This is a genomic window from Erythrobacter sp. JB2-19, assembly GCF_057365005.1.
The window spans coordinates 1,131,705-1,187,707 of record NZ_CP200290.1; the positions used below are offsets into that span (position 1 = coordinate 1,131,705).

Here is a 56,003-nt window from a genome sequence, read left to right on the forward strand (position 1 = left end):
CGGCGGTGTAGCCGGTCTCTTCTTCGAGTTCTCTCAGCGCAGCTTCTTCCGCAGCTTCCCCTGCTTGCCTTCGTCATCGCCGACGAGGCCTGCCGGGATCTCAAGGCAGAACTGACCGAGCGGGACGCGATATTGGCTGACCAGAATAACGTGAGGTTCACCGCTAGAGTCTGTGTCGATGGCGATGATCGCTGCGGCGCGGATGCCGCGTGAACGCCCAACATATTCCCAGCGGCCGCGGCGTTTGGCGGTGATGAATTTGCCTTCCCACATGACCTCTTCGGGCTTGTCCGCGTCCATATCGCGAACAAGGTCTGCAGTGTCAGGGATATCGAATCCGGGGGTGTCAGCGCTCATGGCGGCTATGCTTAGACTTCGATCAAGCGGTCGGGAAGCTCGTTCTCGTCATCTTCGGCGCGTTCAAAATGCTCGGACAGCACTTGTCCAACGTCGCGCACACCGGCTGCCATGCCTTCGGCGATATGGCCCCGCCTGATTTCAACCAGCATATCGGCCATCGCCTCGCCCCAGATCTCGGCCGGGACTTTCTCTGCTATCGGCTGGTCTGCGACGATTTCTGCGCGGTGCTCGCGCATCGACAGATAGATGAGGATGCCGGTGTGGCCATGGGTCCGGGCTTCCGCGCCTACCTTAAAGTGTTTGACCGCCTGGCCATGGACACGCGCAGTTTTGACCGGGCCAGGGATCAGTGCAAAGCGCAGCGGGTCCCACAATTGCGCAGCCCAAGCGATCACAAATGTGATGAGGCCGAGCGCGATTGTCATGCTGGCCAATTCACCAGTGCTCCATTCATGGCCCCATCCGCCGAACAGACTGTCCCAGAAATCAAGGAAAGGCTGGGGCAGGGCAGCAAACAGGCTCATCATCGTGAATGATAGCGCGGCTGCCCAAAACAAAGAGATGTCGGAATAACCGTCGGACCGGTCCGCGAGGACGGTCAGGATTTCGCCCGAGGTCGAGAGTTCAGCTTCGCCAACCGCGTCTGAGACAATTTTGTGCTGCGCTTCAGTAAGGTAGCTCATCGATCACCATCCCCCAGAGGCGCCGCCGCCCCCAAACGAACCGCCGCCGCCGGAGAAGCCACCACCAAAGCTACCACCACCGAAGCCACCTCCGCCGCCCCAGTCATCGCCGCCGCTCATTGCGCCGCGAACGATCGCGCTGCCAACTTCCCACAGGATGATGTCACCGACAGTGTCGCCCAAATCACGATCACCGCCGCGCCGTCCCCAAGGGCCTTTGCCCTTTTTCGCGCGGTATTTGCGGCGCCGTCCGCGTCCGCGTAAAATGGGCAGGACGAAGAAGAAGAACATGAAGCCCAGCCAGATCAGCGCGCCCACTGGAAAACCGCCATCGTTCTGGCTTTGCTGGCGCGACTGGCTGGCCTGTTGGGCAACAAGTGCGGCCTCGTCTGGTGGCAATTGGAGTTGCTGAACGATCGAATTTGTCCCTGCGACGATGCCGCCGGGATAGTCATCTTGTTTGAAGCGCGGGATGATCTGGTTCTGAATGATCAAAGAGGACAGCGCGTCAGTTAAATAGCCCTCAAGGCCATAACCGACTTCGATCCGCACCTTCCGATCATTTGGTGCAACAATTAACAATGCGCCGTCATTGCGCTCCGTATCGCCTAGGCCCCACTCGCGGCCTAATCGATAACCAAAGTCACTAATGTCATAACCTTGCAGGTCCGGGATGGTCGTGACCACCAGCTGCCGCTGAGATTGCGTTTCTAGCGCTTCCAATTGAGCGTTGAGCTGAGCCTCAACATCGGCGGGGATAATGTCCGCCGCATCAACGACCCGCCCGCTAAGCGCCGGAAAATCCTGCGCGGCTACAGGGCTCGCAAGCAGCGCAAGGAGCGCCGCAAATGCGGTGTAAATAGGGCGAAACACTTTTGCGATCAGCCTGACGTCAGGTCCAGCTCAGGCGCTTCTTCTGCACCTTCAGTGGTCGCTGAGTATGGCACCAGCGGCTCTGCACCGTGGATGATGTTTGCGCCAATCGTGTCGGGGAAGGTGCGGATCGTGGTGTTGTACTGTCGCACAGCTTCGTTGTAATCGCGCAGCGCAACGGCGATCCGGTTTTCCGTGCCCTCGAGCTGGCTTTGTAAAGTGATGAAACCTTGAGTTGAAGTGATCTGCGGATAGGCTTCAAAACTGGCGAGCAGTCGGCCAATCCCTTGGCTCATTTGGCTTTGAGCAGTCGCAAATTCTTCCATCTTCGCACCATCGGCAAGGTCATCAGTTGTAACATTCACACTGGTGGCCTTCGCGCGAGCCTCGGTTACTTCGGTCAGGATCGCACGCTCATTTTCAGCGGCGCCCTGAGCCACTTCGGCGAGGTTGGGGATGAGGTTCGCGCGGCGCTGAAACTGCGCTTCGACATCAGCCCATTTTGCCTTCGCATTTTCTTCAGCGGCGGGTACGGAGTTGATACCGCAAGCAGCCAGACCCAAAGAAGCAGCCGCGACCAGCGCAAAGCGGCGAATATTCCTGAAATTCATGAATGTCCCTTTCCCTCGCGCAGCCAGATCGGCGCGCGCACCATCAATAAGAAGTGTGTCCTGTACTATGTATATAGCACACCTAAACCGGCTTTCAAGCAGTGGACGGGCGACGCTGTGCGCTTGGCAAAGGCTGAAATTGCTGCAAAATAGGGGCTGAATTCGGGTCTAGGGAGAAAATAACATGTTTTCGGATTTCAAAGATTTCATCGCTAAAGGCAACGTGATGGAGCTGGCCGTTGCGGTCATTATCGCGGGCGCGTTTGCCGTCATCGTTGCATCGATGACCTCTGACCTTATCATGCCAATCGTGGGCATGATCTTTGGTGATGTTGATTTCAGTAACAAATACATCGTTTTGTCTGGTGAAGTTGAGGCGGGCATGAGCCTTGAGGCAGCGCGCGAAGCGGGTGCCAATGTTCTCGCATGGGGCTCTTTCGTTACGGCCATCATCAATTTTGTAATTCTGGCTTTCATCATCTTCCTGTTGGTGCGCTACGCTGAAAAAGCGAAGGCGAAGTTTGAGAAGCAAGAAGAAGCGGAAGATGCAGGTCCAAGTGAGATCGACCTGCTTACGGAAATCCGTGACGCGCTGAAAAAGTAGGGTTTCGTTGTTTGGGTGCGCTCGGGACTTCGATCCCGAGCTTGCTTAGCCACCCGCTCCCTCCACCCTTCCACCCGGATGGTATCCTGGTAGGCTCCGGGTGGAAGGGTGGAGGGAGCGGGTGGCTAGGACTGCCACAAAACAGCATACACTTCACATTAAGCGGGCAGGGTCTATATAGGTCCTGCCCGTTTTTGCGGGATATGGCGATAAATTGCTGCGTATAATAGATGCAACGGACCCGGGGGCAGTACCCGGCGGCTCCACCATAACTCTCGGTTTTTACGAGATTTTTGACGGGGCCGAACTAGGATCGACGTGTGTTGAAAGGCGTAGTTTTTGCCCGGGTTGAGAAACCCCGTAAAAGGCTCATTTTTATAAGTGCAAACGATAACGAAGCACTCGCAATCGCAGCGTAATGTGACGGCTTAACGGCCTGAATTTACAAAGCTAAAGCGCGGTTGGACCCACCGGGCAACAGAAGCGGATTCCGGGGGCCTGGGGGGCCTAGCAACAGAACCCCCCACCGATTCCTTATATCGGTCTAAACGGCACCTTTTGCCTCTCCAGTGATGGCCTCAATGGCCTCAGGGCGCCGGTCTTCGAACAGCGCAGTGTTCGTTCAATCTGAAAAATCTGATCCGTGAGATACCGGCGTCAGCCCTCCGAAATAGGTAGGCGGACCTAACGATAGAAACCTCACTTTTCCTGCATAGTCATGGACACGCGGCGTTTATCGGAACCGCATTCTTTCAATTGATCTTCCGCTCCTTTTGGCTCACAAAAAGGCTGCTCAGATAGCGACTTTGACAATGAGGATGTAATGCCATGATGCGATTGCTGGCCTGCTTTCTGGTTCTGTGCCTGCCCACCCTTCCACTTGCCGCAGAAGAGACAAGGATCGCGGTGCGCGCGCTGACTCAAGATGCGAAGTTCATTGGCACCAGCATGTCAGGCATGGCAGTGACAATTGAAGATGCGGACACTGGTGAAGTTCTGGATCAGGGGATCACGAGCGGCACCACTGGCAATACTGAGCGCATTTTGCTGCGTCCAAAGATGCGGTATGATACTCGCTCGGATGCCGACAGCGCTGTTTATCGTGCGACATTGGATATTGCCGAGCCGCGCCGTATCCGCGTGACAGTTCGCGGGCCACGTGGCCAACCGCAAGTCCAGGCGGAGGCATCGTCCACGCGCTGGGTGTTGCCAGGGAAACACATTGAGGCAGGGGATGGCTGGTTGCTGATTGTGCCGGGCTTTGCGGTCGATATTCTGTCGCCAGGCGCACACAGCTATGTCGATGATAACCCGCCCATGATGCGGGTGGAGGCAAATGTAATCATGATTTGCGGGTGCCCGACCACTCCCGGTGGAACGTGGGATTCTGACCAGATAGAGGTGTCTGCTCTGATCAAGCATAATGGTCGAGAGGTCGACACATATACGTTAGAATATGCCGGTCAGACGAGCCGGTATGCCGTTGACATCCCGTCCGCCGAAAAAGGGGTGTATGAGATTTTGGTCACGGCCTTTGATGCGCGTACCGGAAATAGCGGTGTCGACAGGTCCAGCTTTATCATTCGGTAGACGTAAGCAGGCCTGGGACAATAGCTCTAAGGCATGGGATCAGAAGACGCCTGTCGTTCCCGCTCAGCCTTTTCGTATTTTAGGCAGTCGAGGATCTTGGCCCCGGCCAGAAACACGGCGCCAGTTGTCGCCAGGAACAGCAACTGTCCGCCCCATCCGGGATATTGCTCAAGATAGGCTGCGCCGCGCGATGTCGCGCCCAGAGCCAGCGCGTAAATGATCACGAAGGCTTCGAACCTTGTCTTGATGACAAACAGCCTTCCGATCTTACGCAGCATGGTTTCTCCGCCGTTAAACACTTCGCATTTTTGACTGCAAGTGCCGTGCCAGCAACGCTTTTTCGTGTGGCTGATTGGTTAACGATGCAGGAAGTGTAAGCATGCCCGACGCAGCCGCCAAGCGCGTTAACTTTGTTTAACCAAGTTCTGTGAGTTCCAGCGCGTTGAGCAGTGCCGTTCTTGCGGTGATCACCGAATTGGCGAGTGTATCGCTGCCAATATCGGCTGGATCGATTTGCTCGGGCCAATTGGCTTCGATCACACCCGCCATCATGTCCGCTTTGCTCTCGTTTAAGAGGAAGCGCGGATCGACAGTTGCCGGATCGCACACGACGCGCAATCGCAGACAGGCCGGGCCGCCGCCATTGGCCATGCTTTGGCGCACATCAACAGGAACGACTTCGCGGATCGGGCCATTGCTGGCCAGCATATCCTCACACCACGCCCAGACGCTGGCGCTCTCGCGGCATTCCTCTGGCACGATCAGAGCCATGCCGCCGCCAGGCTGAGTAGCAAGCTGAGCGTTGAACAAATAGGTGCGAATTGCCTCTGTCAGACTGACTGCGCTGCTCGGCACTTCGACCACTTCGAGCGCAGGGAAGGCGGTGCGCATCGCTTGATAGGCGCCTTGCTGATCGGCGAAGGCCTCTGCGTGGGTGAACAGCACGTGCTCATTCGCCACAGCGACGACATCATTGTGGAACGCGCCTGCCTCAATCGCGACCGGGTTCTGTTCAATGAAGACGCAGGCGTCTCGGTTTAGACCATGTAGGCGGGCGACTCCGCGGCTGGCTTGTTCATGCTGGCGCGCAGGGAATTTGCCGCCCGGCCGACCATAGACGAACACTTCCACGCCTTTGCTGCCGTGCCCTTCGCACAGACGCATATGGTTGGCTGCGCCTTCATCGCCAAAGCTTGGCGGGACGGCGTCATGCACAGCGAAATGCGCGCTGTTGCCAAAGGCGATGTCGAGCATGCGTTTGGTGTCGGGCCATTCCTGTGCCCGGTGCAGCATAGTGACGAGATTAGCGGGCGTCAGATGGCATTTGCCATCTCTCGTGTCTGGCGCTGGGCTGACGGTGGCGGCGTTGGCGGTCCACATGCTGGAGGCCGACCATGCCGCAGCTAGAAGCTGGCGCGGAGTGTTTTTATCCACCGCCAGCTGCTGGGTGAGAGCGTTGTTCGGCCGGGGTAGAGGGAGCAGAAAACCTTGATGCCCAAATCGCGCGAAGTTGCCGCGCATCTTCTCCAAACCTTGCAGCGCCGCGGCGCGGGGATAGGAGACATCACCGCCGTGGCTGGCGCTGGCAATGTTACCTAGGGAAAGACCGGCGTAATTGTGGCTTGGTCCAACGATGCCGTCGAAATTGACCTCTACCAGATTGCTGTTTGGACCGCTCATCGCGCGACGCTCCACACAGTGTCGCCAGTGCTCACGTCAAGCGTGTCGGCGGCCACGGAATCGATCGCAATTGCGCCGTCTTCAGTGACCGAACGAGCGCCATAGCAAGCTCGGAAATCGCCAAGCGTGCCGGTGGCAATCAACGCTTTTTCTCCTTCCGGTTGGTCAATCCCGCTGAGGGTTGCCGGGGAGGAGCCTGAAACGCTTTTTACCTGGTCCGTTTTTGCGAGCATGCCGGGGCCGCCGTCAAATATGTCGACATAGCCCTCATAGGCAAAACCTTCCTTCTCCAGCATGCGCATGGCCGCACGGCCAGTTGGGTGGGGCAGGCCAATCACCTTCTTCGCCTCTTCGTCTAGCATCGCGACATAGACGGGATGTTTGGGCATCAAATCCGCGATAAACTGATTGCCATTGATGGCGTTGAAATAGTCGGCCTCTTGAAATCCCATCCCAAAAAAACGTCCGGCCACGCCGTCCCAAAACGGCGATCCGCCGCGTTCATCAATGATACCACGCAGTTCAGCCAGCACTCGGTCTGCGAAACGTTTGCGGTGCATCGCGATGAACAGATAGCGGCTGCGTGCAAGCAGTAAGCCAAGCCCGCCCGCGCGCTCATTCGGGTGTAGGAACAACCCGCCAACTTCGCTCGATCCTTCCAGATCGGTTACGAGGCTTAGCATTTCAGCGCGAACCGTGCGGTCCAATTCCTGACTGTATTGGGTCAGCGTGTTGAGGCGGTAGGAATAGAACGGCCATTGCTGTCCAACCTGCGTCATCAATTGGCATGTGCCGCGCACCGCGCCGGTGGTGACGTTTTCGAGCACGAGGACGAAGGTTTCAGCGGTCAACTCGTCGCCGGTGTTGGCAAATGCTGCGGCCGAGGTTTCCAGTTTTGCTGACAGTGCGTCACGGTCAGCAGGAAGATTGGTAAACCCGCCGCCTGTTAGCTTTGCCATTTCGTACAAATGCTCAAGATCGGACGTGCGCGACGCGCGCATGCGAAAGGTCAATGCATGTCTCCAGCAGCAATACGAGAAAGAACAAGAGCGGACAGAGCAGCGCGCTCTGTCAGGCTCGAAACGATGAGAAATTCATCCGGTGAATGGATACTGCCCCCGCGCACGCCCATGGTATCCACCACGGGCACGCCGCATGCTGCAATGTTGTTGCCATCGCACACGCCGCCGGTCGATTTCCAGGCGATTTTCTGACCCAATTGTGCGCCGCATTTCTGCACCAGATCGAACAGTTTCTGTGCGCTTTCATCAACCGGTTTGGGCGGCCGCGTTACGCCGCCATGCCTGTGTGTGGATACGTCGTGATCGCTCTCAATGCTGCGCAGCAAAGTTTTGAGATCATTGTCGAAGCTATCCATCGCTCCTGTGCTCTTCGGGCGAATATTGAATCGTAAAACGGCGTGATCCGGCACGACATTATTGGCCGCTCCGCCTTCCAGCTTTGCAGGGTTCACGGTGATGTCCTCACGCTCCATTGCCTTTAGACGTAGGATCAAGTCTGCTGCCGCAACAATCGCATTGCGGCCCTCGTGCGGATTGCGCCCAGCATGGGCTGATTTGCCGGTGATGATTATGGAATAATTGCCTGTGCCGCCGCGTGCGTGAGCCAGTGTTCCATCAGGCAAAGCTGCCGGTTCGAAGGTAAGAGCTGCAAGTTTGCCCCGCGCCATCTCGGCAATTAAAGCGGAGCTTGCGAGAGATCCGGTTTCCTCATCGGAATTGATCATCACATCATAACCGAGCGCGGAGGCACCCGGCATAGTTTCAAACGCCATGAGCGCATGGAGAATGACAGAAATTCCGCCCTTCATATCGGCGACGCCAGGGCCATTGAGCACATCGTCTTCCAGCCATGTCAGGCTTTGAAACGAATGCTCTTTTGGAAAAACCGTATCCATGTGCCCGGTCAGTAAGATGCGGGCATTGGCCTGAGGGCGAACGCGCAGGACCATATGCTGGCCGTTGGGCTTTTCAAACTCGCTGCCATCGGCAGCAATGGCGGTGACGGGCGCTGGATCTATCAGTTCAACTTCGCCTGGCAGAGTTGAGAAGGCGCCGACAAGCTTACTAGCCTGCTGCGCAAGCCCTTCAATATTGCCGGTGCCGGTGTTGATCGCGCACCAGTCTTGCACTTGGGCGAGCATTGCAGCGGCATCAAATTTTTCAAGAATTTCCGTTGTCATTGATGTCTGCTCTAGCGGCGCGAACGCGATCATCCAAGCGGTGGTTTTGAAGTCTGCCGTTCACCCGTTGCAATCCGCATCGGCTTTGGCCATAGGCTGCGGTGTCCTCCTCCCCCAGGAACCTATATCGTCTGTTCGCGGCCGCTGCGCCGCGCGTTGGAGTGTTAGAGGACTTATGAGCAATTTGATTACCCGTGCCGGACTGTCTGTCGATGAACGGCTGGCGACATTCCTGGAAAGCGAAGTGCTGACCCCGCTGGGCCGGGATGCGGATGGCTTTTGGCGGGGTTTTGCCGATTTACTGGCGGAGTTTGCACCGCGCAATGAGCAATTGCTGGCCAAGCGAGAAGAGCTGCAATCCCAGATCGATGCGTGGCACGATGCCCGCAAGGGGCAGCCGCATGATCCGGACGCTTACAAAGCGTTCCTCAAAGAGATTGACTACCTCGTCCCGGAACCCAGTCCGTTCAAAATCGGCACGCAAAACGTCGATCCTGAAATCGCAACCATGGCGGGACCGCAGCTGGTTGTGCCGATTCTCAATGCACGCTTCCTCCTGAATGCAGCCAATGCGCGTTGGGGCAGCCTGTATGACGCGTTCTACGGCACGGATACGCTTGACGCGCCGCCAGCCAAGCCAGGCGGTTATGACCGAGCCCGCGGAGATGCGGTCATCGCGCGAGGCCGTGCATTTCTGGATCAGGCGCTGCCGCTGGTTGATCAAAGCTGGGCTGATCTGGCCGATGAGAACGACGGCAAGCTGCAAGATGAAAGCCAATATGTGGGCAGGACCGAAAAAGGTCTGCTGTTCCAAAACAACGGCCTGCATATCGAGGTTGTGTTCGATGCTAGCTCTCCGGTTGGCCAGACTGACAAAGCCGGTATTGCGGACATCAATGTCGAAGCCGCTCTGACGACAATTGCCGATTGCGAAGATTCCGTCGCGGCGGTTGATGCGGAGGATAAGCTGCTTGCCTATCGCAATTGGTTGGGCGTGATCCGGGGCGATTTGCAGGAGAGCTTTGAGAAGGGCGGCAAAACGCTGACGCGCAAGCTGTCTGACGATAAGGATTACAGCGATCGCGATGGCAATGCGCAGAGCCTGTCCGGGCGCAGTCTGATGTTTGTGCGGAATGTCGGGCACTTGATGACCAACCCGGCGATCCGCCTGGCGGATGGAGGCGAGATTCCAGAAGGCATCATGGATGCCGTTTTCACTAGCGCAATCAGCATAATCGATGTCGAAGGCCAAGCAAAATACGGCAATTCCAAATACGGCTCGATCTATATCGTGAAGCCCAAGATGCATGGGCCAGAAGAATGCGCTTTCACCAATGATCTGTTCAATGCGGTGGAGGATTTGCTCGGCCTGCCGCGTTATACCATCAAGGTTGGCGTGATGGACGAGGAACGCCGCACGAGCGCGAACCTTGCCGGCTGTATTCATGCGGTGCGTGACCGGATCGTGTTTATCAACACCGGGTTCCTAGATCGCACAGGCGATGAAATTCACACCAGCATGCGTGCCGGCCCGATGATGCGCAAAGGTGCGATGAAGGGCTCTGACTGGCTCACGGCCTATGAGGCGCGCAATGTTGCGATTGGCCTTGCCTGCGGACTGTCTGGCAAGGCTCAGATCGGCAAAGGCATGTGGGCTGCACCCGATTTGATGGGTCAGATGATGGAGGAAAAGATCGGACATTTGCGCGCTGGAGCAAACACTGCCTGGGTTCCTTCTCCCACCGCTGCGACGCTCCACGCGCTGCATTATCATCAGGAAGATGTGTTTGAGATACAGCAAGGGTTGGGTGAGATACCCTCGGTCGACACCTTGCTCCGCATCCCCCTCGCGGAAGGCACCAATTGGTCTGATGAAGAGCTGCGCGATGAGCTAGATAACAATGCGCAAGGTCTGCTCGGCTATGTTGTACGCTGGGTCGATGCGGGTGTGGGGTGCTCCAAAGTGCCGGACATCAATGATGTCGGCCTGATGGAGGACCGCGCGACTTTGCGCATCTCTTCGCAGCATATCACCAATTGGCTGTTTCACGGTGTGGTGACGCAGGATCAGGTGATGGACAGTCTAACCCGCATGGCGGCGAAGGTTGATGCTCAGAATGTTGGCGATCCAACCTATGTTCCGCTGACCGGCAATGAAGACGGTGCAGCATTTTCTGCAGCGAAAGAGTTGATCTTCAAAGGTGTGGAGCAGCCCAGTGGATATACCGAGCCGCTGTTGCATCAATGGCGGCAGGCAAAGAAGGCGGGCTAACAACAGTGGGCGAAAGCGCGGTCAGCTATGGCTCGTCACCAACCGGCCTCGCTTTCGGCCCATCTGGATGTTGCAGGCCTGAGCGACAGGTCCGGTATTTCTGACCTGCTCGCCAGCGATCTGGACAAGAGCGTGCTCGCCAATGCTGCGTTCAAACTCGATCCCGCAGGCATTGTCATTTGACCAGATAACCGTGCAATAGATTTCGTCAGAGCCGAGTAGGAGCATGCCGGACACGCCGGTCGCCGGCGGATTATCGGTTTCCAGCTTCGCCCCATTGTCGGAGATATTGGCCATACGGCAGTCGCGCTCTCCGCTGATGGTGCGGAACGTCGCGGGAATTTCCACGGCAAAGCGGCCCGAGCGGCGCTGGTCACTATGCGCCGCCTGCTGGCGTTTTTCGAGAAAGCTCATGGCGTTTCTTACCTGTCTGTCCGGATGGTTCGTCCGGTAACGGTCTCTTGCCCCGCGTGATAGATCGCAAAATCCCTCTAACGCGTTGGCAAGCTTGGTTACGTCAAATTAACCAGCGTGATCGCCCGGTTCCTTCCCAATGCTGACAAATTTATGCCGCCCAACATCTCGGCGCGATGCGCAAGATCAATGCCAATGTGTTGCGGCACAGCCGGAGTGCTTGGCACTCCTTTGAGGTTTCAACAGAGCTGTAAGGCGAGGGAGCGAAAGAACGCGTAAATGCGCCTATTCAAATTCGCTAAGGTCGATTTCGTCAAATTCGATCCCGTCGATTTCGATGCCATCAAAGGGGTCATTATCCATCGCTTCGACCGCTTCGACGCCATCTTCGGCGAGCACCTTGAGCTTTAGCAAGTCCATGTTGACCGCCGCGCTCATGGTCGCGATTTCTTCGGCGACCTCTTCATCAGAAAGACTTTCATCGAAGGTCGCGGTGGTGGTCAGTTCAACGCGGCATGCCCTCTCACTGATTGTTTCAATGCGATACAGTTCGATCGAATGGGTCAGGTCATTGATCTGGGGTTCGATGATGCATTCCAGTTTGTGGAGAGCGCCGGGGACGTTTTCCAAAACCCGGAATTGAAACGTAACGCCTTCCATCTCTGCGATGGTCAGATCGTAGCGACCTTCTTCACCTTGAACCGGGGCTATATTCGCACCGCGCTGCGCATGGCAGAAGCGAGGATCGGCAATATCGATTAGAGGGAATACGTCAGCGACACTGCGATCAATCTCGACCTCAGATGTGAAATCTATTGGACCTTCAATCAGACGTTTTTTCTTGCTGAACCCAAACATTACCCGCTCCCACAATGCGTTTGAGCTGGGTGCTAAAGGCGCTTCATTAAAGAAGCGTGTCAAGCTGACGAGCGCTCCGCACAAACTCATCAACGCTCAGCGTTTCGGCGCGGCGTGTTGGTTCAATACCGACTTGTTCCAGCGCGTCCAGCGCGCCTGGCACGCCTTTGAGGCTCTGACGCAGCATTTTTCGGCGCTGCCCAAAGGCGGCCTCAGTGATGCGTTCAAGCGCTCGGGGCGTAACACCTTCAGGCGCATCGCTGGGTGTGACATGAACAATCGCGCTCATCACTTTTGGCGGCGGGGTAAAGGCGCTCCGGTGTACCTTGAGTGCGAGCTTCGCGTAGGATCGCCACTGCGCGAGCACCGCCAAGCGACCAAACGCCGAGCCGCCAGAGGGCGCGACAATCCGCTGAGCGACCTCCTGTTGAAACATCAGAGTGAGCGATCGCCATTGCGGGGGCCATTGCGTGCCACTCAGCCAGTTCACAAACAAGGCGGTGCCGACATTATAGGGCAGGTTGGAGGCGATATGATACGGTTCACTACCCATGATCTTATCGTGATCAAGCTTCATCGCATCGCCGTGGATGACGCTGAGCTTGTCCGGAAATGCTTCGGCTAGTTCGGCGAGGGCAGGCAGACAGCGATCATCCATCTCAATCGCCGTCACCTTCGCGCCCGCGCGCAGCAGAGCCCGTGTCAGCCCGCCAGGTCCGGGCCCGATCTCCAGCACGTTTTGACCGCCCAGATCACCGGGAATGGCTGCGATCCGATCCAACAATTGTTCGTCAAATAGGAAGTTCTGGCCGAGCTTTTTGGATGCGCTGAGCCCGTGTGTTGCGATCACCTCTCTTAAAGGTGGGAGATCACGCATTGTTGCTGTGCGCCGCCACAGTGCCAGAACGCACCGCGGCGCAACGCGCCGCCATTTGCATGGCCGCGATCATTGCGCCTGGATCGGCGATGCCTTTGCCTGCAATATCAAACGCGGTGCCATGATCGGGCGATGTGCGAATGATCGGCAGGCCGAGTGTTACGTTCACGCCCTCATCAAATTCCAGCGCCTTCAGCGGGATCAGAGCCTGATCGTGATACATGCAAAGGGCTGCATCATAGCCTTCGCGGGCGCGCGGAGTGAACAAAGCGTCGGCCGGATGGGGGCCGCTGATGTCGATGCCGCTTTCGTATAGTGCGTCGATAGCGGGCGTGATGATGCGGGCTTCCTCGTCGCCAAACTTGCCATCCTCGCTGGCGTGCGGGTTGAGACCGGCCACGGCCAAGCGCGGTGTGGCAATTCCAAAATCGCGCGCCAATGCGGCAGCGACAATTTGCGCCTTATGCTGAATCAGCTCAGACGACAGCGTAGTGGAGACTTCGCTCAGCGGGATGTGCACCGTTAGTGGTACGGTGCGCAATGACGGCCCGGCCAGCATCATCACCGCATCATAGGGCGACAACCCGCAAACGGCGGCGAGAAATTCAGTTTGTCCTGGAAAATCGAACCCGACTTTAGCCAATTGCGATTTTGCCACAGGCGCTGTGACTAGGGCGGAGGCTTTGCCGAGCAGGGCCATTCGTGTGGCCTCGGCAAGAGAATGCATCGCAAGAGCTGCGCCTTCCTCGTCGGGCTGGGCGGGGCGATAGTCGCAATCCTCGCCGACCAGAATGGGTAGGCCATCTGAGAACGCCTCCGTGGTTTCGGAGGTATCCCCGATGGTAACGACCGGGCAGTCTGCGCCGACCGCTTCGGCAGCCGCTCGCAAAACGTCAAAGCCCCCTACGACGAAGAATGGCGCTATGCCGCGTTCCGCACGGCGCGCCCAACAATGCGCGATGAGTTCTGGGCCGATCCCCGCCGGATCGCCTAAGGAAACGGCGAGGGGAAGCGCAGCGGAACCCACCTAAGCTATGCTCAGTTGTATTCGATATAGGCGTCGTTGCGCAGATCCCGCAGGTAACGCTGAGCACGCTTGTTAATGCGCTCTTCCTCAATCTGGTTCATTACCGATTGAACGGTCGGGCTGCCTGCAATCTGCGGATCATCGCGGCCGCACAGCATCAGAACGCGCACACCCTCTGCGATTGAGCCGAATGGCGGTGTGGACTGACCAACTTGCAGATTGAGAACGATATTCTGCAATTGCTGAGGTAGCTGTCGAGCAGGAATTTGTTCGTTGGACACAACCGACGCGCCCAAGATGTCGCGCGCTGATTCCGCATCCGCGCATCCGCGAAGCTCTTGGATAAACGTACCGAATTGTTCGACCCGGCCCGCCGCCTGTTCCTCGGTCGTGCCTGGCTCAAAAGTGATGGAGATTTGCTTGAGGCTAAGCAGGGCTTCCAATGGATCGGCGGTTAGCACCTGACGCTTCTCAATCAGATACATAATCGTGAAGCCGCCCGGAATTTCCAGCGGTCCAACCAATTGGCCGGGTTGCATCTGCTGCGCGGCTTCAGCCATTGGACCAGGCAGTGTGCCGAGCCGGAGGAACCCGGTGTCGCCGCCAACCACGGCTGTGGTCGCTTCGGAATATTGACGCGCATAGGCCACAAAACTGCCGCCTTGCTGCAATTGCTCGACAATCTGCTGAGCGTTCTGGCGCACTGCTTCGCGGTTTTCGGAGGTGGCGGACATATAAATCTCGCCGAGGCGATATTCGTCCGTTCCGCGATCCGCCTCCAGCCGTTTCAGCACTTCGCGTGCTTCTTCTTCAGAGACGTTGATGAATGCAGTGACATTGCGGCTAAGCACCCGCTGCCATGCCAATTCGCCCGTGATTTGACGCTTCAAAGAAGCGGGCGAAGAGCCGATGCTGCGCAGATAAGTGTCCATCGCGCTTGGGTCTTGACCAAAGTTCTGCGCGGCCAATTGCGCGTATGTTTGGTTCACTTCAGCAGGATCGACCGGCAGCTCAAGCTTCGTCGCCTCCTGGATTTGCAGAGTTTCATCAATTAAATTGCGCAGCACTTGGCGGCGCAACCGGGCCAATTCTTCTTCTGAAACCTGGTTTTCAGCGGCTGCCGTAACCAGGGCTACGCGCTGATCAATGTCTGTGCCGGTAATGACAAATTCATTCACGATCGCGGTCGCAGTGCGCACATTTGGGTTGGAGCTACCAAAAATGGTCACGCTGTCGGGGATGCCGAACGGATTGGCTGGCGCAGCTGCCTGTGCGAGCAGTGTCGCCGGAGCCGCTGCAAGACCTGCCAAAGCCGCCGGAGCGATAAGTTTTGACCAAAATTTGCGTGTCACGTGTAAATCCCGATTTTAATCTAAATGTATTTTGGTTTCCGCAGCTTACGCCATGGTAAGTCTTGCCGCGCAACCCTCTATCTCGCCCAATGCCAGCTCATGGCTTAACCATCGCTGAGCGTAATTTTGCGCCAAGAGCCGCGTTTCCCCCTGCGTTTTGCGCGAATAGCCGCTTTTTTTCGCTGTGCCAACGGCTTCGGCGTACTCCTCAACGGCTTATCGAAACCCGAGGTTGCGCAAGCTGAAGAACAGTTGGAACGTATTGCCTCGTGCTGCGTCACCGGCAGTGATGAAATCGCGCCGCCAGGTTAGCCCGAACTCAAGCTGTTCATCCTGATAAGCGACGCCAAGTCGTGTGCGGATCGGCTCAAACCCGTCAGGTGAGAAAGTCGGGTCTTCGTCTTCATTGGTGAGGTTGAAAACACCAGAGCCAAAGATCGACCACCTGCGGTCAATTGCAACGCGTACCGCCGCGCGTGCTTCCTCGCGGTCTTGTAAATCTTCCAGGTCTTGAATGTCGCGATCAAGCCTGAGGTAACCGAGCTCAACATAGGTTCGCTGGCTGCCTATAGTCATATCGACTTCGTTACGGCGGATGGCCAAGTTGTCTTTGTCGAGCCTGTATCGGTGGGTGAAGTTCACAAAGTCACGGAACCGCACTTCGGTGCGGCCGACGAAGTCAGACACACGCTCTGACAGGCCGGTGCCGTCTGGGAATATCTCGCGCGCAGCATCAAAGCGATAAGATTGACCGATGGTCGATTTGATCCGCCAGCCAGGTCGTTGTAGCTCCCAGTCGACGCCCCAGGTTACACGAACGCCGTCTTCGACCCGGTCATAGCCGGGGAAACGGTTGAGCGCGAAGAGGTTGGAATCCTCCAAATCGATTGCACGCGAATCTTCATTTGGAACGGCTAGATTGCGGATCGGCGGGCTCGCGACCACTTGGACGCGTGGTTTGAGAACCTGTGTGCCGCCAAAGGCTTCGCCAACAAAGGGCCATTCTACATCCACCGCTGCAATCGCGATTGCCCGCGCGGTCCAACCCGGATTGCCGCGATAAATCTCCGTTGCGGTAAGCAGTGTCCCATCAGTGTGATAGACATCGCCGCGAGCGAGTGCGCTTAGCGTCACCACTTGTCCAAAGTTCGTCAGACGCCGCAAATCCCACCGCGCACCGGCAAAGGCGCGCTGCGTGTCCTGCCCATCCTTACGCAATAGGTTGAGCGAGTTGAACTGCAATTCCAGCTCGCCACCGGCAACGGGATCAGCAATCCGGCGGCGGTAATCGATTGCTGGAAGAGCCACCGGGACTTGCCCTTGATCCGCACCAATGCGCAATGTCTGCGTCGCCCAACCGGCGATGGAGAGATAAGAATCGTTGTCGATGCGCTCCAGATTGATTGTGGAGCGTAGCCTGTCATCGCGGCTGAGGTCGTAGCGACGCAGGAAAGTGCGGTCGCTCGCTAGCCGGATTGACCCGGTAAGGCTCCATTCGGGTGAGAATTGGAATTTGCCATTCGCATCCAGATGGCCGCGCGGATCGCTGGAGCTTGCCAGCGTCCCGTTATTGTCGACGATCCGGCGAGAATGTGTGGCATAGCCGGTGATCTGATAGGCGCCTTTGCTGGTCAGATGACGCCATTCGGCCGATACCATTGGCGCAACGTCGGTGTAGACAAACCCGCCAAGGGTCAGGTCTTTATTGTCGTCGATCCGCCAGTAATATTCGGTCGACAGCTCCAGGCCGTTGCTTTGCGAGATCCTCACATCGGGCACTAGGAAGCCGGAGACCGGCTGGCCATCGGTGCGGATCGCAAGACCGGGCAAGGGGAGAATGCGCGCGCCAAACAATTCAAGCACGGCTCCGCGAAAGCGGACCCTCGTATCTTCAGGGTCGTAGGTCACCCGGTCGGCGGTGATGCGCCAGCTGGGATTGTTGGCGCAGTCTTCCTGATCGGCCAGCGCGCAGGCTGTATACGCCGCATCGCTCAGCACGATCGTGCCATCATCCCCGCGCTCGCCAGACCGCGCGGCCAAACGTCCGCCCGCTCGCAAAGCCAGCAGCAGGTCTTCCATCGCGCCTGCTTCAAAAGTGTCGGTCAACTCGACGCTTTCAGTGAACAGTTGGTTGCCGCTTTCGTCGACCAAACGAACGTTTCCGCTGGCGAGGATTGTTCCGGTACTGCGGTCCCAGCGCACTTCGTCAGCGCGGACCGAGCGATCATCGCTGCGCAGGACGACGTTTCCGCGAGCAGTGACCACGTCGGCGGTGTTGTCATAGGCAAGCTCATCGGCTTCGAAGTCTATGCGTTCACCGCTGTTTGTAGCCTGCAGAATCTGAGAGGTCAGCTTCGGTGAGTGGCTGGATTGATTGAGGCAGAGAAGTGGTCTGCGGCGGATTGTACACCACCAGCTCTTGCTCCATCTGACGTTCTATCAGATCGAGTTCTTCCTGCGTCGGATTTGGCGTCTGACCAAGCACAGGCGCAGACAATGACAAAGGCCCCGCCAGCAGCATCGCAATCGCTGCTGGACGCATCCGGCATAACACCTGTGTTGAAGCCGCGGCGCGTACGCCGTACCTGAAACCTCCCGACATGGCTTGCCTATCGCACCGCTCACGCCTAATCGCAATCGCCATTCCGCCACCTGTCGACCATAGCTTTCGCTTGGCGGCCAAATTGGCTCAAATTCCGGCTTCGACCGGAGGCACAACCCGGAGTTGTTATGCAAATCGAATTCAACGCCCAATCCCCATCCGATGTTCGCTTGGTTGCTCGCATTGTTAATCAAGGCGATTCCCTGAGCGATCTTGATGCAGCGCTGGCCGATGGTGCAAAGGCGGCTCGTTTTGCTGGGCGGGCTGGCCAGGTTTTTGAGGGCTTTGCAATGGACGACGGAGTGCTGCGCCGCATTGCCCTGTCTGGGGCAGGCGAAGCATCGGCCGATGCGCGCCGCATGCATGTTGAGCGCGCTGGCGCTGTGCTGATCGCGAAGTACCTCACCTCGGGCGAAACTGAAATGGTGCTCGATCTTGGTCATGCGGATTTGTCAGGCGAAGAGGCCGCTGCCGTTCTGCTAGCGACGCGTCTGCGCGCATGGCGTCACGACAAATATCGCACGACGCTGGCGGAGGAGAAGAAAGCGACCTTGAAAAAGGTCTCCGTGATCAATGCCCCGGATGGCACCGAAGCCGCCTGGGTTGCGGCAGAGGCACTGGCCAAGGGCACCGAATTCACCCGCATGCTCGTCGCAGAGCCCGCCAATGTGGTCTATCCAGAGAGCTTTGTCGCTTTGTGTGAAGAGGCCTTTGCAGGCACCGGCGCTGAGCTGACCGTGCTGGACGAGGCCGAGATGACGAAATTGGGCATGGGCGCGTTGCTCGGCGTCGGACAGGGTTCAGGACGCGAATCGCGCATCCTCGCCATCCGCTGGAACGGCGGCACCGAAGGGGAAAAACCGACTGTTTTTGTCGGCAAAGGCGTGACCTTCGACACTGGCGGCATCTCGCTGAAGCCGCCGGGCGGCATGGAAGATATGAAATGGGATATGGGCGGCGCAGGCGCGGTTGCTGGCGGCATGCTGTCCTTGGTCAGCCGCAAGGCGAAAGCCAATGTGATCGGCGTGCTCGGCCTGGTTGAAAATATGCCCGACGGAAAGGCACAGCGTCCTGGCGATGTTGTAACCACGATGAATGGTCAGACGGTCGAGGTGATCAACACTGACGCGGAAGGGCGTTTGGTTCTGTGTGATGCGCTGCATTGGGCGCAGGAAGAGTATAATCCGGCGCAAATCGTCGATTTCGCGACATTGACCGGAGCGATGATCATCTCGCTTGGCCACGAGCATGGTGGCGTGTTCGCCAATGACGATGCGCTAGCCGACAAGCTGCTGGCAGCGGGCAAGAGCAGCGGTGATAAGCTGTGGCGCATGCCGATTGGCCCGGCCTATGACAAGCTGATCGACAGCCCGATAGCTGACATCAAGAACGTTGGCCCCCGTCCTGCCGGCTCAATCACAGCGGCGCAATTCCTTCACCGCTTTATCAAAAAGGGCACGCCGTGGGCGCACTGCGACATTGCGGGCATGGTCTGGGCGGATAAGCCGGGGCATAGCTGGGACAAGGGCGCAACTGGCTTTGGAGCGCGCCTGATCGATCAGTTCGTGGCGGATAACCTCGAGGGATAGGAGCGCGGCCTATCCCGAAAATGCGCAAAAAATCTGATCTGCCGAGCAAGATTCGCGCGAGCTGCGGCCTCCCATTCACTTGGCGTAAGAAGTGGGAACGCGACTGGGATAATGTGCTCTATTGTTCGGAACGCTGTAAACGTTCCAACGTGAAGTAGCTCAGCCTCCCGCGCCCTCCACCCTTCCACCCGGATTGTATCCGAAAATATTCCGGGTGGAAGGGTGGAGGGCGTGGGTGGTTTAGCTTAGGGCAAGTCTCATGAAAGTTGATTTTTGGCAGCTATCGCGTGACCCGGTTGAAAAGGTCGTGGCGCTGATCGCAGGGCGGGTGCTCGGCTCTGATCAGCGACTGCTGGTGGTGGCTGGCTATACTCAGCGCCGCCAGGACATTTCGCGTGGGCTGTGGAAGGCTGGGCCGGAGAGTTTCCTCGCCAATGGCGATGCCTCCGGCGAGGGCGCGGAGCAGCATCCAATCCTGTTGTCGGACAAATGCGAGGCCCTGAACAGCGCCAGCCATGTCGTATTTGCGGATGGTCAATGGCGTGATCCAGCCGGGTTTGAGCGCGCTTTCCTGCTGTTCGATGAAACAAGCCTCGATGCCGCCAGAGCCACTTGGCGTTCGCTTGATGGGACAGAGGGTCTGGAGCGTTCATTCTTCCGCCAGGATGATGGCAAATGGGTCAAAGTCGCCTGAGCGCTTGCTTTGAGCGCAAGCTCAGCAGATGGTGCGCGCTGGTTTAAGGAGATCGTTATGCGCCGTTCCGCCATCCTAGTCGCAATCACGGTACTGCTTTCAGCATGTGGGTCCGACGCGTCGGGCGATCAGGCTGAGGCCCCCGGCGAGTACGCGATTGATGCGGAGACTGACGAGGCCAGCATGACGATCGAGACGGAAAACGGCTCCTCCACGGTTCGTTCCGGCGAAAATGTACCGGTCGAGTTGCCAGCGGGATTTTCGGTTTATCCGGGCGCGGCGGTGATCAACAACACCAGCTTCAAAGATGCGGAGACCCATGGCTCCATGCTGGTGATGGAGACGAAAGACAGCCCAGAGGAAGTGGCGGCTTTCTATCGCAAGCAGGCTGAGGAGGCAGGCATTCCAATCGAGTTTGAGATGGACGCGGACGGTGCACAAATACTGGGCGGCAAAGATGGCACAGGCCGCACGATTACGCTGAATGCTACACCCGAATCCGAAATCACCATGGCTCAGCTATTGGTTGGGTTTGACCCGGCCATGGCGGGCGACTGACCGCATTTCCCCAAAGTGCGTAGTCTCGACGAGTAAGTGCGGGGTTGCAGCGCAGCGGCGGCGCGGCTAGGGCGCGCGCCAGAAATCACACTGTGAAATTTCGTTTCGCACTCCCTTTTCGGCGGACCAAATTTGGCCGCCTTTATATCAAGGATATTCATCATGGCGGTTACCCGCACTTTTTCGATCATAAAGCCTGACGCAACTCGCCGCAATCTGACCGGTGCAGTCACTGCTATGCTCGAAGGCGCCGGCCTTCGCGTTGTCGCATCCAAGCGCATCCACATGAGCCGCGAGCAGGCTGAAGGCTTTTACGCTGTTCACTCAGAGCGTCCGTTCTTTGGCGAACTCGTTGAGTTCATGATGAGCGAGCCTGTTGTTGTACAAGTGCTCGAAGGCGAAGACGCCGTGAAGCGCAACCGCGACATCATGGGCGCAACCAACCCGGCAGAGGCCGATGCGGGCACCATCCGTAAGGAGCACGCACTTTCTATCGGTGAAAACACCGTCCACGGTTCGGACAGCGAAGAGAATGCGAAGATCGAGATCGACTTCTTCTTCGGCGCAGACGAAATCGTCGGCTAATTCTCGGTTAGCAACAGCTAAACAAAGAGGGCTGCTCCGCGAGGGGCGGCCTTTTTTGTGCGCCTAATCCTTTGGTGCCTGATCAAAGGCAGCCATTTGGCCCGCGTGAGCGGTGTGATGGGCGCTTTCATGGCCTGCCATTTCGCGTTGCATCGCGATCAGAGCTTCTCCGGACAGCTCAATGCCAAGCGCCTGATAGGTCCGTGTAATCTCCCGCTCCCAATCATCACCAAGGGCGGTAAATTGTAAGTGCGCAATCGGGCCATCCCAGTTTTCGAGTACTTCTTTCATGCGGGCATCGCGCAGATCGAGCTTGCGCTGCCATTCCTGTTCGATCCAACCGAGGTCACAATTGTCGCACTGAATGGTCATTTGATTGGCGACGATGGACACGGCACTGCGCAGTACATCCTCGCTGTCCCGCTGCGCTACGACCAGCCTGGCATCCGGGAACTGCGCCAGCAATGCGGGCAAATCCTCGGAAAACTGAGGGACTTTCATAACCCGTGGGCGGTCCGCGACATTGCGATGCGCCGCATCAGTGCGCAGGATACGGGCAAACTCGCGGTAAACCGATCCCGCATCACGCGCTTCGCTCCACGCGCTATAGCTCGGGATGTGCCACTGGGTTTGATAGGTGGAATGGTTGAGCGCGTACGCCAGCCAGCCGAGCTCTTCTTCAACCCGGCCAGAGCTCATTGGATGCAGCGCATCAATCCACGGGTTGAGCCGCCGCGCAATCGTTAGGTTAAGGCCGCCCCAAAAACGGCGCGAATGCAGTTTACTGGGCACTGGATGCCAGCTGTCGCAAAAGCGGGTTGAAGAGTGTGCTGGATCGGCGGCCAGCAGACGGTGCACACGGGTCGTGCCCGATCGCATGTGGCCAATGATGATGATCGGCGGTGCGAGCACGGTTTCTGTGAGTGCGGGCTTGGCCGTCCACAATGCGCCGAATTGCAGGCGCTGTTTGATGACACGCACCAATTGGCCATGCGCCATGGCCCGACCGAGCGGGTTGAGATCCGCCTCGGCAACCACGCTTGCTGTCAGTTTTTCAAGTCTCAGTCGGAAGTCAGCGACATCTTCCTCGCTGCGGCCTGCGCGCTCATAAGCGCCCGCATTGTCGCCGAACCTTTTGGTAGCGATGGCCCACAGTTCCTCCGCTTTGGTGGCGGGCTCTGGCAGCCAGCCCTTTGACCACGCATGGCCCAGAAAGGCGCTGGACCGGTCGACCAATCGGGTGCGATCAAGCGGGGATGTGCGCGGCTGCATAAGTGCGGCTGGATTAAAACATGTCCGCTGCATCTTGCAGCTTGGTGAGGCGAGCCGGAGCAACCGAGCGCCAGCTGCGCGTGAGCCATTCAGACACGCTGTCCCAGTCGATATCGACCCGGTTCAGGATTACGCCGACCCAGCCGCTCGCACCGTAAAACGCTGGCTTGTAATAGGCCTCTGGCTGAGCTTCGACGAGGTCCATCAGCTCGTCCATTCCGCTGGTTTTGACGAGCAATGCGATATGCTCGCTGCCGTGGTGGCGGTCGCTGAAATAGGCGAAATATTTGCCGGTTTTCTCGCTGCCGACCCGAAAGCCTGGGGACCCATGGCTCTCGCGCTCATGCGTTTCGGGCAGAGCCAAAGCCAGCGTGCGGACGCGTTCAAATAGATGGGCCGGATCATTGCCGCGCGAAACGTAATCACTCACTGCGCGGGGATAGAGCTGATGCTCTGCTATTTTCACCCTCTCTGCCAAAGCGTCAGGTGTGTCATCCGGCGCGATCTGAACCTCTACCTGTGCAAGCACTTCACCGGCATCGAGCTCTGGCACGACCAAATGCACACTTGCCCCGCCATGGCTATCTCCCGCATCAATTGCGCGGGCATGGGTGTCCAGCCCTTTATATTTGGGCAAGAGAGACGGGTGGATATTGATCAACCTGCCCAGCCAGCGCGTGACAAATTCATCTGACAGTATCCGCATGTAGCCAGCCAGCACGATGTAGTCTGCATTGGCTTTGCGAACCGCTTTTTCCATCGCAAGGTCATGGCTCTCACGGCTGTGGCCTTTATGCGAATGGAGGAATGTAGAGATGTCCTCCAATTCGGCGAGCTTCAGCCCCTCGGCATTTGCTTTGTTGCTCGCCACCAGCACAATTTCGAACGCGGAACCGGGGAGCCTGCTGGCATAGAGCAATGCGGCCATATTGGTGCCGGTGCCCGAAATGAAGACCGCAATTTTGGCCTTTTCAGCCACTATGCGTCGCGTCCCAATCTGTGGTCGCTGACCATACTCCCGCGGCGCCTATGACGGTGCAACCGCGCGGGCCGCCAGCGATTTCGCCGATGTTTAGTACGGTCTCGCCTGAGGTCTCGAGACGTTTGGTTACTTCCTCAACATCGTCAGGGTCGACCGACAGAACCATGCCCACGCCGCAATTGAATGTGCGGGCCATTTCGGCTGGCTCGATGTGGCCTTGCGCTTGCAAGAAAGCCATCAGCCGGGGCTGAGGCCAATTTGCGGCATCAACCATGGCATGGGCACCCTCGGGCAGGATGCGCGGGATATTTTCCAGCAATCCGCCGCCGGTAATATGCGCCAGACCATTGATCAGTCCTTCACGAACCAGCGGCAGCAGGCTCGCCACATAAATGCGGGTCGGCTCGATCAAAGCGTCAATCAGCAGCCGTTCCTGATCGAAAATGGCGGGCCGATCGAGCTTCCATTCAAAGTCCTCGGCCAGTTTGCGCACCAGCGAATAGCCATTCGAGTGAACGCCAGAGCTGGCAAGACCCAGCAGCACATCGCCCGGCGCCACTTTCTCGCCGGTCAGTTGCTCGCCGCGTTCGACCGCACCAACGCAAAATCCAGCAAGGTCATAGTCGCCCGGTGCGTACATGCCCGGCATCTCGGCGGTTTCGCCGCCGATCAGCGCGCAGCCTGCTTGCTTACAGCCATCCGCAATGCCGGCGACAACGCGCTCTGCAATGCCGTTTTCCAGCTTTCCAGTCGCGAAATAGTCAAGAAAGAACAAAGGCTCCGCGCCCTGAACGATCAAATCATTGACGCACATGGCGACCAAATCAATCCCCATGGTGTCATGGCGGTCATGCTCAATCGCCAGCTTCAGCTTGGTGCCGACACCATCATTTGCTGCGACCAATAAAGGGTCTTCGTAGCCAGCGGCCTTTGGGTCGAAGAACCCTCCAAAGCCGCCCAGCTCGCTGGTGGCGCCAGGGCGCGCGGTCGACTTAGCCAAAGGGCCGATTGCTTTGACCAGAGCATTGCCGCCAGCGATTGAAACACCAGCCTGCTCGTAAGTATATGGGGAGTTCTTGCCACTCATGGTCATCGTTTAGCCATTCGCGCTTGGAATTCCACTCGTCTTTCGGCAAAAGGCGCAAGCTTTTCCCCGATGAGAATGCTTTCTGCCTCGAACGGCCCTACGCCGACCGCTCAGCCAACCCGCTGGAACCGTGCCTTTTCAAGGGCTTTGGCAGTGATTGGCGTGTTTGCGCTGCTGAGTGTCGGATTGGCAATCGCTTTGGCTCAGGTGTCAGGGAATCGCGGCATCGCGCCGACGGCCTCATCAAGCGACATTGATGTGCGCGGCATTGAGGTCGATGTGAAAGGCGATACGGGCGAAGAAGCGCGCCAAGAGGCATGGAAACGGGCGCAGCGGCTGGCCTGGGAAAAGGTCAACGGGCCATCTGTCTCGGATAGCCAGCTTAATGCAATGGTCTCTGCAATTGTGATTGAGCGAGAGCGGATTGGGCCGAAACGCTACATTGCGACCCTTGGCGTGATCTTTGATCGCCAGCGGGCTGGACGTTATCTGGGCGGCGAAGCACAGAAGCGCAGCTCGGCCCCGATGCTGGTTATGCCGGTCTCGGTATCGGGCGGAGCGTACACCGTATTTGAAGTGCGCAACCCATGGCAAAGAGCGTGGGCGGAATACAATCCGGGGACCAGCCGGATCGACTATGTCCGGCCCAGCGGCGCCGGGGGCGATTCGCTGCTGCTCAATTATGGGCAGGTCAGCCGCCGGAGCCGTGCCTGGTGGCGGGCTGTGCTCGATCAATACACTGCCGCTGATGTCCTGGTGCCGGTGGCGAAGCTGGAGCATCAATATCCCGGCGGACCAATCGAGGGCACATTCACCGCGCGTTACGGCCCGGATAGCACTTATCTCGACGGATTTTCGCTGACGGCGGAAAACTCGAGAGAATTGCCCGCTATGCTGAGCCAAGCGGTAGAGCGCTTCGATGATATTTTTGAGCAGGCTCTGGTTGATGGGAAATTGCGTCCAGATCCCACCCTGCGTCTTGGCGGTTCAGGTCAGGTGGATCCTGCGCTGCAGCGCCTGATTGAGATCGGGCGCGCTATTCGCGCCCGCGAAGCGGCAGCAGCAGCTCAGGCTGCCGATCCTGGGTTAGAGGGAGCAACGCCGACTGACACCCCGACGCCAGAGGCCGTCGTTGTGAACAGTTTCGTCGTCCAATTTGCTACGCCGGATGCGGCCAGCTTTGATGCGGCAATCGGGGCCGTTCGCGGGACCGGCGGCGTGCGCGGCACGGCCGTTACCAGCACAGCGATTGGCGGAACTTCGGTTATGAGCGTCAGCTTTGGCGGTGATTTGAGCCAGCTTGCAGCCGCACTGCGAGCACGCGGCTTTAATGTGCGTCAGGGCGCAAACGCACTCGCCATCAGCCGCTAAAGGCGGCAAAGCTCGTTTCCAAGATGTCACAAATCGCACTTCCGCTAGAGACACGCAGTCAGGGCGATCCCGCACGGATTATCGTTGGCAATGCCAATGTGGGCGTGGTGGAGGCCTTATCTGACCCGTCCGGTTGGCCGTTCCGAACAGCAGTGCTCACAGGCCCTGCACGTTCCGGCAAGAGCCTGATCGGGCGCTGGGCATCGACGCAGGGCATAAATGTGGTCGATGGGGCAGATGGTGAAGACGAGACGGAGCTGTTTCATCGCTGGAACGCAGCGCAGGAAAGCGGAGTTCCGCTGTTGCTGATCGCCAATGCGCAGCCGTGGCAAATAACGCTGCCCGATTTGCATTCGCGGGTAGGAGGCTCGCTTCAGCTTGAAATTGGTGAACCGGACGATGAAATGGCGGCGGAACTGATCCATGCGATTGCCGAGCAGCGCAGCCTGTCACTGGCCGATGGAGCGGCGGATTATCTGATCCCGCGCGCGGTCCGCAGCTATGTAGCGATTGAGCGACTTGTCGTCGCAATTGATCGGATCAGCCTTGAACGTCAGGTCCCGGCCACCATGTCAGTTTGGCGTGACGCGCTGGAGGCAACGCACGGTCCAGACCAGCAACGGCTGCTGTGATGAAATTTGCAAAATCCGCGCGTTTGGCCGAAGGAGTAAATCATGTTTGATCGGCTAAAATCCTATTTGGACTCGATCCATGCGCGCGATCCTGCCCCACGATCGCGTTGGGAAATCCTATTGTATCCAGGGGTTTCTGCGTTGTTCTTTCATCGAATTGCGAGCTGGTTATTCGACGCGAAACTGTATTTTATCGCACGGCTTGTGAACCATATTTCCCGGTTTCTCACGGCTATTGATATCCATCCTGGTGCGAAAATCGGGAAGAATTTCTTCATTGATCATGGCTTCACGGTGATCGGCGAAACGGCTGAAATCGGTGACAATGTGACAATTTATCAATGTGTCACCTTGGGTGGCACAAACCCGACAAATGGCGAGGGCGGTAAACGCCATCCAACCTTGTGTGACAATGTGATCATCGGTTCCGGGGCACAGATTATTGGCCCTATCACCGTGGGTAAGCGCGCCCGTGTAGGCGCAAACGCAGTCGTGACCGATGATGTTCCAGAAGGGGCGACTATGGTCGGTCTAAAGGCGCGATCCACGCTTGTACCAGCGGAAGAATGGATCAAAGAATTCACCCCCTACGGCACTCCCAATTGCGAGGATGCAGAGGGCAACCGCGTGGATTGTGTTGAGAAGCTCGAAGGTGAAATCGCGGCTTTGCGGGCAGAGATGAATGCATTGAAGTCCGGTGTGCCGTTGCAAGATCAAGACGCGCATGAGCAAGTGCCGGCCGCCAAGCGTAGCGGAACTGATCGCGCATGAGCGCAAGCACCGCACCGGGTGGTTCTGTTGTTGCCTTTCTAGGCCGCACGCAGGGCCAAGTCGGCTTTAAGCGCGAAGAATTACAGCGCATCCTGGATCTCTACGGCCGCATGGTGGCCGCCGGTGAATGGCGCGATTACGCGATGGATTTTGACAAAAGTGCGGCGATGTTCTCAGCTTTCCGCCGTGCAGCTGAGCGACCGCAGGCGCGGATCGAGAAGCGCCCAAGTCTGCGCCAGAAGCAGGGTATGTGGACGCTCTTTGGTGAGCATGGCCAAGCGCTTAAACGTGGGCACGACCTGGCAAATGTCCTTGCTCCGGTTGAGCGGCGACTTGTGAAAGCGGTCGACGATTAATACCAGCCTTCATGCAAAGACGTCTTGCACTCCGATTTCTTGTTCTTGAACGTTGGTGATCTCGCGGATCATTCCGATGAGGTAATAGGCTGCTGCGATTGATAGAATGCTGCTAACTACCCCCATTATTAAGCTGATCTGATAGGCTCCCGCATCGTCGTTCAATGACAATCTCGTACTTTGCCAACCGATGATATTTCCTAGAATCCAACAGCCCCACCAGGCCTTAATGTCAAAGGGCGCCTCACCGCCGAAATCGTTGCTTAGGCCAAAGCTAGTATTCCATAGCTCTTTCATTGCCTGAAACGGCTTAAACAAGTTGGCGATTGGGATGAAATACCATCCGACGGCCCAGCCGGGTGAAAACTCCAAATCACTATGGCCAGCATCGATTAAGTTGGTGTGTGCACGATGAATCCACATCGCCACTACGACAATACAACCAATAAGAACGGGTAGCTGCGCGACGTAAAAAACTGCGAAAACAGCAGTTAGAGTGGACAGCTCAATCGCGTTCATGTCGATTACGCCGGCAAGTTCAAGTACCTCTCCAAGTAGATAGATCGCCATCGCAATAAGAAAGATATAGAGCGCAATGATCGCTCGTTGTTTGCGTGCGATGAGGACTCTTATTCCGTCAGAAATTTCCATAATTCCCCCGTTTGTACGCCGACAACTTGTGTGAACTCTGCCGGGTTAACAAGTGGGGGCTGGCAGTTATAGACCTCTTTAGGGGAAGTTCTCAGAGGCGATTAGTCATTGAAACCCTAGCTGGAATGACAACTTTTTCGGTAATTAAACGCAGATAGCCCTCACGCATTTCTACGCGAGGGCTATCCAGTTGTGAGATTTAAACGCTGTAGTACTTCAGAAATTTAGCTGCGAGCGCTGCTTGGGCCAGTGCCAGTTACTTTTTGCATGGCTTTCAGGATTGCGCCCGACTGCTCATTGCCAGACTGCGGAGCAACCAGGTTTGAGAAATCGCTGATGTCGTCCCAGCGCGCGGCAAAGCCTTCAACGGTGCGCTCTTCGTCGGTGAGCCATACCGCGTCGTTCATTACGGTCCAGGCAGAGTGGAAACCGCCAGCACCGGCGCCAACGATTGCATTAGTCGGTGCGTCTTCGCTGACCAGGAACAGAGCCGCTGGAACAACGCTTTCAGGCGCGAACAGCTTAAAGGCTTCTTCTGGGAAGAGGTCTTCGGTCATGCGAGTGCCAGCCACTGGTGACAGCGAGTTGCAGCGAATGTTGTACTTCGCGCCTTCGAGTTGCAGCGTTTTGGTAAGGCCGGCGAGGCCCAACTTTGCCGCGCCGTAGTTTGCTTGGCCGAAATTGCCGAACAGGCCAGTGGAGCTGGCGGTCATGAGAACCCGGCCATAGGCCTGCTCGCGGAAGGTTTCCCAGCATGCTTTGGTGACAAAAGCAGAGCCGGTCAGGTGAACTTTCAAAACGAACTCAAAGTCATCCGGGGTCATCTTGGCAAAGGTCTTGTCGCGCAGGACGCCAGCATTGTTGATGAGAACGTGAACGCCACCCCATTTTTGCTTGGCGTCGGCAACCATCTTTTCCATTTGGTCATATTCAGTCACCGAGCCGCCATTGGCCATCGCTTCGCCGCCAGCCGCTTCGATTTCAGCAACCACTTCAGCAGCCGCGTCTGACGTGCCGGTGCCATCGCGTGAACCGCCGAGGTCATTGACGACAACCTTCGCGCCGCGCTTTGCCAGCTCAAGCGCGTATGCCTTGCCCAGGCCTCCGCCTGCGCCGGTTACGATGGCTACCTTGTCTTTGAAATCGATGGTCATGGCTTGTATCTCCTGCGAGTGGTGTGGCGCGGTTTACGCGCGCGTAAAGTTTGTGTGGGCGCTGCGTGGCAGTTTCTTTGCTGCGATGCAACACCGCTGGGCTGGGATATCGCGTGCCGTAAGGGCAGGCTAAGGCCTTAGAGCGATTCCAAGGCAGAAATCAGGCCATCGAACAGAATCAATGACAGCATTTCCGCCCAATTCGTGCGGCGGTTTGTCGCAATAGCCATAGGCCGCGACTATCACTGGCACGCCAGCGGCTTTGGCTGCTGCCACATCGTAAGAGCTGTCTCCGACAAAGGCGAAGGCAGACGAATTGCATGCTGTTTTCGCAGCCAGAACGGGCTCTGGATGAGGCTTGGACAGGAATGTGCCGTCGGGCCCTTTGCCCATGCTGTCGCCGCCGATAATTGTGACGAAGCGCTCGGTCAGGCTCAACGTATCCAGAATATTGGTCGCAAACTCTTCAAACTTGCTGGTGACGACCGCCATTTTGACACCGCGCGCGGCCAGTTCGTCCAGCGCTTCGAGTACGCCGGGGTAGGGCCTGGAGTACACAGCGCTATTTTGCGAGTAATAGCGCAACATGGCCTTGTAGAGCTTGCGAAACTCTTCTTTCGGCAATCCGCCCTGGGCGTCTATCGCGCGCGCCAACATGATCTTTGCGCCGCCTCCGATCAGGTCTTTTGAACTGTCCACCGGGACCGGATCAAAACCGCCCAGTTCCAGCGCATGGTTCACCGCTGTGCCCAAATCGCGAAACGTGTCTAGCAGGGTGCCATCAAGGTCGAAGCCTACGGCATCAAAGGGGAAATCTGTCATGCCGATGCGGTTGGCCCAACAGACGTGAAATCGCAAGGTTTTGCGCGTGCACGGCTTCACTTCATGCAAGCAGACTTATAAGGCAGGCTGCATGACTGATTTTGCTGCCATCATCCTTGCCGCGGGCAAGGGAACCCGGATGAAATCCGACCTTCACAAAGTGCTTCACCCGATTGCAGGGCGGCCCATGCTGGACCATCTGATGGCCGCGGTTGATGAGCTTAGCCCGGCGCGGCGTGTTGTCGTGGTTGGCGCCGGTAAGGAGCAAATCGAGGCGGCTGTCGCTGGCCGTGCGGACACCGCTTTGCAAGAACCGCAGCATGGCACGGGCCATGCGGTGCAGCAGGCGCAGGTCCCGCTAGAGGGCTTCGATGGCGATGCGCTAGTGCTTTACGGCGATGTCCCATTCGTGCGTGCACAAACCATGCAGGCTATGCTGGAGCGATTGCATCAAGATGACGCGCCAGCGGTTGTGGTGCTGGGCTTTGAGCCGGAGGATGCGTTGCAATATGGCCGCGTGATTGCCGGTAATGACGGCGCAATTAGCAAGATGGTCGAATTCAAAGATGCAAGCGCATCAGAACGCGCTTGCCGCATGTGTAATTCGGGCCTGATGGCAGCGAGCGCCAAGGATATGTTTGCTTTGCTGAACCGGGTCGATAACGACAATGCTCAGGGCGAATACTACCTGCCCGACATCGTCAATATTGCAATTGCAGATGGCCGCGTGTGTGCGGTGGTCAGCACCGATGATCCTGATGAAGTTGCAGGCATCAATTCGCGCAGTGAGCTCGCCCAGGCAGAAGCGCGCTGGCAAGCCGCGCGCCGCGAACAGGCGATGGTGGACGGCGCCAGCCTCCGCGCGCCTGAGACTGTGTTCTTCAGCTACGATACGAAGATCGGCCGTGATGTCACGATTGAACCCAATGTGGTTTTTGGCCCCGGCGTCACTGTCGCTGATGGCGTGCATATCAAGGCGTTTAGTCACCTTGAAGGCGCGTCTGTGGGGGGCAGCGCACAGGTCGGTCCGTTTGCTCGGCTCCGGCCCGGTGCGGTGCTGGAAGAGGGTGCCTTCGTTGGCAACTTTGTCGAGATGAAAAAGGCGAGGCTTGGGCCTGGCGCAAAGGCAAGTCACCTAACCTATCTTGGCGATGCGACCGTCGGCGCTGGCGCGAATATCGGTGCGGGCACCATCACCTGCAATTACGATGGCTATTTCAAATATCAAACCGTGATTGGCGAGCGCGCCTTTATTGGCTCAAACAGCGCCTTGATCGCGCCAGTTACTATTGGCGCCGACGCGATTGTTGCGGCAGGTAGCGCGGTTAGCCGCGATGTTGCCGACGGAGAGCTGCGTATGGTGCGGGCCGAGCAATTCGTGAAGCCAGGCTGGGCCGATCGTTTCCACGATACGATGAAAAAGAAGAAGGCGGCGAAGAAGAAGGCGTGATTGAGGGTAAACAAGTCCTCTGAGTTTCATGCTCACCTGGCTTGCCGATACTAGATTGGTCGAAGTCGCGGCGGAGTAAGGGGACTCCGCCGCAACATTCGGTACCAGGTCGAAGACTAGACCAGTATTGTGAGGCTTACGCCTCTTCGAGAGAGCGGATGCGATAGACGTTTCCGCCTGTCTCGCGTTCCCATTGCTCAAATTCTGCACGGCTGAGCAAATAGCGCTCGCGGGCCTCATCAAAGCTGATCACTTCCTCGCGTACGGCGCGGACGACGTCTGCCTTACGAGCCTTTGACCAGTGTACCCGGTGTGAGTGGGGCAAGCCTGCACGCTTGATTGCCTCAGCGATGGATATGTCGCGCGGATAAGCCATTAGATAATCTCCTATTACCGCCCCCGGTGATAGAAAATTGAGCCTCAGAGACTTAATTCCGTCTTTTCAAACATGGTTAATTTTGACCTAACCACCTTATAGGTGCTGCCCGCGCGACGAACCGTTGAGAAAGTGTCGGATGCGCTTACACAGCTTGATGCACAAAGGGCGACCGATGCGTTTTATGCACCGATCGCCCTTCGATTGAGACTCGCTGAGATGCTGAAATTCAGCCCTCAGAGGCGGCTTCGACCTATCTCTCGCGCTCATCCATAAGGCGCTTCATCAGATAGACATATTGCAACGCCTGAAGCTTGGCGCGTTGTTCGTTATCAACCCCGCCAGAGTGCCCGCCGGTCATATCCTCAAAGTAATAATAGGGCTGACCCAGCGCTTTCAGTTTGGCTGCGCCTTTGCGGGCGTGGGCCGGATGCGTGCGATCATCCGCGGTTGAAGCCCACAGGAACGGGGCAGGGTAATCCACACCCTCGACGATCTTTTGATAAGGAGAGTAGCCTTCTATCCATGCGCGCTGCTCCGGAATGCGCGGATCGCCATATTCACCAATCCACGAGGCGCCGCGCCCGATCACATGGTAACGCAGCATATCGAACAACGGGATCGCAACGATTGCCGCGCCGAACAGGTCGGGCCGCTGAGTGAAGGCCGTGCCGACCAGCAAGCCGCCTTGGGATCCGCCTTGGATGCCGAGATGCTGAGGCGAGGTGAAGCCGCGCCCGACCAGATCCTCACCCACGGCGATGAAATCGTCCCAGGTGCGCTGCTTGTTCTCGCGGATGGCCGTTTGGTGCCAGCCTGGGCCAAATTCGCCGCCGCCGCGTAGGTTGGCCAGCACATAAGCGCCGCCTTTCTCCAGCCACAGCTTGCCAGTGGTGCCCATATACCCGGGCAGGCGCGGGATTTGGAAACCGCCATAACCGCTCATTAAGACCGGGGTGTTGCCGTCCATCGCCATACCTTTGGGTTTGACGATGAAGTAAGGGATTTTCGTTCCATCGGCGCTAGTGGCCTGATGTTGCTCAACCTCCATACCGGTCTTGTCGAACCGGCTGGGTGAGGTCTTAAGCACTTCTGGAGCGCCGCCATCGGAATAGTACAAAGTCGTTGGATTAAGGAAATCCGTGACGGTGAACATGATCTGGTCGGTTTCTGATGAAGATGCCGCAATGCCGAGTGTCGCATTGTCCGGCAGATTGACCTGCTCGCTGACCCATTCGCCATCTTTGAAGTTGAACTGCAAAACCTTGCCAACGACATTGTCGAGCATCGTCACGAACAACGCATTGCCCGTGATGGCTCCGCCGCGCTTCGTCTGGCGCTCCGCTGGTGCCCAAACCAGAGTTTTGGCCGCGCCGTTCGGATCGGCTTTCCATTCTTCTAGATCGACCGCGATCAGGCTGTCCGCAGGGAAGGTCTGGCCGTCCACCTCCCAATCAACATCAGTTGAATAGAGCAGGTGCCCATCGACAATCCCGTAAGGAGACGCCTTCTTAGGGATATCAAGCTGTACCCATTGGTCGTCCTTGGAAACGAAATACTCACTTTCGTGAAAGCTGACGCCCCGAAATGCCGTCATCGCATGGACAGTGCCCGTATTGTCGCGCAGCAAGTTGGCGCCGGCCCACACGTCGGACTTTTCGCCGCGGAACACTTCGCGTGCGTCGGCCAAAGCTGTGCCACGCTTCCACAGCCGCGAGGTGAAGGGGTATTCGCTCTCTGTAAGAGTGTCGCCGCCAAAGTCCCGGCCGACAAGCAGGGTGTCTTCATCGCGCCATTGAATGCCGCCCTGGCTTTTCTCACTGAGCTCAAAGCCGCCTTCGACAAAGCTCTTGGTAGAGGTGTCGAACTCCCGCATGATGGTGGCATCTTCACCGCCATCTGACAGCGCAATCATACATTTATTAAGGGCAGGGGGCAGACAGGTTGAGCCCTGATAGACCCATTCCTTACCTTCAGCAGCGGCGAGCGCATCCACGTCCAGAATGGTTTCCCATTCCGGTTCATCGCTCTGGTAGCTTTCCAGGCTTGTACGACGCAGGAGACCCTTCGGGTTCTCCTTATCCTGCCAGAAATTGTAGAGGCCATCCGGGCGGAAGCTCACATAGGGAATGCGATCTTCGCTGTCGAAAATGGCGAGTGCTTCGGCTTTTAATGCTTCAAAGCGGGGATCAGCTTCCATCGCGGCAAGCGTCAGTGCATTTTCGTTTTCAACCCAGGCGAGGGCTTCCTCGCTGCGTGCTTCCTCCAGCCAGATGTAGGGATCCTGCTCTGGGCCGGGCACGCCGTCGGCGGCAGGTTCAGCGTCAGCGGCTTGTTCGTCGGCTGCGGCCGGTGTTGCGGTGGTCATCGCAAGCACTCCGGCAAGCGCTGCCGAAATTGCGTATTTGGAAACAAATTTCAAATGTCCTCTCCAATGAGAATTCGCGTCAGAGTATCAGCGCAGAGAGTGGCAATTTGCAGCGCATATGGGAAGCGAAAAGATCGCCAAATCGCCGCGCTTCATGCTCGCCCGATGGCCGAAGAGATTTACATCATTTTACAGACCAGAGTTAATCCGCGTTAACTTTTTTGCCGTCTAACCGTGTGCAGACGCGAACTTCTAAACACCAAGGATCACACGATGCATACGGCAGGCAATCACGAACTAGCAAAGGCAAGAAGCCTTACTCTAATGATCAACGGCAAATCAGAATCTGCAATGATTGTCTGGCTCACGCAAACCGATGCTGAGATTGTGATGGATGACAGCCTCAACCTGAAAGCAAACCAAAAGATGTATTTGCTGGTTGCTGGATTCCTCAGCTTGCCGCTGCGCGTCCGCAGCGTTTACGGCAAGCATGTCAGCCTGAAATTTGAGCAGCGCGTTCAGCGCTCGCTGATCGACTTTATCGCGCAAGAAATGCCGGGTGCAGGCATTGCAGAAACCCTCGATGAGTTGGAAGAGCGCGCCATGCCTATGCCGCAATGCGCCAGCGTGTTGATGGGCCAAGCGGCTTAATCGGAAAGAAAAAGGGCGACCCGTTAAAGCCGCCCCTTTCAAAATTCAATTTATGTGCGGTTCGCACTTAGGCCTCGACGTGCTCCGCCAGCACAGTCAAACCAGTATCGCCAACTTCGGCAAAACCGCCTTTAACTTCAATGGTCTCTGGCTCTGCGCCTTCGGTCTTGTAGATCTGCACCGCGCCATCGCGAATAGTCGACATGAAGGGCGCATGGCCCTCCAGGACGCCGAATTCGCCCTCGGCACCGGGCACGACGACCATATGGACGTCTTCGCTACGGACCTGACGGGCAGGGGTTACGAGTTCAAAGTGGAGAGCCATCAGACTTACCTTTAAGCGCCCTTAGGCGTCCTCAGCCATTTCAGCGGCTTTCTTGACCACGTCTTCGATGCCGCCAACCATGTAGAAGGCTTGCTCTGGAAGGTGATCGTACTCGCCTTCGACAACTGCTTTGAACGACGCAACGGTATCTTCCAGCTGTACGAAGCAGCCTGGGATACCGGTGAAGACCTCAGCAACGTGGAACGGTTGCGAGAGGAACTTCTGGATCTTACGCGCGCGGGCAACGGTCAGCTTATCTTCTTCAGAAAGCTCGTCCATGCCGAGAATGGCGATGATGTCTTGCAGCGACTTGTACTTCTGCAGGGTCTCTTGGACCTTACGAGCGGTCTCATAGTGCTCTTGGCCAACAACGCGCGGTTCGAGAACGCGGCTGGTGGAATCAAGCGGGTCAACCGCCGGGTAGATGCCCAGCTCAGAGATTGCGCGGTTCAGCGTGGTCGTTGCGTCAAGGTGAGCAAACGAGGTTGCTGGCGCAGGGTCGGTAAGGTCATCGGCAGGCACGTAAATTGCCTGAACCGACGTGATCGAACCCTTGGTGGTCGAAGTGATGCGCTCTTGCAGGTTACCCATGTCGGTCGACAGGGTTGGCTGATAGCCCACCGCCGAAGGAATACGGCCGAGCAGAGCGGATACTTCCGAGCCAGCCTGGGTAAAGCGGAAGATGTTATCGACGAAGAACAGAACGTCTTGCCCTTCTTCATCGCGGAAATATTCCGCCATGGTCAGGCCGGACAGGGCAACGCGGGCACGGGCGCCAGGAGGCTCGTTCATCTGGCCGAACACGAGGGCCACTTTTGAGCCTTCGCTGATCGCTTCGCCAGCGTCGTTTTTGGCGATGACGCCTGCGTCGAGGAATTCGTGGTAGAGATCGTTACCTTCGCGTGTACGCTCGCCGACACCGGCGAATACGGATACGCCGCCGTGACCCTTTGCGATGTTGTTGATCAGCTCTTGAATAAGAACCGTCTTACCAACACCGGCACCGCCGAACAGGCCGATCTTACCGCCCTTTGCGTATGGTGCGAGAAGGTCGATAACCTTAATACCCGTCACAAGGATCGCTGCTTCTGTCGACTGGTCGATGAAGGCAGGGGCCTCAGCGTGGATCGGAGCGGTCATGTCCGCGCCGATTGGGCCGCGTTCGTCAATCGCTTCACCAACCACATTCATAATGCGGCCAAGCGTTTTCGGGCCAACCGGCACAGAGATTTGCTTGCCAGTTGAGATTACTTCGCTGCCGCGAGTGAGGCCTTCGGTCGCATCCATCGCAATGGTGCGAACGGTGTTCTCGCCTAGGTGCTGAGCAACTTCCAGAACGAGCGTGTTGTCGCCGTTCTTGGTCTCTAGTGCGGACAAAATCGCGGGCAGTTCACCTTCGAACTGTACGTCAACGACAGCGCCGATGACCTGGGCAATGGTGCCATTGGTGGTCTGGTTGAGGACGGGTGCGGTAGCCATGGTGTTTCCTTAGCCTGTGATTCTTACAGCGCTTCTGCGCCAGCAATAATTTCGATAAGTTCGGTGGTAATCGCGGCCTGGCGGCTGCGGTTGTATTGAATTGTCAGTGAGTTGATGAGGTCGCCGGCATTACGGGTCGCATTGTCCATGGCGGTCATCGAGGCGCCTTGTTCTGACGCCTCACGCTCTAACAGCGCGCCGAAGATTTGCGTCTTCACGTAGCGCGGCAGCAGCTCTTCAAGGATTTCCTCTTCGCCTGGCTCATACTCGACCACAGCATCGCTGTCCTCAGTGACCTCAGGCGAGGGGACCGGGATAAGCTGAGTGGTGGTTGGGTTTTGCACCAGTGCCGATTGGAAATCCGGGCGGATCAGGTGAGCCACGTCAAATGCGTCGGTATCGAACATCTCGACTAGCTCAGCTGCAATCGCGTCTGCTTCTTCAAAGCCCGGAGTGCGGACGTTTGAGGTATCGAAATGCTTGGCAATGCCATCGGGATATTCGCGCTTGATCGGCGCGCGGCCTTTTTTGCCGACGAGGTAGAAGGAGACGTCTTTGCCTTCAGCTAACAGCTTCTTCGCCTGAATCTTTGCCTCTTTGACCAGGTTTGAGTTCAAACCACCGCACAGGCCCTTATCCGTGTTGACTAGCACCAGCATATGACGCTGGTTCTTGCCATTGCCAGCGAGCAGGCGCGGTGCACCGTCGCCGCTCACCTTGCTGGCGAGCGAGGCCATAACGGCAGAGAGCCGCTCTGCATACGGGCGCGCAGCTTCAGCAGCGGCCTGCGCACGGCGCAATTTCGCCGCTGCGACCATCTGCTTGGCCTTGGTGATCTTCTGAGTCGATTTAACCGACCCGATCCGATCCTTGAGTTCCTTAAGTGAAGCCATTGGCTATCCCCTGGGCTTATCCCTTACGCGAACTGCTTGGCGAAGGCTTCGAGCGCTGCGACGGTCTTGTCCTTCACATCGCCTTCGAACTTCTTGCTTTCGCGGATTTCGCTGAGGATGTCGGCATGCTCAGAGCGGATGAAGGCAAGCAATTGCTCTTCGTAATCGTTCACGCGCTCAACCGGCACATCATCAATATAGCCGTTGGTGCCAGCGAAGATCGACACGGTTTGCTCTTCGAACGGCATTGGCGAGAACTGAGCTTGCTTGAGCAGCTCGGTCAGGCGTGCACCGCGGTTAAGCAGCTTTTGCGTCGAGGCATCGAGGTCTGAACCGAACTGAGCGAAGGCCGCCATTTCGCGGTATTGCGCCAGGTCTAGCTTCATCGAGCCAGAAACCTTCTTCATCGCCTTGGTCTGAGCGGCGCCGCCAACACGGCTAACCGAGAGACCCACGTTAATCGCAGGACGGATGCCTTGATAGAACAGGTCGGTTTCAAGGAAGATCTGACCATCGGTGATCGAAATGACGTTGGTTGGAATATAGGCCGACACGTCGCCCGCTTGTGTTTCAATGATTGGCAGAGCGGTAAGCGAACCGCCGCCATTGTCGCCATTCATCTTCGCGGCGCGCTCTAGCAGGCGGCTGTGAAGGTAGAAAACGTCACCAGGATAGGCTTCGCGGCCTGGAGGACGGCGCAGCAGCAGCGACATCTGACGATAAGCCACAGCTTGCTTGGAAAGGTCATCATACACGATCACGGCGTGCATGCCGTTGTCGCGGAAGTACTCGCCCATCGCGCAGCCGGTGTAAGGCGCGAGATATTGCAGCGGAGCAGGCTCAGATGCGGTCGCGGCGATGACGATGGAATATTCCATCGCGCCGTTCTCTTCGAGCTGCTTCACGATTTGAGCAACGGTCGAGCGTTTCTGACCAACGGCAACATAGACGCAGAAGAGTTTCTTCTTGTCGTCGTCGCCGGCGTTGATGCCTTTTTGGTTGATGAAGGTGTCGATCGCGACAGCCGTCTTACCGGTTTGACGGTCGCCAATGATCAGTTCGCGCTGGCCGCGGCCAACCGGGACAAGAGCGTCAATCGCTTTGAGGCCGGATTGCACTGGCTCGCTGACCGATTCGCGCGGGATGATGCCCGGCGCCTTCACTTCAACGCGCTGGCGTGAAGCGGCTTCGATCGGGCCCTTGCCATCGATTGGGTTGCCGAGAGCGTCGACCACGCGGCCGAGCAGGCCCGGGCCAACCGGAACGTCCACAATGGTACCGGTCCGCTTAACGCTGTCACCTTCTTTAATCTCTGCGTCAGAGCCGAAGATCACGACACCGACATTGTCCGCTTCGAGGTTGAGGGCCATGCCCTGAACGCCGTTGGCGAATTCGACCATCTCACCAGCCTGAACCTGGTCGAGGCCGTGGATACGGGCGATCCCGTCACCAACGGAGAGAACGGAGCCGACTTCGCTGACTTCAGCTTCGGTGCCGAAATTGGCGATCTGGTCTTTGATGACCTTGGAGATTTCTGCTGCGCGGATTTCCATGTTCGTAGTCCTTTAGGCCTTCATTGCCTGGGCGAGAGAATTGAGACGGGTACGGATCGAGCCATCAATGCGCTGCGATCCAATAGTGACGACAAGCCCGCCAAGAAGCTCTGGGTCGACGCTGGGGTTCACTTTAACAGTGCGGCCTTCGCGTGCGGTCAGTCTGTCCTTGAGGGCTGAAAGTTGTTCGGCGCTGAGCGGGTGAGCGCTGGCGACATCGGCGGTAACTTCGCCGCGCTGAGCCGCTGCGATCATCTGAAACGCGCGGATCATGTCCGGCAAAGCCGACAGACGGCGATTACCGGCGAGTACGCCGAGAAAGTTCTGAGTGAGCTCGCTGAGGCCGAGGTGGCCGGCGACGCCTTTAATCGCTGCGGCCTGCTGGCTGCGCGAAAGCTCTGGGTTGGTTGTGACAGCGCGCAGCTCAGCCGAATCGGTGAGTGCAGCGGCGAGACCTTTAAGGTCTGTCTCGACAGCGGTTACAGTCCCGTTTTCTGCTGCCAGCTCGAAAAGAGCTGAAGCGTAACGTCCTGCAAGGCTAGCCTGAATACCGGCGGAAATATCCACGCGTTTAAAGTCCTCTTAGGTCTATCGAAAAAACGATGCATCGCTTTGTCTGTTCCAGAGCCCAAATTGGTCTTCCGGCAAAGCTGGCGCGCGCCTAGCATCGGGTGTGAGGTGATGCAAGCCGAGTCCGCTCTTATTGGTTGCATCTTGTGCAAACCAGCTTGCGTCCTTTGGCTTTACGACAGCTGGGGCCTTGCATTGAGGCGCCCGATAAACAGGCAGATCATGGCGGCAAAAGCTGGCGCAGTTTGGATTATCGCGATCCTTGGGGAAACTGTGAATGCGCCGAAGAGGCCAGCGGTTGCCACGAATGCCAGAAAACAAAAGGCGACATTGGCCTGCCATTTCGCGTCCTTGATCAGCAGGGACCAGATCAGGCCCGCCGCCAAGAATCCATTATATAGTCCCTGGTTCGCTGCCATTGCTATCGTCTGCGAGAACAGTTCCGCTGGGAATGCTGGAAAGACGCGTGGTCCGCGTGCCTCCCAGGCAAAAATCTCAAACCATGCGATGTAGATATGCAGAGCGGCGATGAGACCGATCAGCACCTTGGCGAGCTTTAGCATTATGTCGCTCCCTAAATTAGGTCGGGCTATGTCTACACGTCGTGTGCGTAACGTGAAGCGTTAGGTGATTTGCCGGGGCAAACTTGCGCTCAGATCAATTTCTTTTAGAAACGGATCGGAGGAGAGGCAAAAATGCACCATACAAAAATGGCGCCGCAATGCGGTGTAGAAGTTTCCAGCGTCTCGTTGGCAGATTGCAGCGATTCTGAACTGCTTGAGATCAAGCAGACGATCTATGAGCACGGCGTTGCTGTGTTTCGCGATCAGGATTTTTCGCCAGAAGATCACATCAAATTCGGTCGCCGTTGGGGCGGTATCGATGTGAACAACTATTTCCCACTGCAGGAAGATTTCAATGAGATCGCTGTAGTGAAGAAAGAGGCCGATCAATCAACCAATATTGGCGGCGCATGGCATACGGACCATTCCTATGACCAAATCCCTGCAATGGGTTCTGTCCTGGTGGCTCGCGATCTGCCGCCAAAGGGCGGGGACACGATGTGGGCGCATATGGGCGCGGCGTACGACGCATTGTCTGATGATCTCAAAGCAGAGATCGAAGGGTTAGAGGCGTACCATACTGCCGATCATGTCTACGAGGAAGGCGGCCTTTACGCTCAGACGGATATGGGAGAGCATCTGCGCGGTCAGAACCTAAAGACCGGCGCTGTGCATCCGGTGGTGATCCGTCATCCTCAAACAGGCCGCAAGCTGCTCTATGTAAATAGCGGCTTCACGATCAATTTCGTGGGTCAAACGCGCGAAGAAAGCCTGCCTTTGCTCACCAAACTGCTCGATGCTGCGCTGACCGATGACAATCAATGCCGCCTGCAATGGGCACCAGGCACGGTGGCCATCTGGGACAATCGCACTAGCTGGCACAATGCGATGAACGATTACGCTGGCCACCGCCGCGAGATGCACCGCATCACTTTGAGTGGGGAAGCGCTGGCTGCTTAGTCACACAAGCGCTCTGGAGGAGGGGAGCCTACTCCTCTCCATCCACGGCATCGCCGCCGGTCGTGCCCGCCGAACTGGCGCGAGATTCGCAGGTATAAACCAGCCGCTCATTTGGGCGATCCGGGAGCAACGCAAGAACGCCGGATTGCTGCTCACCCAATTGGCTCGCCGCGTCGGTGACGCCGCAGGATGCAGGCTTATATTTGGAACGCGCTTCACGGGCATCCTGCATTGGGCCTTGGCGTAAGAGATAACGGTCGGTTTGGAATATTCGGGTTTGCGGATCGTATGAGTTTACTGAGACCGCCGCTTCGTCATTGGGAACGAACACGCGCGACCATTGGCCGCCCGCAATGCCATACTGCGTACGCCCATTGACGCAGCCATCAGCGGCCCAGTCAAACTCAACATCATCGGTCCGGGCTCCAGTCACGCGGCTGCGCTCTGGAATGAAGGTGCACAGCAGCGTACCATCATCAGCCAGCGAGGAGGGATCATCGCTCGCGGGTGCTTCTGCTTCCTCCATCGCGGCGGCGACCCGTTCCTCAATCTCGGAGAATGCCGGGCGAGTGATCCAAACGATCATCGTTCCGATCAAGGCTGCACCGCCAATTCCGGCAACAATCATAACCTTATTGCCGGTCGCCCCATCACGGCGCGCCTGATAGGCGATATAGCCGCAGCCAAGCGTAATCACCGCGAGCAGCATGGCGAGAGCCATGGCATTGTCGCGTTCCTCCATCACTTCAAACTGCGCCAGGCGCATGGCGGCGGCTCGTTTGTCAGCCAGCTCAGCCTCGCGCGCAGCGACCAATGCGCGGGCCTCGGCGCGTTCTTGCTCAAAACGGTCGCGTTCAGCAGCGTTCAGCTCGTCGATCGAGCGGCATGGCAGGGCATTGGTGCGCGGCTCTATGTCATTCGCGCGCAGGAAGGGGAGTAGTTCGCGTAAGGATACTGCGAAGTAAAATTCTGCATCTGATCCGTCCGAATCCGCGCCGAATGAATTGACGCCGAGCACGCGTCCGCAACCATCGAGCAGTGGGCCGCCAGAGTTGCCGCGCGCAATCGGGGCGGTGTGCAGGATGGTATCAAACTGCCTGCTAGGGCGCTCACCAGATAAGAAGCCTCTGCTTTTCACCGGCGGCTGCGCACGGAAGATGTCGCCAAACTCCAGCCCTTGGGCAACGTCGACGTTCATCGGATAACCCACGGCTGAGACTTCACCCATGTCGCCGCTGCGCGCGCCGGCCAGCGTGAGCGGTGGAAGGCGGAGTGAACCCTCGGTGATTTCGATCAGCGCCAGATCATTGCGCGGGCTAACCGCTATGGCCCGGCCAAAGCCGCCTTCTTCACCTTCTGTGGGGACAATGCCAATCCGCAATGTGTCATCCTGCAATGCTTCACGCACGACATGAGCATTGGTCACGATCTTCGTTGGGCTGACGGCAAACCCGCTGCCATGGCTGATCGGAAAGACCTCTTCGCCATCGCTGCCGATGATGACCACGCGAACAACGCCTCTAGCAGCGGCGTCAACATCGCCAGCATCGGCCTGAGCGCTGATGGGAGTTAGCAGGACAAAGAAGCCCAGCAGGGCAAAGAGAATGCGGTTCATACCCGCGTATTTGCCGGGCATTCACTTTGACCGCAAGCTTCGGGATGTGACTATCTGCGCATTCAGCTAAGACAGATGGCATGAGCGAGAACGAAATCCCCTTTGAACAAGCCTGGGCAGCCGTGAAGCAGCGCGATCGCAGTTTTGACGGACGGTTTGTGACCGGCGTGCTCACGACAGGCATCTATTGCCGCCCATCATGCGCCGCGCGGCATCCGTCGCCTGCAAATGTCCGGTTTTTCGCAACCGGTGCCGAGGCACGAGAAGCCGGACTGAGAGCGTGCAAGCGGTGCTTGCCCGATGATGTTGGACGGGACGAAGCGGCGGTGCTGGCCGCGATTGACGAGATCAAGGCTTCGGAAGGCAGGCCGACTTTGGACGATTTGGCTGAGCTCACGGGCTATTCACCGACACATTTTCAGCGCGTGTTTAAGCGCGCCACAGGTCTGTCGCCGGCGGCTTATTCGCGGGCACTTCGCGAGGAGCGGGTGCGCGAGGCCCTGGGCGAAGAGGCTTCGGTGACTGAGGCAGTTTACGAGGCGGGATATTCCGCCCCCTCGCGGTTCTATGATGAGACGAAAGGTAGGCTGGGCATGTCGGCAAAGGATTGGGCGGGCGGCGGCGCGGGGCGCACCATACATTGGAGTGTGATTGGGACCTCGCTTGGCGAGATGCTGATCGCGGCAACCGACAAAGGCGTTTGCTGCCTGGCCTTTAACGAGGGCAAGGAAGAGCTGCGCGCACGCTTCCCTAAGGCTGAGTTGATTGCAGGCAGCGGCGAGTTCTGCGCCCTGTTCGATGAGGTCACCAAAGCGGTCGAAGACCCGAGCATAAATGCTGCGCACATTCCGCTCGATGTGAAGGGCACCGCATTTCAGCAGAAAGTCTGGCAGGCCCTTCGCGAAATTCCTGCTGGTGAAACGCGCAGCTATGGAGAGCTAGCCGCAGCGCTTGGCAACCCCAAGGCCAGCCGCGCAGTGGGCGGGGCCAATGGCGCGAACAATATTGCCGTGCTGATCCCGTGTCATAGGGTCGTCCAGGCGGATGGCTCAATCGGTGGATATGCCTATGGGCCGGAGATTAAGGGCGAACTGTTGCGGCGAGAAGGGGGCACGCACTTGCTCTAATTTTTTTGCTTCATGTGTCCCTTACAGGGCCTTCTTACCTAGTCTAATTTCGGCGGAAAGCCTGGCTCTGCTTTGGCCATAGCCGCTTGGTAGGCATCGCGCGCGCCGATCCGTTGCAGATATGCTTTAAGGTTGGGCATGTGGTCGATGCTCATGTCATTGAACGCGCGCGCTGTGGTCAGCGAGAAACCCATCATGATGTCGGCCGTCGTCAGCTGCGATCCGCCGAAGTAATCCGCTTCGCCTAGTCGGCGCTCAATCGCTGCCCAGGCATTGGTGATGCGCTTCATTAAAGGCGGCGGCATTTCCGCGCCAACCGCGTTTACGGCGATGCTCATCATGCCATTGGTCATCAGCGTCGCATTGGCAAAGTGGAACCAATAGAGGTGATCGGCAAAGTCGGGGCTGTCCGCGCCTGGAACCAGATTTGTGCCGGGTGCATATTTGCCGACTATATACTCCACGATTGCACCGCTCTCACCCAGCAACGTGCCGTTGTCCTCGATCAGAGGGGCGATCTCCATCGGGTGCAGCGCTTTCAATTCCGCCGGGGCCAGCCGCGTTTCCGGATCGCGATTGTAGAGCTTGAGATCATACTCAATTCCCAGCTCTTCACACAGCCAAACGATGCGTTCGGATTGCGAAATGCGAAGGTGGTGGACGGTCAGCATGGTCAAAAGCTCCCAATGTGTTTGCGCGGCGAGCTTTTGCGCTAGGGATGAGGATTGTCGAGCCTTTTGTGGCAATACGCGCGATTGGCTGGGGCATGCTGACGCTTCTCAAGCGTCGCAAAGACAGGTAACATTGCGGCCATGAATGCATCTGACCTTGCCGAGCAATTGTTTCACGCCTTTGAGAATAACGATCTGGAGCGTGCGCGCGAATGCTGCGCCGAGAACTTTCGCGGATCACAAAATGGCGGACCCGAAATGGACCGCGATCGATTGCTGCAATTCACCGGGGTGGTGAATGCGGTTGTTCCTGATTTTCGCTACGAAGAGGCGATCCGCTCGGCGACCGAAACCGGCTTTGTCGAAGAGCACCGGGTTCGCGGAACTCTGCCCGATGGTAGTCAGATCGACCTGATGGTGTGCGTTGTTGGTGAAGTCTCAGATGGCAAAATCACGGTGCTGCGTGAATATGTCGACACAGCGGCTGCAGCTGGCCTGATGAAGGCGCTGTCTTCAGCCTAACTCTGCCGCCTAATCGCGCGCCCATCCATCGCGAGCGGGTTCTAGTGTCTTGAGGAACTTCTCTGCGCTGGAGAGATAATCGTCTTTCTTCTCATCACCTATTCGGTCCCAGGTGGCATATATCCTGCCGATGCGGTGATTGCTCGACAGACGGTCGCGGTGGCGGTCCATAAAATGCCAATAGAGCGGATTGAACGGGCATGCGCCTTCGCCCGTCTTCTTGCTAACGGAATAGCTGCATTCTTTGCAGTAATCAGACATTTTATTGATGTAATTGCCGCTCGCCGCATAGGGCTTGGTCGCCAGCGCACCGCCATCGGCATAGAGGATCATACTGGAGACATTGGGCAGCTCCACCCATTGATAGGCATCAGCATAAACGGCCAGATACCAATCCTGCACAGCGGATGGAGAGATTCCGGCCAGCAGGCAAAAATTGCCGAGCACCATTAGGCGTTGAATGTGATGCGCGTGGGCGTTTTCTTTGGTCGAACGGATGCAGTCCGATAGGCAGCGCATGTCTGTCTCGCCGGTCCAGAAAAACTCGGGCAGGGCGCGGGTTGCCTCCAGATCATTGACCTCTTCAAGGCTTGGCATAAAATGCCAGTAGAAACCCCGGATATACTCGCGCCAACCGATGATTTGGCGGATGAAACCCTCGACCGAATTGAGCGGCGCGTGGCCTTCTTCATAAGCTTTCTCAGCGCGTTGACACAAAGTGATCGGATCGAGCAGTCCGCAATTGATGCTGGTTGAGAGCATAGAGTGATACAGGTCGTCTGAGCCGAAAACCATCGCGTCTTGATAGGGGCCAAAGTTCTCGATCCGCTCGGCGAAAAATGCATCGGCGGCCTGCTCCGCCTCGGCGCTGGTGACGGGCCATTCGAACGGTTCCAGATCGCCGAAGTGATCAGAGAATTTTTCCTCAACCAGGGTCAATACTTCGCGGGTGATTTCATCGGGTTTAAACCTCGGCCTGGCGGGTGCTTTCATGTCGCCTTTGGGCGGTTCGCGGTTCTGCTTATCGAGGTTCCATTCGCCGCCTTTCGGTTTGCCATTGTCCAGCATCAGCAGGCCGGTCTTGCGGCGCATCTCACGATAAAAATGCTCCATGGTGAGGTGCTTGCGCCCCTCGGCCCATTCTTCAAATTCTGCGTGCGAGCAGAGGAACCGATCATCCGGCAATATTTCGACTTCGCAAGCGAATTTGTCGGGCCATTCCTCGATGGCTTGTTGCACGCGCCACTCGCTTGCCTCGACCACATGGACCGCGCGCGGATCGTGCCGCTCAATTGCGCGGGCAACTTCGCCCGTGAAGCTGCCGGAATTGTTGCCGTCGGTCAGCTTCACATAGTCGACCTGCCACCCTGCTTCTTTCAGCTCTGCGGCGAAATGGCGCATAGCGGAGAAAATGAGCGCGATCTTTTGCTTGTGATGTTTTACGTAGGTCGCCTCGTCCCAGACCTCCATCATCAAGATGACGTTGTCGTCCTTGGCGCGGCCACGTAGGCTGGCGAGCGTGCGGGTTAGCTGATCGCCGAGGATGGGGATGAGGATTGGGTTGGATGCCATGGGCCTTCTAATGCTCAGGCATAGAAAAAGTGCCGAACTGTTTGCTTAAACGAAGCTATATGGATCGATATCGACGCCGACGCGCAGGCCGGGCGGGAAATCATGCGTGTCCAGCCAGCCGCGAATGACCTTTTGTAAGTTGGCGGATCGCCGTGCGTTTACGAGGAAGCGATAGCGGTAGCGGCCGCGCAGCAGAGCCAGCGGAGCGGGCGCAGGCCCTAAGATGTAGAGATCGTTCTGCTCTGGCCGCGTATCGCCCAGCCGCATGGCCGCGGCGCGCGCTTCCCTCTCATCCTCGCTCGACAAGATGATCGCGGCCCACCGGCCAAAAGGCGGCGCGCCTGCATCTTTGCGTGCCTCGGTTTCAGCCTCGTAGAACGCATCGCGGTCGCCCGCTTCGAGCGCGGCGATGACCGGCGAATCCGTATGCCGGGTCTGGATCAGAACCTCGCCCGGTTTTGCTCCGCGCCCAGCGCGTCCAGCAACCTGGGCAACCTGCTGATAGGTGCGCTCAGCCGCGCGCAAATCGCCGCCTTCCAGACCGAGGTCAGCGTCAACCACACCAACCAAAGTCAGCTCTGGGAAGTGGAAGCCCTTGGTCACCAGCTGTGTGCCGACGATCACGTCTATCGCTCCGCCTTCTGCCTGAGCGATGAAGTCAGCGGCGCGTTCAGGCGATCCCAAAGTGTCGGATGTGGCGACCGCGACGCGCGCCTCGGGAAACAGCTCAGCGACTTCATCCGCGATGCGCTCAACCCCCGGACCGCAGGCGACGAGGCAATCCGGCTCTCCGCATTCTGCGCATTCGGCGGGCACCCCTGTTTCGTGCCCGCAATGATGGCAGGCGAGGCGGGCGGACAGGCGATGCTCCACCATCCACGCGCTGCAATTGGGGCATTGATACCGGTGCCCGCAATTGCGGCACAGGGTCAGCGGAGCAAATCCGCGGCGGTTTAGAAACAGCAGCGATTGCTCGCCCTTTGTCAGACGATCTTCGAGCGCAGCGACCAGCGGTGGAGCCAGCCAGCGCCCGCTGCCCGGCTGTTCCTGCGTCAAATCAACCAGGCGAATTTTGGGCAAAGTCGCGCCGCCAAACCGGCTTGGCAGTTCCAATCGCTCGTAAATGCCAGTTGACGCCATATGCAGACTTTCGAGCGCGGGGGTCGCACTGGCGAGCACCACCGGAATTTTCTCAAACCGGGCTCGCATCACCGAGACATCGCGGGCGTTGTAGCGCACGCCTTCGTCCTGTTTGAAGCTGACCTCATGCGCTTCGTCGACAATGATCAGACCGAGGTTCGCATAGGGAAGAAACAGTGCCGAGCGAGCGCCCACGACAACGCTTGCCGTGCCGTTTGCAATGGCCCTCCACGCCCGCCTGCGTTCAGTGGATTTGAGTGACGAATGCCACAGCACGGGCGGCGTGCCAAAGCGCTGCTCAAAGCGCACCAGGAAATTCTCCGTAAGGGCAATTTCGGGCAGCAGCACAAGCACTTGCCGTCCCTGCCGGATGGCTTCGGCAACGGGCTCAAAATAGGCCTCTGTCTTGCCCGATCCGGTCACACCATCGAGCAGAAACGGGGCGTATTCCCGCGCTGCCACCGCGTTCACGAGGCGATCGGAAACGTCCGCCTGATCAGGGGAAAGGTCGGGCACCCAATGTTCAGGATCGGCGGGCGGGAAGGGGCGATCAATCGCAACCGTCACCGGCTCGATCAGTCCTGCATTCACCATCCCGCGCAGCACGCCTTCTGATACGCTGGCGATCCCGGCAAGCTCGCGGATAGTGCCTTGCTCGCCCACCAATGTCTCAAGTGCCAGCTTGCGCTGCGGCGTCATACGGCCTGAACCTTCCGATCCGCTCAAGCGGTACTCGGTCATGGTCGCAGGGCCACCCAGCGCACCGCCGCTTGAGAGGACCATTCGCGCGACACTGGCCGGCGCAGCGCAGTAATAATCAGCAGTCCACTCGATCAGCCTCCGCAGCGGCTCTGACAGCGGCGGCACCGGCAGTACTTCTCGGATCGCGCGCAATTTGCTGGGGTCAAACTCGCGGCCTGGCAAGCGTCCCTCATCCCATACAATGCCGGTGACCGTGCGCGGGCCGAGCGGAGCCAGCACCACGGTTCCCGCAGGCGCGCTGACCCCTTCAGGCAGCTTGTAATCAAGCGGGCCAAGCGCGGCATTGAGGACAAGGAGGCGGATGCGGTTCATGATCGGCCTTTAATATGGGCGCGGCTGTCGACCATCGGCAAGGTGCGGCTGCGCAATAATCATCATATTGGTGACATTACCGTGGAGAGCAGACGCTTGCACGGCTGGCCAGCGTGTCCGCGCTATGCCAATCAGGTTTGGCGATTCGTGATCTGCCACCAGGAGCCTGAGACGAGATGAAATTCTTTGCCGACACTGCCGAAATTGACGACATCAAAGAACTGGCTGCGACCGGCCTGCTCGATGGGGTCACCACCAATCCGTCACTGATCCACAAGTCGGGCCGTGACTTTATGGAAGTGACGAAGGAAATTTGCGGGATCACCGACGGCCCCGTGTCGGCAGAAGTCGTCGCGCTAGATCACGAAACCATGATGCGCGAGGCGGAGGTGCTGCGCAAAATCGCGGACAACGTCTGTATCAAAGTGCCGCTGACGATTGATGGGTTGAAGACATGCAAGGCGCTGACCGGGGACGGCACCATGGTCAATGTGACTTTGTGTTTCTCTGCCAATCAGGCGCTGCTCGCGGCGAAGGCTGGTGCGAGCTTCATCTCGCCATTTGTGGGCCGCCACGACGATAATGGTTTTGACGGAATGGACCTGATCGAGGACATCCGCCTGATCTACGACAATTACATGTTTGAGACCGAAATTCTGGTCGCCAGTGTGCGCCACGTCACCCATGTGCTCGAAAGTGCGAAGATCGGGGCCGACGTTATGACCGCGCCGCCCAAAGTGATCAAAGCCCTGTTCAATCACACGCTGACCGACAAAGGCATTGATGCGTTTATGGCGGACTGGGCGAAGACGGGCCAGAAGATCGTCTGAGCTGGTAGGCACGCACGCTAACCGATGGCCGAAGAATCCCCTCTCGACATTTTTAAGCAGGCGCTGACCGGCGCCAGCCGCGCAATTGCGCGCGATGCGGAGGTGGAGGTCGCGTGGAGCGCGGATGTGCCGGGCTCTGCGGGAAACCGTTTTCGTGTGCCTCTGCCGGGCCGTGAACTACCAGCCGATCAGGTGAGCGAAGCGCGCGGTTTCGCCGACAGTTTCTCGCTCAAACTGCGTCACCACAATGCAGGGTTGCATGCCAGTGGTAGCCCGCCAGAGCCGGTTGCGCGCACGTGCTATGACGCGATTGAGCAGGTGCGCTATGAGGCTCTTGGCGCAAACGCATTCGGCGGTATTCGCTCCAATCTTGATGCTGCGGTGGAGCAGCGCACCGCGACCGACCCGATTGCCCGCGCTCAAAACAACAGCGAGGTTCCGCTCGACAGCGCACTATCGCTGATCGTGCGCGAACAATTGACTGGGCAGCCAGTGCCAGAGCAGGCGCGCGCCGGGGTCGAAATGGTGCGCGAGTTCATCGAAGAGCGTATCGGCGATGATATCAGCAACCTCACGGATACGCTTAACGACCAACAGGCGTTTCAAAAGCTCGCGCTGGATATGCTGCGCGATCTCGATCTCACCCGCCCGCAAGATGCGCCGGACGAGGCGGACAATGATGACGGCGATGAGGAAGAGGGCGCCGACGATGAGCAAGAAGGCGACGAGCAGCAAGAGGGCGATGCTGATCCGCAGGCCACCGATATGGCCGGCGAACAGGCGGAAGGTGATGGCGACGGGGACGCTGATACTGAACTGTCTGGCGAGGAGGAAATGCAGGACGGCGAGCCGGGTGAAGACGGCGATGCCAGCAACGCTCCTGTCCGCCCAAACCGCCCGCAGGCAGACATTCCTGATGGGCTGGATTACAAGCCTTTCACCGAGAAATTCGATGAAGAAGTCGAGGCGCCGGAGCTGTGCGATGCGGAAGAGCTCGACCGCTTGCGCGCTTATCTCGACAGCCAGCTGACCGGCCTGCAAGGCGTGGTGACCCGGCTCGCCAACCGGTTGCAGCGCCGCCTTATGGCGCAGCAGAACCGCAGCTGGGACTTCGATCAGGAAGAGGGCGTTTTAGACGCCGCACGGCTGGCCCGGGTGGTGATTTCACCCGGCACTGCGCTGTCCTATAAGGTTGAGCGCGATGTTGAGTTTCGCGATACTGTCGTCACGCTGCTTATCGATAATTCCGGCTCTATGCGCGGGCGGCCGATTTCCATCGCCGCGATCAGTGCGGATATATTGGCGCGTACGCTGGAGCGCTGCGGGGTCAAAACAGAGATTCTCGGTTTCACCACGCGTGCTTGGAAGGGCGGGCAGAGCCGCGAGGCCTGGCTGGCCGATGGCAAGCCGCAGGGTCCGGGCAGGCTCAATGATCTGCGTCATATCATCTACAAGCAAGCGGATGAGCCATGGCGCCGTGCGCGCCGCAATCTCGGCCTCATGATGCGCGAAGGGCTGCTCAAAGAGAACATCGATGGCGAGGCGCTGATGTGGGCGCATTCCCGCCTGATCCACCGGCCAGAAGATCGCCGGATCATGATGGTGATTTCTGACGGCGCGCCGGTTGATGACAGTACGCTGAGCGTGAATTCGGCGGGCTATCTGGAGGCGCATTTGCGCGGTGTGATCGAGTGGATTGAGAACGTCTCACCGGTCCAACTCGTCGCGATTGGTATCGGCCACGATGTGACCCGCTATTACCGCCGCGCGGTGACGATTATGGATGTCGAACAGCTCGGCGGCACCATCATGGAGCAGCTTGCCGAGCTGTTTGAGGATGAGAAGGGCGTGAAGCGGAGGTGAGTGCCCTTGACCGCGCCAAGTACTTGGCCAATACTTAGTCACAACAGGGTGTTAGGGGGCTAAGCACATCTTCTATTTAGCAATCGCGCTGATGCTGCAGGCAGCGCCTGTGGAACAATCGGCTTCAGCTCAGTGGGATCAACCTACACTGGCGGGCGCGTCCGCTGTATCAACCACTGAAGCAACAGGTCCGGAAAAAACGCGAGAAGGGGCGGCGGAAGGATCGCTTGAGGAAGCGGTTGATGTTGGGGCCGCGCAAACAAAGTATCCAACCTTAGAAAGTGCATCTGCAGCTCTGTTTGATACTCCAGTCGAACCAGAGCCCAAACCCCGGATCACGATACCTAAAGGGCATAAAATTCTCATCTCTGTTGAGGGGCAGGTCGGCTCCAAGATTAGCAAGACTAAAGATTGGTTTCCGATCAAGCTCGCGCGGGCGGTTGTGGTTGATGGCGTCGAGGTTCTGCCCGCCGGTGTAAAAGGCGAGGGTCAAGTCGTCCATGCGGCGAGAGGTGGTTTTGCCGGGAGCGCAGGCGAACTTATCCTCGTTGCGCGCTATTTGAAGCATGGCGATCGCAAGATCCCGCTGCGCAGTTTCAAATGGATTGAGGAGGGTGATGAGCTTGCCTTCAAAGGCGCGGACAACACTGATCTTGCGCTAGCTACTAACGTTGCCCTTGGGCCACTTGGTTTTCTGATTGGCGGTGGGAACACCATAATTAAGCCTGGCACACTTGCGGCAGCAAAGTTCAAGGCAAACGAGGTTTTTGAAGTGGCGGTGAAGTTGCCGTTGAACCCATAAACGGGGAATGAGAGGGGAAAGACGATGAAGAAATATCTTGCAGCAATCGCGATTGCGACGGCAGCTCCAGTGGCAGTTGTTGCCAATGCTCCGGCGCTCCACGCAAAGGACAAGGACCGTCCAGTTTATGAAATTCCGACCCCACCTGAGGGCAAAGGGCAGATCATCTTCTATCGTACAGGCGGACTTGGCGGCGCGGCTTTGGGTTGCGCGGTTTTCAACGCGGGTGAGAAGGAAAAACTCAGTTCACTTGGTTCGGGCCGCTATTTCGTGCTTGTCTCCGATCCAGGGGAGCGGAATTTTACCGTGAAGTCATTGGAGACCAAAGACCAGCTGACGCTGGAGGTTGAAGAAGAGGAAACCCAATTTGTCCGCTGCAAGATCAAGTCGGGTTTCTTGTCGGGCCGCGCGAACATAGCGCCCAGTTCGGAAAAGGAATTCCGCAAAAAATACAAAAAGCCGAAACTAGTCGATTCCGACGATATGGCGAAAGATGTGATGGCTATGAACTATACTGCGGCTGAAGGCGACGTTGGCGGCGAATAGATTGGTTAAGCCCACGCTCCGGGCCTTCCGGCACGGTCACATCACATTAGGCGGGTTGGATGGTGGGTTGTACCTTGCTACCCATTTTGCCAGCCCGTCTGCTTTCTCAATAAAGGTATTCCAGTGTGAACGTAACCGAAGCCGTTAAATCCCGCCGATCCGTGCGTCAGTTCACCGACCAACCGGTCGAACTGGAGACGATCCGCCGGGTTATGGACACCGCACGCTGGGCCGCCTCAGGCTGCAATTATCAACCATGGGAGGCGACTGTCGTGACCGGCCAGCCGCTGGCGGACCTTCAGGCGAAAATCACCACTACGCCTCCGCAAGAGGCCGAATATGACTGGACTGCGCCTGGGCAGGAGGATGCCTATAAGCAGCGTTTGAACGTTGTTTCAAAAGGCATGTTCGGCGCAATGGGGATTGCGCGCGAAGACGGCGAGGGGCGGATGAAGGCGATGATGCGCAACGCCACCAGCTTTGATGCACCCGCCGTCGTGTTCATCTATTTCCCGCGCCTGATGAAAGAGCCGCAATGGTCTGACACTGGCATGTGGCTTCAGTCGGTGGCGCTGCTGCTGCGCGAAGAAGGGCTCGATAGCTGTTTTCAGGAATACATGGCGCTCTATGCCAATGTGATCCGCGAGCATCTGGGCCTGGATCACGAGCGCTATATGCTGTTTTGCGGGATGGCGATTGGCTACCGCGACCCCGATGCGCCGCTCAACAATTATGAACGAGAGCGTGTGCCGCTGGACGAGCACGTTAAGTTTGTGGGGTTTTAGTCGTCGCTTATTGTCACCTGCTTCGACAGGCTCAGCACGAACGGGGTGAAAAAGAAATCCGTTCATCCTGAGCTTGTCGAAGGATGTGCACCTGCTAATGGCTTTTCATGACCGACGCGCCTTTGCACCTCTTCAATTCCCTTACGCGCCAGCTTGAGGAATTCCGTCCCGTCCACGAAGGCGAGGCGCGCGTCTACACGTGCGGTCCGACGGTTTATAACTATCCGCATATCGGCAATATGCGCGCCTATGTGTTTGCCGATATTCTCGGACGAACTCTGTCTCACAAAGGCTATGATCTCACGCACATCATCAACATCACAGATGTTGGCCATCTGACTGATGATGCGGATGCGGGCGAGGACAAGATGGAGAAGATGGCGTCTGAAAAGGCGCAAAGCATCTGGGACATCGCGCAGCATTACACTCAGGCCTATTGGGCGGATGTGAAGGCGCTCAATATCCGCCAGCCTGCCAAATGGTCGGTAGCGACGGACTACATCGCAGAGATGCTGGAATTCGCGAAAGGCATTGCGGACAAGCACTGCTATGAGCTGGAAAGCGGGCTCTATTTCGATGTCTCAACCATCAGGGATTATGGGCGGTTGGCGCGTGCCGTAACCGAAGACGGAGAAGGTCGGATCGACACAGTCGAAGGCAAGCGCAATGCGGCCGACTTTGCAATTTGGCGCAAGACACCGGCTGGAGAAAAACGCCAGATGGAGTGGGACAGCCCATGGGGGAAAGGCGCGCCGGGGTGGCACCTTGAATGCTCGGTTATGGGCGAAAAACTGCTTGGTTTTCCGTTCGACATTCACACTGGTGGGATTGATCACCGCGAAATTCACCACCCCAATGAGATCGCGCAGAACCAAGCGTTTTGCGGTTGCGGCGGACAAGAGGACACCGGCCTTTCCAATGCGCGCAATTCCGGCGCGAACATATGGATGCACAATAACTTCCTGATTGAGCGCTCTGGCAAGATGTCAAAGTCCTCCGGTGAGTTTCTGCGCCTGCAATTGCTGGTCGACAAAGGCTATCATCCGCTCGCCTATCGGATGATGTGCCTGCAGGCGCATTACCGCAGCGAGCTGGAGTTTTCATGGGAGGGGCTGGATGCGGCCTTGACGCGATTGAAGCGATTGGTTGTCGCGACAGAGCCTCTTCGTTCAATCGAGCCGGTGCCTATCGACCATGTACCAACCTTCCATACTGATTTGGACGCTCAAGAATTGTTAAAGAGCGGGGAAATGCCAAATGGCTATCTCCAAGTTTCACCTCAGCGGCAGACATTCTCTGCGGCTATATACGATGACCTGAATACGCCGATCGCGCTCACTGCGCTCGAAGAAGTGTTGCGTAGAAAGAAATGGCGGCCTGAGCTGAGGAGAGCATTGCTGGAGGAAATGGACAGCGTGCTAGGCTTAGACCTCCTCAAACTCAGCCGCACGGACCTGCGCATCCGACCGAAAACCGCAGTGATCACTGAAGAAGAGATCGACGCAGCGTTTGAGCGACGCAAGGCTGCCCGCGCGGAGAAAGACTTTGCCGCTTCTGATGCGATCCGTGATGAGCTTGCGGCGCAGGGCGTCGAAGTGATGGACGGCGATCCGATGGGATGGGAGTGGAAACTGACATGACGATCCTCGCTGTATCCGGCCTGATCCGCCCCTTGCTTGAGCCGCAATTGCCCAGCGATATCGATGTCCGCTGGTTCATGACGCACGAGGAAGCGTTG

Annotated in this window: 56 protein-coding genes, 1 other RNA gene and 1 pseudogene (2 of these 58 cut by a window edge); 25 read left to right on the top strand and 33 right to left on the bottom strand. The window is 57.6% G+C overall.

Going from position 1 to position 56,003, the window contains the following annotated elements; all coding sequences use genetic code 11:
- The 4 genes and pseudogenes from AC0V6O_RS05405 to AC0V6O_RS05420 form a co-directional block, all read right to left on the bottom strand.
- Window positions 1-300, bottom strand: a pseudogene (locus tag AC0V6O_RS05405) (NUDIX hydrolase); it reaches 254 nt to the left of the window's first position.
- 68 nt (window positions 301-368) lie between these two features.
- Complete coding sequence (locus AC0V6O_RS05410) at window positions 369-1,043, bottom strand: TPM domain-containing protein (protein WP_486142192.1); 675 nt, start codon at window positions 1,041-1,043, stop codon at window positions 369-371.
- Between the two features lie 3 nt (window positions 1,044-1,046).
- On the bottom strand, window positions 1,047-1,916 hold the full coding sequence (locus AC0V6O_RS05415; RefSeq protein WP_486142194.1) for a TPM domain-containing protein: 870 nt from the start codon (window positions 1,914-1,916) through the stop codon (window positions 1,047-1,049).
- Window positions 1,917-1,924: 8 nt separating this feature from the next.
- Entirely contained in the window at window positions 1,925-2,527 is a 603-nt protein-coding gene (locus tag AC0V6O_RS05420; RefSeq protein ID WP_486142196.1) for a LemA family protein, read from the bottom strand.
- Window positions 2,528-2,711: 184 nt separating this feature from the next.
- Between AC0V6O_RS05420 and mscL the strand changes: the two genes are divergently transcribed.
- From mscL to AC0V6O_RS05435, 3 genes are all read left to right on the top strand, one after another.
- Window positions 2,712-3,131, top strand: a complete 420-nt coding sequence (gene mscL / locus AC0V6O_RS05425; RefSeq protein WP_486142198.1) for a large conductance mechanosensitive channel protein MscL — start codon at window positions 2,712-2,714, stop codon at window positions 3,129-3,131.
- Between the two features lie 148 nt (window positions 3,132-3,279).
- Window positions 3,280-3,623: a transfer-messenger RNA gene (gene ssrA / locus AC0V6O_RS05430) on the top strand.
- Window positions 3,624-3,959: 336 nt separating this feature from the next.
- The gene (locus AC0V6O_RS05435) at window positions 3,960-4,721 is read left to right on the top strand and encodes a hypothetical protein (protein WP_486142200.1); all 762 of its coding nucleotides are present in this window, start codon (window positions 3,960-3,962) and stop codon (window positions 4,719-4,721) included.
- 26 nt (window positions 4,722-4,747) lie between these two features.
- Here the strand turns inward: AC0V6O_RS05435 and AC0V6O_RS05440 are convergent, their stop codons facing one another.
- The 4 genes from AC0V6O_RS05440 to AC0V6O_RS05455 form a co-directional block, all read right to left on the bottom strand.
- Window positions 4,748-4,999 (bottom strand): hypothetical protein, encoded by a 252-nt coding sequence (locus tag AC0V6O_RS05440; RefSeq protein ID WP_472638330.1) that lies wholly within the window; start codon window positions 4,997-4,999, stop codon window positions 4,748-4,750.
- A gap of 136 nt (window positions 5,000-5,135) precedes the next feature.
- Complete coding sequence (locus AC0V6O_RS05445; RefSeq protein ID WP_486142202.1) at window positions 5,136-6,401, bottom strand: N-succinylarginine dihydrolase; 1,266 nt, start codon at window positions 6,399-6,401, stop codon at window positions 5,136-5,138.
- The gene (locus AC0V6O_RS05450; protein WP_486142204.1) at window positions 6,398-7,414 is read right to left on the bottom strand and encodes an arginine N-succinyltransferase; all 1,017 of its coding nucleotides are present in this window, start codon (window positions 7,412-7,414) and stop codon (window positions 6,398-6,400) included. The genes AC0V6O_RS05445 and AC0V6O_RS05450 overlap by 4 nt, the downstream gene beginning before the upstream one ends.
- Window positions 7,411-8,604: a hydrolase gene (locus AC0V6O_RS05455; RefSeq protein ID WP_486142206.1), complete on the bottom strand. Its 1,194-nt coding sequence runs from the start codon at window positions 8,602-8,604 to the stop codon at window positions 7,411-7,413. The genes AC0V6O_RS05450 and AC0V6O_RS05455 overlap by 4 nt, the downstream gene beginning before the upstream one ends.
- Before the next feature lie 175 nt (window positions 8,605-8,779).
- On the opposite strand from AC0V6O_RS05455, the gene AC0V6O_RS05460 reads away from it, so the two are divergent.
- A complete protein-coding gene (locus AC0V6O_RS05460) occupies window positions 8,780-10,876 on the top strand; it encodes a malate synthase G (RefSeq protein ID WP_486142208.1) in 2,097 nt (698 codons plus the stop codon).
- A 21-nt stretch (window positions 10,877-10,897) separates the two neighbouring features.
- Here AC0V6O_RS05460 and AC0V6O_RS05465 read toward each other — a convergent pair whose 3' ends face one another.
- The 7 genes from AC0V6O_RS05465 to AC0V6O_RS05495 form a co-directional block, all read right to left on the bottom strand.
- Complete coding sequence (locus AC0V6O_RS05465) at window positions 10,898-11,290, bottom strand: PilZ domain-containing protein (protein ID WP_486142210.1); 393 nt, start codon at window positions 11,288-11,290, stop codon at window positions 10,898-10,900.
- Between the two features lie 285 nt (window positions 11,291-11,575).
- Window positions 11,576-12,148 (bottom strand): hypothetical protein, encoded by a 573-nt coding sequence (locus AC0V6O_RS05470; protein ID WP_486142212.1) that lies wholly within the window; start codon window positions 12,146-12,148, stop codon window positions 11,576-11,578.
- A 46-nt stretch (window positions 12,149-12,194) separates the two neighbouring features.
- A complete protein-coding gene (gene rsmA, locus AC0V6O_RS05475) occupies window positions 12,195-13,025 on the bottom strand; it encodes a 16S rRNA (adenine(1518)-N(6)/adenine(1519)-N(6))-dimethyltransferase RsmA (protein ID WP_486142214.1) in 831 nt (276 codons plus the stop codon).
- Window positions 13,018-14,052, bottom strand: coding sequence for a 4-hydroxythreonine-4-phosphate dehydrogenase PdxA (gene pdxA / locus AC0V6O_RS05480; protein WP_486142216.1), 1,035 nt, complete (start codon window positions 14,050-14,052; stop codon window positions 13,018-13,020). Before pdxA ends, rsmA begins: the two co-directional genes overlap by 8 nt.
- Window positions 14,053-14,063: 11 nt before the next feature.
- Window positions 14,064-15,404 (bottom strand): peptidylprolyl isomerase, encoded by a 1,341-nt coding sequence (locus AC0V6O_RS05485; RefSeq protein WP_472638339.1) that lies wholly within the window; start codon window positions 15,402-15,404, stop codon window positions 14,064-14,066.
- 216 nt (window positions 15,405-15,620) lie between these two features.
- Window positions 15,621-17,669 carry an LPS-assembly protein LptD gene (locus AC0V6O_RS05490; RefSeq protein ID WP_486142218.1) on the bottom strand — a complete coding sequence of 683 codons (2,049 nt, stop codon included), beginning with the start codon at window positions 17,667-17,669 and terminating at the stop codon, window positions 15,621-15,623.
- Between the two features lie 49 nt (window positions 17,670-17,718).
- On the bottom strand, window positions 17,719-18,006 hold the full coding sequence (locus AC0V6O_RS05495) for a hypothetical protein (RefSeq protein WP_486142220.1): 288 nt from the start codon (window positions 18,004-18,006) through the stop codon (window positions 17,719-17,721).
- 128 nt (window positions 18,007-18,134) lie between these two features.
- Here AC0V6O_RS05495 and AC0V6O_RS05500 point away from each other — a divergent pair, with 128 nt between their 5' ends.
- The 5 genes from AC0V6O_RS05500 (at window position 18,135) to ndk (ending at window position 21,432) form a co-directional block, all read left to right on the top strand.
- A complete protein-coding gene (locus AC0V6O_RS05500) occupies window positions 18,135-19,595 on the top strand; it encodes a leucyl aminopeptidase (protein ID WP_486142222.1) in 1,461 nt (486 codons plus the stop codon).
- An 11-nt stretch (window positions 19,596-19,606) separates the two neighbouring features.
- The gene (locus AC0V6O_RS05505; RefSeq protein WP_486145523.1) at window positions 19,607-19,753 is read left to right on the top strand and encodes a DUF2256 domain-containing protein; all 147 of its coding nucleotides are present in this window, start codon (window positions 19,607-19,609) and stop codon (window positions 19,751-19,753) included.
- A gap of 101 nt (window positions 19,754-19,854) precedes the next feature.
- Entirely contained in the window at window positions 19,855-20,289 is a 435-nt protein-coding gene (locus AC0V6O_RS05510; RefSeq protein WP_486142224.1) for a DNA polymerase III subunit chi, read from the top strand.
- Window positions 20,290-20,346: 57 nt separating this feature from the next.
- Entirely contained in the window at window positions 20,347-20,847 is a 501-nt protein-coding gene (locus AC0V6O_RS05515; protein WP_486142226.1) for a hypothetical protein, read from the top strand.
- A 162-nt stretch (window positions 20,848-21,009) separates the two neighbouring features.
- On the top strand, window positions 21,010-21,432 hold the full coding sequence (gene ndk / locus AC0V6O_RS05520; protein WP_486142228.1) for a nucleoside-diphosphate kinase: 423 nt from the start codon (window positions 21,010-21,012) through the stop codon (window positions 21,430-21,432).
- Between the two features lie 63 nt (window positions 21,433-21,495).
- Here the strand turns inward: ndk and AC0V6O_RS05525 are convergent, their stop codons facing one another.
- The 3 genes from AC0V6O_RS05525 to purM are packed head-to-tail and all read right to left on the bottom strand — an operon-like array spanning window position 21,496 to window position 24,773.
- The gene (locus AC0V6O_RS05525) at window positions 21,496-22,704 is read right to left on the bottom strand and encodes a sulfotransferase family protein (RefSeq protein WP_486142230.1); all 1,209 of its coding nucleotides are present in this window, start codon (window positions 22,702-22,704) and stop codon (window positions 21,496-21,498) included.
- 13 nt (window positions 22,705-22,717) lie between these two features.
- Window positions 22,718-23,683 (bottom strand): phosphoribosylglycinamide formyltransferase, encoded by a 966-nt coding sequence (gene purN, locus AC0V6O_RS05530; protein WP_486142232.1) that lies wholly within the window; start codon window positions 23,681-23,683, stop codon window positions 22,718-22,720.
- The gene (gene purM / locus AC0V6O_RS05535) at window positions 23,676-24,773 is read right to left on the bottom strand and encodes a phosphoribosylformylglycinamidine cyclo-ligase (RefSeq protein ID WP_486142234.1); all 1,098 of its coding nucleotides are present in this window, start codon (window positions 24,771-24,773) and stop codon (window positions 23,676-23,678) included. Before purM ends, purN begins: the two co-directional genes overlap by 8 nt.
- 69 nt (window positions 24,774-24,842) lie before the next feature.
- Between purM and AC0V6O_RS05540 the strand changes: the two genes are divergently transcribed.
- The 4 genes from AC0V6O_RS05540 to AC0V6O_RS05555 are packed head-to-tail and all read left to right on the top strand — an operon-like array spanning window position 24,843 to window position 27,903.
- Entirely contained in the window at window positions 24,843-26,144 is a 1,302-nt protein-coding gene (locus tag AC0V6O_RS05540; protein WP_486142236.1) for a heavy-metal-associated domain-containing protein, read from the top strand.
- A gap of 23 nt (window positions 26,145-26,167) precedes the next feature.
- Window positions 26,168-26,776: a P-loop NTPase family protein gene (locus tag AC0V6O_RS05545; protein WP_486142238.1), complete on the top strand. Its 609-nt coding sequence runs from the start codon at window positions 26,168-26,170 to the stop codon at window positions 26,774-26,776.
- 42 nt (window positions 26,777-26,818) lie between these two features.
- Window positions 26,819-27,547 (top strand): serine O-acetyltransferase EpsC, encoded by a 729-nt coding sequence (gene epsC, locus AC0V6O_RS05550; RefSeq protein WP_486142240.1) that lies wholly within the window; start codon window positions 26,819-26,821, stop codon window positions 27,545-27,547.
- On the top strand, window positions 27,544-27,903 hold the full coding sequence (locus tag AC0V6O_RS05555; protein WP_486142242.1) for a DUF2794 domain-containing protein: 360 nt from the start codon (window positions 27,544-27,546) through the stop codon (window positions 27,901-27,903). The genes epsC and AC0V6O_RS05555 overlap by 4 nt, the downstream gene beginning before the upstream one ends.
- A 9-nt stretch (window positions 27,904-27,912) precedes the next feature.
- On the opposite strand, the gene AC0V6O_RS05560 is transcribed toward AC0V6O_RS05555, so the two are convergent.
- The 3 genes from AC0V6O_RS05560 to AC0V6O_RS05570 form a co-directional block, all read right to left on the bottom strand.
- A complete protein-coding gene (locus AC0V6O_RS05560) occupies window positions 27,913-28,554 on the bottom strand; it encodes a DUF4328 domain-containing protein (RefSeq protein WP_486142244.1) in 642 nt (213 codons plus the stop codon).
- 224 nt (window positions 28,555-28,778) lie between these two features.
- Window positions 28,779-29,708: an SDR family NAD(P)-dependent oxidoreductase gene (locus tag AC0V6O_RS05565; protein WP_486142246.1), complete on the bottom strand. Its 930-nt coding sequence runs from the start codon at window positions 29,706-29,708 to the stop codon at window positions 28,779-28,781.
- Window positions 29,709-29,837: 129 nt separating this feature from the next.
- A complete protein-coding gene (locus AC0V6O_RS05570; RefSeq protein WP_486142248.1) occupies window positions 29,838-30,530 on the bottom strand; it encodes an HAD-IA family hydrolase in 693 nt (230 codons plus the stop codon).
- 91 nt (window positions 30,531-30,621) lie between these two features.
- Between AC0V6O_RS05570 and glmU the strand changes: the two genes are divergently transcribed.
- Window positions 30,622-31,980 (top strand): bifunctional UDP-N-acetylglucosamine diphosphorylase/glucosamine-1-phosphate N-acetyltransferase GlmU, encoded by a 1,359-nt coding sequence (gene glmU, locus AC0V6O_RS05575; RefSeq protein ID WP_486142250.1) that lies wholly within the window; start codon window positions 30,622-30,624, stop codon window positions 31,978-31,980.
- Between the two features lie 136 nt (window positions 31,981-32,116).
- Here glmU and AC0V6O_RS05580 read toward each other — a convergent pair whose 3' ends face one another.
- Window positions 32,117-32,356, bottom strand: a complete 240-nt coding sequence (locus tag AC0V6O_RS05580; protein ID WP_472638356.1) for a DUF1153 domain-containing protein — start codon at window positions 32,354-32,356, stop codon at window positions 32,117-32,119.
- A gap of 253 nt (window positions 32,357-32,609) precedes the next feature.
- Window positions 32,610-34,724 (bottom strand): prolyl oligopeptidase family serine peptidase, encoded by a 2,115-nt coding sequence (locus tag AC0V6O_RS05585; protein ID WP_486142252.1) that lies wholly within the window; start codon window positions 34,722-34,724, stop codon window positions 32,610-32,612.
- 324 nt (window positions 34,725-35,048) lie between these two features.
- Here AC0V6O_RS05585 and AC0V6O_RS05590 point away from each other — a divergent pair, with 324 nt between their 5' ends.
- A complete protein-coding gene (locus AC0V6O_RS05590; protein ID WP_486142254.1) occupies window positions 35,049-35,375 on the top strand; it encodes a hypothetical protein in 327 nt (108 codons plus the stop codon).
- Between the two features lie 67 nt (window positions 35,376-35,442).
- Here AC0V6O_RS05590 and AC0V6O_RS05595 read toward each other — a convergent pair whose 3' ends face one another.
- From AC0V6O_RS05595 to AC0V6O_RS05620, 6 genes are all read right to left on the bottom strand, one after another.
- Window positions 35,443-35,700, bottom strand: coding sequence for an ATP synthase F1 subunit epsilon (locus tag AC0V6O_RS05595; protein WP_472638359.1), 258 nt, complete (start codon window positions 35,698-35,700; stop codon window positions 35,443-35,445).
- A 21-nt stretch (window positions 35,701-35,721) separates the two neighbouring features.
- A complete protein-coding gene (gene atpD, locus AC0V6O_RS05600) occupies window positions 35,722-37,179 on the bottom strand; it encodes a F0F1 ATP synthase subunit beta (RefSeq protein ID WP_486142256.1) in 1,458 nt (485 codons plus the stop codon).
- 23 nt (window positions 37,180-37,202) lie between these two features.
- The gene (locus AC0V6O_RS05605; protein ID WP_486142258.1) at window positions 37,203-38,072 is read right to left on the bottom strand and encodes a F0F1 ATP synthase subunit gamma; all 870 of its coding nucleotides are present in this window, start codon (window positions 38,070-38,072) and stop codon (window positions 37,203-37,205) included.
- A 23-nt stretch (window positions 38,073-38,095) separates the two neighbouring features.
- Complete coding sequence (gene atpA / locus AC0V6O_RS05610; protein ID WP_486142260.1) at window positions 38,096-39,625, bottom strand: F0F1 ATP synthase subunit alpha; 1,530 nt, start codon at window positions 39,623-39,625, stop codon at window positions 38,096-38,098.
- Window positions 39,626-39,637: 12 nt separating this feature from the next.
- The gene (locus AC0V6O_RS05615) at window positions 39,638-40,192 is read right to left on the bottom strand and encodes a F0F1 ATP synthase subunit delta (RefSeq protein WP_486142262.1); all 555 of its coding nucleotides are present in this window, start codon (window positions 40,190-40,192) and stop codon (window positions 39,638-39,640) included.
- Between the two features lie 176 nt (window positions 40,193-40,368).
- On the bottom strand, window positions 40,369-40,758 hold the full coding sequence (locus AC0V6O_RS05620) for a DUF1304 domain-containing protein (RefSeq protein ID WP_486142264.1): 390 nt from the start codon (window positions 40,756-40,758) through the stop codon (window positions 40,369-40,371).
- A gap of 132 nt (window positions 40,759-40,890) precedes the next feature.
- Between AC0V6O_RS05620 and AC0V6O_RS05625 the strand changes: the two genes are divergently transcribed.
- The gene (locus tag AC0V6O_RS05625) at window positions 40,891-41,718 is read left to right on the top strand and encodes a TauD/TfdA dioxygenase family protein (protein ID WP_472638364.1); all 828 of its coding nucleotides are present in this window, start codon (window positions 40,891-40,893) and stop codon (window positions 41,716-41,718) included.
- A gap of 28 nt (window positions 41,719-41,746) precedes the next feature.
- On the opposite strand, the gene AC0V6O_RS05630 is transcribed toward AC0V6O_RS05625, so the two are convergent.
- Entirely contained in the window at window positions 41,747-43,333 is a 1,587-nt protein-coding gene (locus tag AC0V6O_RS05630; RefSeq protein WP_486142267.1) for a S1 family peptidase, read from the bottom strand.
- 80 nt (window positions 43,334-43,413) lie between these two features.
- On the opposite strand from AC0V6O_RS05630, the gene AC0V6O_RS05635 reads away from it, so the two are divergent.
- A complete protein-coding gene (locus AC0V6O_RS05635) occupies window positions 43,414-44,460 on the top strand; it encodes a bifunctional transcriptional activator/DNA repair enzyme AdaA (protein WP_486142269.1) in 1,047 nt (348 codons plus the stop codon).
- Window positions 44,461-44,498: 38 nt separating this feature from the next.
- Here the strand turns inward: AC0V6O_RS05635 and AC0V6O_RS05640 are convergent, their stop codons facing one another.
- Complete coding sequence (locus tag AC0V6O_RS05640) at window positions 44,499-45,131, bottom strand: glutathione S-transferase family protein (protein ID WP_486142271.1); 633 nt, start codon at window positions 45,129-45,131, stop codon at window positions 44,499-44,501.
- A gap of 141 nt (window positions 45,132-45,272) precedes the next feature.
- Here AC0V6O_RS05640 and AC0V6O_RS05645 point away from each other — a divergent pair, with 141 nt between their 5' ends.
- Window positions 45,273-45,653, top strand: a complete 381-nt coding sequence (locus AC0V6O_RS05645) for a nuclear transport factor 2 family protein (RefSeq protein ID WP_486142273.1) — start codon at window positions 45,273-45,275, stop codon at window positions 45,651-45,653.
- 9 nt (window positions 45,654-45,662) lie between these two features.
- On the opposite strand, the gene AC0V6O_RS05650 is transcribed toward AC0V6O_RS05645, so the two are convergent.
- Complete coding sequence (locus AC0V6O_RS05650; RefSeq protein WP_486142275.1) at window positions 45,663-47,225, bottom strand: cryptochrome/photolyase family protein; 1,563 nt, start codon at window positions 47,223-47,225, stop codon at window positions 45,663-45,665.
- 45 nt (window positions 47,226-47,270) lie between these two features.
- Window positions 47,271-49,439 carry a primosomal protein N' gene (locus AC0V6O_RS05655; RefSeq protein ID WP_486142277.1) on the bottom strand — a complete coding sequence of 723 codons (2,169 nt, stop codon included), beginning with the start codon at window positions 49,437-49,439 and terminating at the stop codon, window positions 47,271-47,273.
- 176 nt (window positions 49,440-49,615) lie between these two features.
- Here AC0V6O_RS05655 and fsa point away from each other — a divergent pair, with 176 nt between their 5' ends.
- From fsa to AC0V6O_RS05690, 7 genes are all read left to right on the top strand, one after another.
- A complete protein-coding gene (gene fsa, locus AC0V6O_RS05660) occupies window positions 49,616-50,269 on the top strand; it encodes a fructose-6-phosphate aldolase (RefSeq protein ID WP_472645637.1) in 654 nt (217 codons plus the stop codon).
- Window positions 50,270-50,293: 24 nt separating this feature from the next.
- The gene (gene cobT / locus AC0V6O_RS05665; RefSeq protein WP_486142280.1) at window positions 50,294-52,132 is read left to right on the top strand and encodes a cobaltochelatase subunit CobT; all 1,839 of its coding nucleotides are present in this window, start codon (window positions 50,294-50,296) and stop codon (window positions 52,130-52,132) included.
- A gap of 91 nt (window positions 52,133-52,223) precedes the next feature.
- A complete protein-coding gene (locus AC0V6O_RS05670; protein ID WP_486142282.1) occupies window positions 52,224-52,934 on the top strand; it encodes a hypothetical protein in 711 nt (236 codons plus the stop codon).
- 24 nt (window positions 52,935-52,958) lie between these two features.
- Window positions 52,959-53,480 carry a hypothetical protein gene (locus tag AC0V6O_RS05675; protein WP_486142284.1) on the top strand — a complete coding sequence of 174 codons (522 nt, stop codon included), beginning with the start codon at window positions 52,959-52,961 and terminating at the stop codon, window positions 53,478-53,480.
- Between the two features lie 125 nt (window positions 53,481-53,605).
- On the top strand, window positions 53,606-54,265 hold the full coding sequence (locus AC0V6O_RS05680) for a nitroreductase (RefSeq protein ID WP_486142286.1): 660 nt from the start codon (window positions 53,606-53,608) through the stop codon (window positions 54,263-54,265).
- 107 nt (window positions 54,266-54,372) lie between these two features.
- Window positions 54,373-55,905, top strand: a complete 1,533-nt coding sequence (gene cysS / locus AC0V6O_RS05685) for a cysteine--tRNA ligase (protein WP_486142288.1) — start codon at window positions 54,373-54,375, stop codon at window positions 55,903-55,905.
- Window positions 55,902-56,003, top strand: the 5' end (the start) of a protein-coding gene (locus tag AC0V6O_RS05690; RefSeq protein WP_486142290.1) for a D-2-hydroxyacid dehydrogenase. The gene runs 837 nt beyond the window's last position; the window shows 102 of its 939 coding nt (coding positions 1-102); the start codon lies at window positions 55,902-55,904; its stop codon lies off the right edge, out of view. Before cysS ends, AC0V6O_RS05690 begins: the two co-directional genes overlap by 4 nt.

Excerpts from the sequence above, each read along its gene's own strand:
- AC0V6O_RS05525 (WP_486142230.1), bottom strand. The coding sequence starts at position 22,704 with ATGCAGCCGCGCACATCCCCGCTTGATCGCACCCGATTGGTCGACCGG.
- fsa (WP_472645637.1), top strand. The coding sequence starts at position 49,616 with ATGAAATTCTTTGCCGACACTGCCGAAATTGACGACATCAAAGAACTG.
- cysS (WP_486142288.1), top strand. The coding sequence starts at position 54,373 with ATGACCGACGCGCCTTTGCACCTCTTCAATTCCCTTACGCGCCAGCTT.
- AC0V6O_RS05410 (WP_486142192.1), bottom strand. The coding sequence starts at position 1,043 with ATGAGCTACCTTACTGAAGCGCAGCACAAAATTGTCTCAGACGCGGTT.
- AC0V6O_RS05500 (WP_486142222.1), top strand. The coding sequence starts at position 18,135 with ATGCAAATCGAATTCAACGCCCAATCCCCATCCGATGTTCGCTTGGTT.
- atpD (WP_486142256.1), bottom strand. The coding sequence starts at position 37,179 with ATGGCTACCGCACCCGTCCTCAACCAGACCACCAATGGCACCATTGCC.
- AC0V6O_RS05645 (WP_486142273.1), top strand. The coding sequence starts at position 45,273 with ATGAATGCATCTGACCTTGCCGAGCAATTGTTTCACGCCTTTGAGAAT.
- AC0V6O_RS05655 (WP_486142277.1), bottom strand. The coding sequence starts at position 49,439 with ATGAACCGCATCCGCCTCCTTGTCCTCAATGCCGCGCTTGGCCCGCTT.
- AC0V6O_RS05580 (WP_472638356.1), bottom strand. The coding sequence starts at position 32,356 with ATGGCTTATCCGCGCGACATATCCATCGCTGAGGCAATCAAGCGTGCA.
- AC0V6O_RS05590 (WP_486142254.1), top strand. The coding sequence starts at position 35,049 with ATGATCAACGGCAAATCAGAATCTGCAATGATTGTCTGGCTCACGCAA.
- AC0V6O_RS05470 (WP_486142212.1), bottom strand. The coding sequence starts at position 12,148 with ATGTTTGGGTTCAGCAAGAAAAAACGTCTGATTGAAGGTCCAATAGAT.
- atpA (WP_486142260.1), bottom strand. The coding sequence starts at position 39,625 with ATGGAAATCCGCGCAGCAGAAATCTCCAAGGTCATCAAAGACCAGATC.
- AC0V6O_RS05420 (WP_486142196.1), bottom strand. The coding sequence starts at position 2,527 with ATGAATTTCAGGAATATTCGCCGCTTTGCGCTGGTCGCGGCTGCTTCT.
- AC0V6O_RS05630 (WP_486142267.1), bottom strand. The coding sequence starts at position 43,333 with ATGAACCGCATTCTCTTTGCCCTGCTGGGCTTCTTTGTCCTGCTAACT.
- AC0V6O_RS05545 (WP_486142238.1), top strand. The coding sequence starts at position 26,168 with ATGTCACAAATCGCACTTCCGCTAGAGACACGCAGTCAGGGCGATCCC.
- cobT (WP_486142280.1), top strand. The coding sequence starts at position 50,294 with ATGGCCGAAGAATCCCCTCTCGACATTTTTAAGCAGGCGCTGACCGGC.
- AC0V6O_RS05585 (WP_486142252.1), bottom strand. The coding sequence starts at position 34,724 with ATGACCACCGCAACACCGGCCGCAGCCGACGAACAAGCCGCTGACGCT.
- AC0V6O_RS05465 (WP_486142210.1), bottom strand. The coding sequence starts at position 11,290 with ATGAGCTTTCTCGAAAAACGCCAGCAGGCGGCGCATAGTGACCAGCGC.
- AC0V6O_RS05640 (WP_486142271.1), bottom strand. The coding sequence starts at position 45,131 with ATGCTGACCGTCCACCACCTTCGCATTTCGCAATCCGAACGCATCGTT.
- glmU (WP_486142250.1), top strand. The coding sequence starts at position 30,622 with ATGACTGATTTTGCTGCCATCATCCTTGCCGCGGGCAAGGGAACCCGG.
- AC0V6O_RS05625 (WP_472638364.1), top strand. The coding sequence starts at position 40,891 with ATGCACCATACAAAAATGGCGCCGCAATGCGGTGTAGAAGTTTCCAGC.
- AC0V6O_RS05515 (WP_486142226.1), top strand. The coding sequence starts at position 20,347 with ATGCGCCGTTCCGCCATCCTAGTCGCAATCACGGTACTGCTTTCAGCA.
- purM (WP_486142234.1), bottom strand. The coding sequence starts at position 24,773 with ATGAGTGGCAAGAACTCCCCATATACTTACGAGCAGGCTGGTGTTTCA.
- AC0V6O_RS05455 (WP_486142206.1), bottom strand. The coding sequence starts at position 8,604 with ATGACAACGGAAATTCTTGAAAAATTTGATGCCGCTGCAATGCTCGCC.
- epsC (WP_486142240.1), top strand. The coding sequence starts at position 26,819 with ATGTTTGATCGGCTAAAATCCTATTTGGACTCGATCCATGCGCGCGAT.
- AC0V6O_RS05510 (WP_486142224.1), top strand. The coding sequence starts at position 19,855 with ATGAAAGTTGATTTTTGGCAGCTATCGCGTGACCCGGTTGAAAAGGTC.
- AC0V6O_RS05670 (WP_486142282.1), top strand. The coding sequence starts at position 52,224 with ATGCTGCAGGCAGCGCCTGTGGAACAATCGGCTTCAGCTCAGTGGGAT.
- rsmA (WP_486142214.1), bottom strand. The coding sequence starts at position 13,025 with ATGCGTGATCTCCCACCTTTAAGAGAGGTGATCGCAACACACGGGCTC.
- AC0V6O_RS05555 (WP_486142242.1), top strand. The coding sequence starts at position 27,544 with ATGAGCGCAAGCACCGCACCGGGTGGTTCTGTTGTTGCCTTTCTAGGC.
- ndk (WP_486142228.1), top strand. The coding sequence starts at position 21,010 with ATGGCGGTTACCCGCACTTTTTCGATCATAAAGCCTGACGCAACTCGC.
- AC0V6O_RS05435 (WP_486142200.1), top strand. The coding sequence starts at position 3,960 with ATGATGCGATTGCTGGCCTGCTTTCTGGTTCTGTGCCTGCCCACCCTT.
- AC0V6O_RS05635 (WP_486142269.1), top strand. The coding sequence starts at position 43,414 with ATGAGCGAGAACGAAATCCCCTTTGAACAAGCCTGGGCAGCCGTGAAG.
- AC0V6O_RS05605 (WP_486142258.1), bottom strand. The coding sequence starts at position 38,072 with ATGGCTTCACTTAAGGAACTCAAGGATCGGATCGGGTCGGTTAAATCG.
- AC0V6O_RS05570 (WP_486142248.1), bottom strand. The coding sequence starts at position 30,530 with ATGACAGATTTCCCCTTTGATGCCGTAGGCTTCGACCTTGATGGCACC.
- AC0V6O_RS05675 (WP_486142284.1), top strand. The coding sequence starts at position 52,959 with ATGAAGAAATATCTTGCAGCAATCGCGATTGCGACGGCAGCTCCAGTG.
- AC0V6O_RS05440 (WP_472638330.1), bottom strand. The coding sequence starts at position 4,999 with ATGCTGCGTAAGATCGGAAGGCTGTTTGTCATCAAGACAAGGTTCGAA.
- AC0V6O_RS05560 (WP_486142244.1), bottom strand. The coding sequence starts at position 28,554 with ATGGAAATTTCTGACGGAATAAGAGTCCTCATCGCACGCAAACAACGA.
- AC0V6O_RS05460 (WP_486142208.1), top strand. The coding sequence starts at position 8,780 with ATGAGCAATTTGATTACCCGTGCCGGACTGTCTGTCGATGAACGGCTG.
- AC0V6O_RS05620 (WP_486142264.1), bottom strand. The coding sequence starts at position 40,758 with ATGCTAAAGCTCGCCAAGGTGCTGATCGGTCTCATCGCCGCTCTGCAT.
- mscL (WP_486142198.1), top strand. The coding sequence starts at position 2,712 with ATGTTTTCGGATTTCAAAGATTTCATCGCTAAAGGCAACGTGATGGAG.
- AC0V6O_RS05595 (WP_472638359.1), bottom strand. The coding sequence starts at position 35,700 with ATGGCTCTCCACTTTGAACTCGTAACCCCTGCCCGTCAGGTCCGTAGC.
- AC0V6O_RS05565 (WP_486142246.1), bottom strand. The coding sequence starts at position 29,708 with ATGACCATCGATTTCAAAGACAAGGTAGCCATCGTAACCGGCGCAGGC.
- AC0V6O_RS05540 (WP_486142236.1), top strand. The coding sequence starts at position 24,843 with ATGAGAATGCTTTCTGCCTCGAACGGCCCTACGCCGACCGCTCAGCCA.
- AC0V6O_RS05445 (WP_486142202.1), bottom strand. The coding sequence starts at position 6,401 with ATGAGCGGTCCAAACAGCAATCTGGTAGAGGTCAATTTCGACGGCATC.
- AC0V6O_RS05650 (WP_486142275.1), bottom strand. The coding sequence starts at position 47,225 with ATGGCATCCAACCCAATCCTCATCCCCATCCTCGGCGATCAGCTAACC.
- AC0V6O_RS05495 (WP_486142220.1), bottom strand. The coding sequence starts at position 18,006 with ATGTCGGGAGGTTTCAGGTACGGCGTACGCGCCGCGGCTTCAACACAG.